This window comes from Huijunlia imazamoxiresistens, from assembly GCF_037132455.1.
GTDB classification, from domain to species: Bacteria; Bacteroidota; Bacteroidia; order Chitinophagales; family Chitinophagaceae; genus Flavisolibacter; species Flavisolibacter imazamoxiresistens.
In genome coordinates this window covers 230,686-288,356 of the sequence record NZ_JBBBEI010000007.1, presented here as the reverse complement: position 1 = coordinate 288,356, position 57,671 = coordinate 230,686, and the positions used below count along the sequence as shown (strand labels likewise).

Sequence of the window (57,671 nt, the reverse complement as noted above, 5' to 3'; positions counted from 1 at the left end):
TGCCCATGGCCAGACGCTGGTTAAAAACAGCCGGGGCAATGGTACCGTTCACGCTCAGGGTATCGTTCGGGGCGTGCCAGTACACCTTATACTTTACGGAGGCCAGGTTGCCGGTGCGGTACAGGGCGCTTAAGCCGGTGATACCATGGTTATAGGCAAACATGTCGATGAAGGGGGTACCGGAAGGCGTTGCCCGGTAACGGGTAAAGATGGCGGAGACGTTGTTTTGGCGGGGGGTAACCGGGTTGCCGTTCAGGTCGAAAAAGCCGCGGTAGTTTTCCCCCTGTACCACCACGGTCGGGATCTTGTCCTTCACGTCGAAATTGATCCCCCGGATCACATAAGCGATACCGTTGCTCAATTTTTCCGATGCAGCGATCTGCGATTTATCGATGGGGATCTTCACGCCAAACTTCGAGGTCAGCACGGCAGGCAGCTGATCCTGGGTATAAACACCCTCTACAATCAGGTCCTTGGCCACCGCAAAGGACGCCAGGGCGTTGGTGCTGTCGGTGGTGCTGGTTTTGAAATAAGGATTCAGCTTGGCCGATTCTGCCTGGAAGGCCGAATTATCCAGGATGAAATAGGTGTATTGCTTTTCTTCGTTCTGCAGGTCGTATACCTCCGTATTGAAGCTGTTGCGCAGCACGCTGTCCGTACCGGGGCGGTAGATGGGCCGGCCCGTCTGGCTGATGCTGTCGACGATCGCATTGGTGGCGTCGAACACCTTGCGGGTCAGCGACAGGATGAACTTGCTTTGATCGTCGCTGCCGCGGTTCACCAGTTCCCAGGCGTTGGGATAAACCGGCGCCTTTTTGTCAATCACCTGCAGCACGCCATTGCCTACATACCGGTCTTTTTCCACAATCGTGGCTTCATCGAATTTCGTATGCTGAAAAACGACCCGTTTGCCATTGAGCATCGGCACCCGAACGGCCGTTTGCGCATTGCGGGTAAAAAAGGCCTGGTAGGAAATATGGTTGGCGATGAACTGCCGCAGCCGGGCGGAATCCGCCAATATAGCGGCATCCACCACCCCCAGGGCCTCGTTGGTAGGGGCCCATACGGTATAGGTTTTGGAGGAAGCCAGCTCCTTATCCAAACCTGTTTTCTTCAGCAATTCGTAGAAGTTGCTGAGATTGGGATGCTGGCTGATCTCTTCCAGCAGCGTCCTGGTCATGTCCTGGCTCTCTGCCTGGTAGTAATCGTCCCGCTTTTTACAGCCGGCGAGGCATAGGGCAGAAGAAACTACCCATAAGCATAATTTATTCAAACGCATCATTTTCGATTTATGAAGCAATGTTTTTTGATTTTGTTGTTGCGATTTCTCTGGGGATTGCCCCTCTGCGTTCCCGGTTAGTAGATCAGTTTTCCATCCCTGCCAAACAGCGGCTTCAGCTGGTTTTCGCTGATCGGGATGAACTGGATCATATCCAGGTAGTTGATTTCCTGGCCGGTGGAACTGGGGTGGGCAAACGTGATCTTGATGTTGTGCCGGTCGGTGGTTTTCACATCCACGATGCCCACCATCCGGGCTACGTTGTTCAGATCCGCACCGCTGTTGGTCTGGGGCGCCTCGGTGTATTGCTTATAATTCAGCGCTTCCAGCTCGCCCGGCGTGCCCACGGGTTTTTGTTCGGAGAAGTCGAAGGTCCGGTCCATGTTGGTGGTATCCTTGAAGTCGCCGCTGATGAATTGCACGCGGTTGGGAAATGCGGGGTTATTGGTGGAGGCTCTGCCCCTGTAATAGCAGATCCACACCTTATACCGGCCTTTTACCAGCAAAGGCGTACGGAACTGTATCCACAGGTTCCGGGAAGTGGTCCCCATCGGGATGCGCAGGTAATCGCCCCGGAATCCGTAGTAGGTGGTGTTGGTGGCCGGCATCACGTTATAGTTCACGTAGCTGGTGGTGCCCGAGTTGGCGCCGGTAATGATATCGGCAAAGGTGCCGCGGGCAAAGCCTACGCCCCCGCCATTTGATCCGGAAATGGCAGTGGCGGTGGTCGCCTGGCCATAAATGTTGGGCAGCTTTCTCAGCTCGGGCTGGTCGGCCACGTCAAAATCCACCCGCACCGGCACCCGGACCTTTATGGCTAAATGGGATTTTGCCGTATGCACCACGCCGTTGCTGGCGGATACGTCGCTGGCGGAGCGGATCAGTTCCACCCCGGGTTCATGCACGCTGTTGAAGGTAATATCGTTCAGCAGCACCTTCTCTCCTTCCAGTTTGGGGGTGATCACCTCCAGCGGCTGGAGCGTGGCCAGGGAAGTGGTGGAAACGATATCGGCCAGGTACTTGGCATCGGTAAAAATGTGATAGGCCACATACTGGTGCAGCGTGTCGTTCACATCCTTGGGGCCCTTGGGACTGACCTTATTGCTATACTTGGCTTTTAACTGGTCGTAGCTGGTGATGCCCGAATCGGCCAGCGCCTTATTGGTTTCCGCTACCACGGTAAGAAAGCGGCGGGTGGTATCGGGATTGTCCACAATGTTCAACAGGGAGTCAAAACCCGTTTCCTTCACCGCCTGGGTGAAAATGGAAAAATCAGGATTGGCCTGGAGGGTTTGCCAAACGGTTTTTTCGGCCGGCACAAGCACATTGTCCAGCACATGCACGTTGCCGTTCGACAGGCGGATATTGGGCTGGGTCACCACGGCCTGCCGGTTCACGGTATAGCTCGAGGTGCCGTTGATGTTGGAGACGCCGGTCACCAGGTACTGTCCCAGCATGGTTACCTGCTGCAATTTGCCGTCGGTAAAGGAACTGGTATTGATGGTATCCTGGATCAGGTGGAACTTCACGATTTTCTGCAGCTCGGCCTGGGTCATGGCATCCACGGACGCCTTGCCGCTGGCCTGCAGGAATTTCTGCACCCCTTCGTTGGTAGGGGCAAACATGGTGTAGGAACCGTAGGCATTCAGGAAATTGCCGTAACCGGCTTTTTCCACCATTTTGGCAAATTCCGAAAACTGGCTGGGATGCTGCACCAGGTAATCGTACATGTTTACGTCGGTGGTGGTGGCGGTCACATAATCGACCTTTTTACAGCTGTTCAGGTAGCCCAGCGCCAGCACACCCGCCAGTATAGCGACAATAAAAGAAAGTGTTTTTTTCATGTCTAGTTATTTATAAAAAGGATTTTGAACGAGGTTTCTGTCGGTTTGCAGCTCGTACTGGTAGATGGGGAAATAATGGCTGTTCGGGTCGCGGTACTTGGCAATAGCGGATTGTTGCCGGCTGCCGGCTACGGTTTTCGACACCAGGTCCAGCAGGATATCGAGCCGCTTGTAATTGTCTCTTTTGGCATGCCGCAGCATGTCGTACCATCTTTTGCCCTCGTAGGCAAATTCGCGGGCCCTTTCCTCCAGGATATAGTCGCAAACGGCCTCGGTATTGGTTGGATCCACGGTCCGTGCCGATTTCGGCAGTGCCTGTGCGCGCTGGCGGATCCGCTCCACCAGGTCAAGCGCTCCCTGGCCATTGCCGGTCAGGGCCAGGGCTTCGGCCTTCATCAGCAGGATGTCGGCATAGCGGTAAACGATCCAGTGGGCATACGATTCCGAAGCCGCCCGGAGCGAATTGTCATCGATACCGATGTATTTCCAGATCAATGCGTCGCTGAAACGGGCAGCAGCGCCATCCCCCCGGATATCCTTCTTCGACAGGTCGTCCAGGTCCACGCGGTAAATGCCCTCGTTGGGATCCGTTACCACGCTGGAAGCCAGGAACTGTGTCGGGGTACGGAACATCGTATAAAAGTTGTTCAACTTCTGGCGGTCGAACTGGATTTCGAAGATCCCTTCATTGGAATTGCCGTTTACAAACACGGTTGGGAACCAGTTGGTGTTTCCGGTCACCAGCCCGTAGCGGGAAGAATTGATCACCTTGTCGCAGGCGGCGATGGCCTCGGGGTACTTTTCCATCCACAGGTACACATCGGCCTGCAGGGCATTCACCGTGTAGCGGGTGAACCGGCCCTTGTCAAATGTCGCGTTGCTGTAGGTGGTGGGTAAAGCCCCTTCCGCTTCCGACAGGTCCTTTACAATCTGGTCCAGCACTTCTTTGCCGGTGCTTTTGGCGATTTGCTGCAGCTGGTCGTCGCTCGAAGTGGATTTCAGTACCAGGGGCACGTCGCGGAAGCTGCGGACCAGGTAGAAGTACAGCAATCCCCGGAGGGCTTTTGCCTCGGCCAGGTACGCGTTCAGGGACTCCTGGGTAAAGGTGGCATCGTTTTTCACCACCTCGGGAGCAAAGTCAATGACCGTATTGCAGAAATTGATGGTCCGGTACATGGCTCGCCAGTTCACCAGACTGTTGGTCTCCAGGATGTTGACGTTCATGATATCGGTCTGCTCGTTGGTAATGGCGGTGGTCGGCGTCAGCAGGTCGGCCCGCAACTCGCCCCAGAGGAACATGTAGTCGGGAATGGGCCGGTCGGAGCCGCCCAGTAAAGAGGCGTAGCATCCCATCATGGCCGCATGTACCTGTTCCTTTGTTTTCCAGAAATTCTGGCGGATGATCCCGTTTTCGGGCTGCAGGTCGAGCCACTTTTTACAGGAGCTCGCCGAAGCGACAATGACCAGGAAGCATAAAATCTTGAAAATTCTATTATTCAGCATGTGCATCTTTTCTTATTTTCTTGATATTTTTTTAGAAGGAACCGGTCAGGCCCAGGGTGATGGTTTTCACAGGCGGTGTCATCGACTGGTCGGTGGCTACGCGGAACGGATCGCTGCCGCGGCTGCTTACTTCCGGATCCTGCCCGGTATAGTTGGTCCAGGTAAACAGGTTCTCCACGGTCACGTAGCCGCTCAGGTTTTTGATCTTCAGCTTTTTCACCGTGCTCTGTGGGAAGGTATAACGGAGCGTCATGGTGCGGAAGCGCAGGAAGGAAGCATCCTCTACGTACCGGTCGGAACCCAGCCAGTTGTAACCGGACTGGAACAGGGCGCGGGGGATATCGGTTTCGTCGCCGGGTTTCCGCCACCTTCTCAATACGGCGGTGCTTTGGTTGTCGTAGCCATACATGTTGGTGGTGTTCATCCTGGTGGAGTTCACCACGTCGTACTTATAGCGGTAGTTAAAGAACGCGGTCAGCTTCAGGTTGGATTTGAAGGTGATGCTGGAACCGAAACCACCGGTAAACTTGGGGTTGCCGTTTCCGAGGTACACCACATCCATGTAGTTGATGTTGCCATCGTGGTTCACGTCTTCGTAAATGGCATCACCCGGCTGGAACACATAATCCACGTTGGGGTAGTTGAAGCGCATCTGCACCACCTGGCCGTTGGGGCCGATAATGGGCTTGCCGTCGGGTCCTTTGGCAATGGTGGCCTCCGCATCCTTGTACACGCCTTTGTACTTAAAGCCATAGAACGAACCGAAAGGATTGTTCACCTGCATATAGGTTTTGTACTGGCCGTTGGCGTTGATATTGCCCTTTTCCGTGGGATAGAAATCAGAGATTTCCCGGATGATGTTGGTGTTCCGGGCGATGTTGAAGTTAAAGTCAATAGTCAGCTCCTTGGTTTTGTAAGGCGTGGTATTCAGGCCCACTTCCCAACCCTGGTTATCCATTTTGCCCACGTTCATGTCCACGCTGTTGAAGCCGGTGAAGGAGGAAATCTGCAGGCCGTTGAAGAACAGGTTGTTGGTCCGGTTCTGGTACACTTCCACATCGAGGTTGAAGCGGTTTTTGAACATGATCAGGTTGACACCCAGGTTCTTTCCGGTCACGGTTTCCCAGCGCAGGTTCTTCAGCTCCATGTTGGAGGGATAAACCGCGGCCTGGCCCATGTAGCCCCATTCGAAGTTGGAGTACGTATTGTAGAAAGAGTAATCGTTGCGAGGAGCGTTGCCGCTGACACCATAGCTGCCGCGCACGCTCAGGTCATCCAGCCACTTCTGGTAGGACTTCATGAAGGGTTCGCCCGACAGGCGGTAGCGGGTGGAAATGGAGGGGAACAGCCCATAGCGGTACTTGGGACCGAACCGGGAATGGCCGTCGCCCCTGAGGCCCACGTTGATGATGTAGCGGTCCTTGAATTTATACTGCGTGCTGAAGGTGCTGCCGATGCTGCGGGTCTGGCTGGTGCCCGAACTGATGTTCAGGTCGCTCACACCGTAGGTACGCGAAGGATCGGAAGGATCGGTGAGCACGGAGGAAGCGGTGTTGGAGGTACGGGCTTCCTGCTTCACGGTCTTGTTGTCGTAGGTAAAGAAGATCAGGGACGACATGAGGTCGTGATCGGGGTTGTTCAGCCGGGGCGTATAGATCAGGCTGGATTTCGACTGCACGTTGAACACATCCAGGTCGCCGTCGTAGGCGCGGTTCACCAGCGATTCCGTCCAGGAACGGCCGGTGGCCGTTTGGGGCAGGAACGACTTGTTCTTGGTATTGGTGATATCGAACTGCACGTCGAATACCGATTGCAGCACGTTTTTCACGATCGAATACTGCAGGTTGAAGTGCGGGGTGATGCGCTCCGTCAGCACTTTGTAGCGGGCATCGGTAGCCATGGCCACGGGGTTGGTGGTACCCGACATTTCACTCTTGGAGTTCAACGCGCCGAACTGTCCCTGCACGTTAAAGGCAGGCGAGTAAAAGTTCGGTGTCGGGTTGCCCTGGGCGTCATACTCGTACACGCTCATGTTGGGCATTTTTTTGTAGGCGATGTCCCGGAGGTTGGTGGCATAGTTCCGGTCGTTGTCCGTGTGGGAGAAAGACAGGTCGGAGCGGAACTTGATCCTGCTGGAAACGTTGTAATCCAGGTTGATCCGCGTGCTGATCCGGCTCAGACCGGTACCGATCACGGTTCCGGTTTGTCCCAGGTAGCCCAGGGACGCATAGTAGCGGGCCTTGTCGCCGCCGCCGGTCATGGAGATGTTATGATCCTGTGTATTGCCTACCCGGGTAATGGCTTTCACCCAATCGGTATTCTGGCTGTAATTGTAATACCAGCTGGGATCGTTCGGATCGTACTGGAATTCTTTAATCGACTGTGTATTCAGCGGTACACCGTTGCGGTTCATGTATTCTTCGGGGATCAGCGAGGAATACTGGTCGCCCGTCAGCATGGGAATGGCATTGGGCTGCTTGGAGATGGAACCTTTAAAGGTGTAGGTCAGCACGGGCTTGCCCATGGCGCCGCGTTTGGTATTGATCACCACTACCCCGTTGGCAGCGCGGGAACCCCAGACGGCGGTGGCGGCGGCATCCTTCAGGATGCTGATATCGCGGATATCGGTGGGCGCAATGTTCAACAGGGATGCATAGCCCAGTTCATCGGCGGTACCGAAGTTGAAGTCGGCGGGGATGGAGGTCTCGTAGGGCATGCCGTCTACCACGATCAGCGGATCGGTGGAGGAGTTGATGGAAGAAGTACCCCGGATCTTGATCTGCATGCCGGCGCCCGGATCGCCCGAAGAGGCGGTGATATCCACGCCCGGCAGGCGTCCCTGCAGCGCCTGGTCAATGGAGGTAGCCTGCATTTCTTCCAGGTCCTTGGCATTGATCTTGGCCACGGAGGTGGTCATGTCATTTTCGCGAATCGACATCATGCCGTTGTCCATTCTTCGCTGGGCCACCACCACTACTTCGCCCAGGCCGGAAGCCGTGGACCTCATGGTGACGTTGATCGTCGAGCGGTCGCCAATGGCCAGCTTCATACTTTCATTACCAATGAAAGAAAAGGACAGCGAATCGCTCTTGCTATGGATTTTGATGGCATAGTTCCCTTCCACATCCGTTTTCACAGCCCGGACGGTTCTTTGGTCTGCATCCACTTCGGCAACGGTTACGCCATGAAGCGGTTTTTTATCCTGGTCCAGTACACGCCCAAGAACCGTAATTTGTGTCGGTGCGCTTTGTGCTTTTGCAGCATTATTTCCCATAAGCAGTGCAAAGCACAAAACTTTGAAAGGCACAAACAATTTTTTCATATTGCAGTTTGTATAATTCTTTAATTAATACTTGATGTAATTATCGATCAGGTGAATAACGGTCCTGTTGGAAAGGTTGTTACTCTTTCCGATCACCACATTGGCCGAGGACTTGCTGTTCCTGTCGGAGATGGTCATGGCGTTCTGCTGGTTGTCCACCGAAACTTTGTAGGGTTCGCCGGCGGCATCTTTGAGCAGGGTTTCATTGCTTTCCTTGGTCGGTTGTACGCCGGGTACCCAGGATTTCTTAGCCAGTATATGATAGAGAATAAAGTTGGTCACCTGCGTTTTCTGGTCGGCCGTCCATGCGCCCGAGTTAAAATTGGGCGCTCCGGTGGTGGTGTTGCCCGGTAACACGCCATCTTTTACCGCCTGCATCACCGCTGCATTGCTGGGCACCAGTACTGTATAAGAGGTGCCGGCGGTCGTACCCACGATTTCACTGGTAGCCGTGTTATAGGTGCCGGATCCGGAACGAACCAGGTATTTGGCGAAATAGTTGAAATCGGACAGGGTTGCGCTGGCCGTATCGCCCAGGTTCAGGATGTGCTTGCCGATGTTGAGGCTGGTAAAGGTGAGCAGGCCATTGAGGTAATATACTTTCCCGTTTTTGGTGTCCCGGGTGCTGTCTACCCGCACAACCTGGCTGTTGTCCAGGGTGCCGGCGGTAATGATCTGGCCGTTGTTCCACTTGATGAACTCAGTATTATTGGCCGGTGCAATGCCGGAAGTTTTCGTCACGTCGGACAGGTCTCCCGGAATGATGCTGGTATTCAGGATCCGCAGCAGGTTTTGACGAACGGTTTCGGCGGAACTGATGCCGGGGAAGGTAAACGTATTGCTGTTGGTGTTGAAATCATAGCCGGCTGCTCTCAATACGGCATCGGGCATCATGAACAGCGTAAACCGCGCACCGGGGCTGCGATCGGAAACCTGGAGGTTCAGGCCGTCGAAGCCGAGCAACCGGTTCATGATGGAATACTTCGGATCGAGATACGCCCGCGAGTAAACCGTGGAGAACACGTTGGCGTCCTGCACTTTATTGGTTCCGTACAGGAAACCGTTACTCAGCACCTGGCGGTCGATCACATCGGTTTGCCAGTTAAAGCGGGCTTCCTCACCTGCGGTATTGTTGGTGGTCCCAAACTTGGTTGGCCAAACGGGCGCCTTCCACATGTGTGACTTCAACAGGTCCACCAGGATGGAGGTAGGGGCGGCCTCAAAGGTTCCGTAATATTCCAGGACCGTATTCTTGATATAATCCTGCAGCACTTCGTTGGTGGGAACAAAAAGTGTCCAGCAACCTTGCTGGCCGTCATTGTCCATCAGCTTCTCGAAGTTTTCGTTGTTCAGGGAAAACGGCAGCAGGCTATTATAGGATTTTACGAAAACCGGGTCATTCTTCCCGGTCAGCTGCCGGTAGCGGCTGGTGGCATCCGCATTCAGAATAAAGCCGACCATGTATTTGTCGTACAGCTTTTTAAATTCGCTGTATTGCGGCTTACCGCGCAAATATTCATCGATGGAAGAAAGCGGGGTGATCACCCTGTCAATTTCATGAATGACACCGTTTTCGGTGGCGAGGTCCTTGTTCACGACATTCGCCTCTCCTACGTTGAAGCCCGAGTACTTTGAATTCGGATAAAAGTAGTTATAGTCGGCGGCGCCAAGTCCCTTGCTGCCCATATAAACGTCGGTAAAATAAGTAATGTACTTATTGTTATTATCCGTGTTCACATAAGGAGCCGTATTGCCATTGCGGTTGGACTGGATAGCTTTTACTTTTTCGCCGGTGGCGGTGGTGTCTTCGTAGAAGCCGGTATAATAAGCCGTACGGCGGCGGAACGCCTGGTCAACCATCCAACCGCTGGAAGCCTGGAAATCATCGAGGCGCTCCTTGGTAAAGGCGTTGTAGGTGAGCATGTACTGCACCATGGCGCGGGCTGCGGCCGAATCAATCTTATCCACGCCGGTGATCCCCCGCTCCGTGAAGAATTTTGTAAAGGCGTCATCATTTGGCGCGAATATTGTCCAGTAACCGGCTGTGCTCAGGGTTTGTTTATAACCGGATTTGTCGATAATGGAAAGGAAATGCTTAAAGTTGCCCTTCTTCTCCAGCGTCTGATAAATAGGCGGCTCCAGCGATTCAGGCCGGGCATAATAGCTGTCAAATTCCTTTTTGGTACATTGGGTGAACAGCAGCGTAAGAGAAATTAGAGGTAAAATTTTACGTAAGTAGTACATCATAATTTATACTTTACAAGGAAAGATTTGGTGAGTTTTTGTTGTCAAAGAATAGCGAATTATCGTGATGAAGGCATTGAGTGCTTGGGAGATATTCCTGCGGATGCAAGGGGCCACGGCAGGGGGGCGCAGGCGGTAGCAAAGCCGGCCTCCGGCTTGGAAGTTTGGGCATCAGCATTAAAAGAAACCGAAAAAGTCCTTTTCAGAATCATGGGTCGGGTATGTGGATAACATGGATAACTTAACTTTTCCTGGTCGGAATCGCTATGATTGAACAGAAGGACAGGCATACTCCTGCCAGATGTCACAACCAAAATGCCCTATATCAGGCCTCCGGCGCACACTTCGCCCTTCCTTGCAACAAGGGGCTATAATCCAATTTCTGAGTTGGTATACAGGATCGGGAAAAGGAACTCCCGATAGCGGAATAATGATTCCCGGACACGGGAATACGCAGTAAAAGCAGTGAATACTTTGGTTTCAAATACATAGCAAGCATAAATTCAGTAAGTTATACAGCAGTCTTAAATCAAGCTTCGTTTTACCAATTCACCTTCCGGTAAAATTGTTTTCCAGGAACATAAAGGTATGTTCTTACCAAGCCCCGACCGTCCTGCCGCATCCTGTTTTTTTAACAAAGAAAAAACAATTGTTCTCCTTGAAAGTTAAAAATGCCCTACGGCACCCGGAAAGCAGAACCTAATAAAATTCAATAGGAACCGGTTGTAAATAAGTTAAAAGTACTTGTTTAGAGGCCTTGCCCGGGAATGTGCCGGTGAAGCGGCCAAAAATCCCGGTGAAGCTCCATTTGGGACCGATTGCCCTAACAAAAAGGCCGCACTTCCGTGCGGCCCCCTCCATAATATAATGATGCTTCGAATTTAGAGCAGGAGCAGGCCTGCTTTTTCGCTTTCCCACTGCTTCCGGCCGAGGCCGGCAATCACGTGGCGCTCGCTATGATAGGAGGAACGCACCAGCGGTCCGCTTTCCACGTAGTCGAGGCCGAGGTCGTAACCGATCTGGCGGAATTCGGCAAACTCGTCGGGGTGCACAAAGCGCTGCACCGGCAGGTGCCTTTTGGTGGGCTGCAGGTACTGGCCCAGGGTCACCACGTCGCAACCGGCATTGTACAGGTCGCGCAGGGTCTGCACCACTTCCTCCTTTGTTTCGCCCAGGCCCAGCATGATGCCGCTCTTGGTGCGCCGGCCGCCCTCTTTGAGGGTTTTTATGACGTCCATGCTGCGCCAGTACTTGGCCTGGATGCGCACCTGGCGGGTGAGCCGCTCCACGGTTTCCACGTTGTGCGACACCACCTCGGGCGCCGCCTCGATGATCCGCTGGATGTCTTCCTTCTTGCCCTTGAAGTCGGGGATCAGGGTTTCCAGCGTGGTATTGGGGTTCAGGGTCTTCACCGCCCTGATGGTATTGTGCCAGATGGTGGAGCCGCCGTCCTTCAGCTCGTCGCGGTCCACCGAAGTGATCACGGCGTGCTTGACCTTCATCAGGAAGATGGCCTCGGCCACCCGTTGGGGCTCGTCGTAGTCCACGGGATCGGGACGGCCGGTAGCCACGGCGCAGAAGCCGCAGCTGCGGGTGCAGGTATTGCCCAGGATCATGAAGGTAGCCGTGCCTTCGCCCCAGCATTCGCCCATGTTGGGACAGTTGCCGCTTTCGCAGATGGTATGCAGCTTGTGGGTGGAGACCAGTTCGCGCACATTTTTATAGCTTTCGCCGGTCGGCAGCTTTACCCGGAGCCAGTTGGGCTTTTTGGGCTTGTTTTCCAACGTATTTGCCGCGGCAGCGCCGGAGGAGCAGGCTGATGTTTGCATCATAGTTGATTGGGTTGTGAGTTGAACGGGCCCGCTGGCAGCGGCCGGGGGCCTCCCCTGCCTTGAACATGCCGTAAGCGCCCTTGCAGCAGGAAAAAGCTCCCTGCAGGCAAGCGCGCTTACAACCGGTGAAAACAAAGGAAGTGCAAAAATAGTTTATTTACGGCTGCCAAATACAATGGCAATGTGCCCCTGGTAGAAAAAGCGGGTGGGGCTGGTAAACACCATCTGCTGGATCTCCTTGGCGTAGCCATCGGCCGAAATGCCGATCTCCAGGGCGGTGATGGATTCGTTAAAAGCGCCGAAGTCGAACCGGAGGGCGGCTTTCACGAAGGCGCCGGGGCGCACCTTCACCTCGCTCCAGCCCTTGCCGATACCGGAGGAGCCGTTGATGGCCCCGCCGCTGGGGCCGTTGACGAACACATCTTCGTTGCCGTTGTATTTAATGGAGCGCTGGCGGCTGCCGGACTCCTGGATGTCGAGGTAGTAGGGCTTTTCAAAGCCGGCCGACAGGCCGCCCTGGTAAATGCCCAGCACGGCCACGCCGTTCTTGTTGCCCTTCTGGCCCAGGATGTACTGGCGGCCATAACCCAGCTTTGCCTGGTAAAAGTTGTTGATCTTTCCGTATTTAAAGGAGTTGCCGAACAGGTCAGTATTGATCTTTTCTTCCTTGGGGTGAAAAATTTCCGAGAGTTCGAGGGAGTAGAGGACGGTGGAACGGGGCGATTTCATCCGGCCGATCTCATAAAAAAAGCCGAAGCCGTTGGTGCGGAGCTCGGCGCCGAAAACGTTTTGCTTGTAATAGGCCAGCACCCCTTCTTCTTCCTGTTTCAGCTGCGCCATGGCGGTGCGGCGCTTTTCCTCGCGGCGGGCTTTGCGGCTGTTGTTCTTCGGTCCTTCCTGTGCAACGGATTCCAATGCTGTTAAAAATACCAGGCTAAAGAGGATGATTATTCTGTTCACGTAGGTAAAATATAGTGTTGAAACGTAAATTTAGGCAAAAAAGTGTATGACGTCGACTGTAGTTTATGAAGGCGATTTGCGGACAACCTGTACCCACCTGCGCTCTTCTTCGGAAGTGGAAACCGATGCCCCCGTGGACAATAACGGCAAGGGCGAGCGGTTCTCCCCCACCGACCTGCTGGCCACTTCGCTGGCCACCTGTGCGCTGACCATCATGGGCATCAAGGCCCGCGCCATGGACCTGGACATCAAAGGCATTAAAGTGGAAGTGGAAAAGCTCATGAAACCCGATCCCCGCCGGGTGAGCGGCATCAACCTGACCTTCCATTTTCCCGAAGAACTGAAAAGCCTGGATGAAAAGACCAAGACCATCCTGCGCAACGCGGCCGATACCTGCCCGGTACGCTACAGCCTCCACCCGGATATTGAAGTGAACACGAGCTGGAACTACTGATAAGATTTCGGATGTCGGATTTCGGATTTCGGATCCCTTTAATGAATAAAGACTCCTATTCCTTTCAAGGGGATCCGAAATCCGAAATCCGACATCCGAAATATCACAGTTCCTGCTTTAGTAAACTGTTCCCGATGCTGCATTCGAGGCAGCGCTTGTGGTCGCAGTACTCGTTTTTCAACTCCAGCAGCGCCTGCGAGTCGTAAGCCGACCGGCTGGCTACGGGCAGTTCCCGGAAACCGCTGATGATGGCATTTTCCTCCGCCGCCGCTTCCTCCAGCCACCGCAACGCTTTCGTTTTGTATCCTTCCTCGCCATGATACCGGCCGTAGGCAAACAGCACCGGCACCAGCGTATTGATGATGATGTTTTCGGCCATGGCCGCTCCCAGCTTTTTGGGCCTGAAGCCCGAGGCCTCCCCCAGGGTATAGTGGTAGTGCCAGAAGTCGTTGGCCGTAACGTCCAGCCATTGCCGCACCTCTTTGAGGCTATCGGTCTCGAGCACTTTGGAAAACAGGTGGGTCGAGCCGTGCACCAGCATGGCCAGCTGGGCCAGGCGGACGGTAGGAAAATTCGGGGGCCGCATCCGCAGAAAATGAACGGGCAGCAGGATGTGTTTCAGCCCACACTTCGCCTGTAGGAACCGGTACTCCCGCCGCAGTAATTGCACATAGGGGTCCTCCCCTTCCCGCTCCAGCAAACCGGCCTGCCCCAGCAGCAGTGCCTCCAGCTGGTGAATGGAGCTTTTGTGCCGGGCCAGCAGGGTCACCGGCAGGCTGCGGGCCACGGCCTCGAACGCATCGGCATTGACCCGGTAACCAAAATTGCGGGCCAGCAGCCACCAGAAGGTTTCCTCCCAGTGCCCCCGGCTTTGCTCCAGCCGCTCCAGGATGGTATCGGACTTCCGGGTGAGCCGCTCGGCCAGCAGCCGTTCCTTCCAGGCCACCCACACAAGGTCGCGCACCGAGGCGGTGCTGGAAGCACAGGCGATAAAGGCAGTGGAATGCATCAGTCCCTCGTACCGCTCCAGCATCAGCTTGGGGATATGCGGGTGCAGCTCCAGCACGGGAATGTTGTTGTGGAGGGCTTCGTCGTTTTCGAACACCACGTGCAGCACCACGTTGCGGTAATTGGGATCGGTTTCGTGGCCGTGCTTTTTCCATTCCGAAGCTTTGTAGTGCAGCTCCACCGAACCGGCAAACAGCGTATCGCCGATCTTGATTTTAGCGTCGGTGAAATCGGGGCCCTGGTGGGCATTGGGCCGGCCCGTGGAAATGACCTGGAGGGGTTCGCCCCCGGCTGTCAGCAGTTGCGAACGGTTGAAGTACTGGAACTGCCACAGGTAGTGCAAAAGTTTTTCGGTCATCGGAAAAACAATTTGCCTTTAAACTACAAAAAAGAACGAAAGAACCTATAAGGTATAATTACAATATTTTACCCGTATTTTCCGCAACCCGCATCTCCCCCACCCAATACCCAATTAACTAATTCCCGATTCCTCCCTGCCCGCCAGCGCCTGCACCACCCGGCTCACGGGCAGGCCCATGACGTTGTAAAAATCGCCGTGCACCCGCTTGATGCCCACCACCCCGATCCATTCCTGGATGGCATAGGCGCCGGCCTTGTCGTAGGGCCGGTATTTGTCCACGTAAAATTCGATCTGCTGGCGGGTCAGGGGGTGAAACTCCACCTCGGTGGTATCGGCAAAGGAGATTTCCGCCCCGTCCAGGATCGTGACGCCGGTAATCACCTGGTGGATGTTGCCGCTCAGGCGCAGCAGGATGGCGATGGCGTCTTCGCGGTTGCGGGGTTTGCCGATGATGTCGCTGCCCAGCACCACGATGGTATCGGCGGCAATGATGGTGCGGTCTTTATATTGGTCCGCCACGGCCAGCGCCTTCTGGCGGGCAATATGCACGGCCACTTCCCTGGGTGTCAGCTCCGCAGGATAGGATTCGTCGGTATTTTGTACCACCACTTCAAAATCGATTTCCGCCCACTCCAGTAACTGCTTTCTTCTGGGAGACTGCGATGCCAGGATGTATTTTGCCATGGCTCAAAAATACAGACGGAAAAATAACATGGACAAAATTCCGGCAAGCATGATCCACTTGGTGAGGGCGCTCAGGCGGCCGTAATCTTCCGGCGTTCGGGCCTTGAACAGCTGCGACAGCGAATAGAGCAACGGAAGGATAACCGCTACCACGCTGTAGCCGACGGCCAGGTACCAGCCAAACTGCAGCACGTACAGCTGCAGGATCACCAGGGCGGCCACCAGCACGATCACCCAAACGCTGATATAGATCTTGGTGGCCCGGAAACCGACATAAATGGGCAGGGTGGTGCAGCCGTACTGCTCGTCGCCCTGCACGTCTTCCATGTCCTTGATGGCTTCGCGGATGATGGAAATTAAAAAGGCAAAGCCGGCATAGAGGAACGAGATGCGGAAAAATTTTACGGACAGGGGATCTTCGTTGTTGAAGGCGGCGGCCAGGGGCACCTGCGCAAAAAACAGGATCAGCACCGACCAGGCGGTGAGCAGTGAAATGAGGATGTTGCCGATCAGCAGCTTGCGTTTGAACGAAGTGGAATACAGCCACAGCAGCATCACGCAGGCGATATTGGCCAACACCAGGTACCAGCGGTCCCGCGACACGGCCACGGCGGTAGCCACGATGCCGGCCACGCTCAGGCTGAGGTGCCACACGATCGCCCAGCGGCGGCTGAGGCGGGAATTCAGTACGTTCTTGCCCGGCTTGTTGATCTGGTCGATGTTCAGGTCGAAATAATCATTGATGATATAGCCTGCGGCCGCAATGCAGACCGACGCGCCTACCAGCCACAGCAACTGGTACCAGAGCGGGTGCTGGTACAGCGACAGGTACACGCAGAAATAAAACAGGAACTGGGTCAGTACAATAAAAACCAGATTCGGCCACCGCACCAACCTCAGAAAAGCTGCAATCAGGCTCATTCGTAATTTTTAATAAGTTTGAAAAGGGCGTTAACGCGCCGTCACCTCGGTACTGAAGTTCCAGTGGTCATTCAGCTTCAGCACTTTTTCGATCACATCGCGTACGCATCCCAGGCCACCGCGGACCGGCGAAATGTATTTCGACACCTGCTTCACCTCGATGACGGCATCGGCGGGGCAGCAGGCCACGGCCGCTTTTTGGAGCATGGCCAGGTCGGGCAGGTCGTCGCCCATCACCAGCACCTCGTGCCAGCCCAGCTGGCGGGAAGCCAGGTAATCGTTCACGAACTGGACCTTATCACGGATATCGAGGTAAACCTCCGTTACCCCCAGCTTGTGCAGCCGGCCGATCACCGGTTCGGAATAGCCGCCGGAAACGATCACCACGTTGTAGCCGTTCTTCAGGGCCATCTGCAGCGCCAGGCCGTCCTTCACGTGCATGGTGCGGGCCTGCAGCCCCTCGTTGAGTACCAGCACCGTCCCATCGGTCAGCACCCCGTCGAGGTCAAAAATAAAAGTAGTGATGTCTTTAAAATATTCTAAAACATTCATGGAATGAGGAATTCGTTAATGCTTATAACCGGCGCCAGCCAACTGTTAAACGCGTAAACGTGTAAACTCGTAAACTGTCTCCGCGCAAATGTATTTAAACCAGCTCAACGGCCGGGATTATTTGCGGTGCACGCCGATGCTTTGGGTGAACAGGTCGTAAAACTCCTTCAGCTCGGGATAGGATTCCAGCAGCTCGCGGTGGCGGCTTATGGTGTTCTGGTCGTCGCGCACCGCCGGTCCCGTTTGCGCCTCCGAAGGCGACAGTTCCTCCAGGCGCAGGGCCGTTTCCTTTATCAGGGGCAGCAGCAGGTGGAAGTCGATGCCTTCACGGCGGCAGAAGCTTTCGGTTAGGGTGTACAGGTGGTTCACGAAGTTGTTGCAAAAAACCGCGGCCAGGTGGATTTTCAGGCGCTGCTCGTCGCCCGCCATCACCACTTTTGAAGAAATGCTCGCCGCCAGCACCTCCAGCTGGTGCAGCGTCTGGGCATCACTGGCATCTATTATTATAGGTATGTCGGGCAGGGAGGCCTGGCTTTTCTTTAAGCTTTGCAGCGGGTAAAAAACGCCGTAATGGCGGGCGCCGTGCAGCACCTCCCGCGATACCGAGGCCGCCGTATGCACGATGGTCTTGTCGGGCAGCGCCAGCTCCTGCATGATTTCGGCGATGGCGATGTCCGACACCGCCAGAATATAGAGGTCGGCATTGCGGTTCACCACGCTCCAGTAGTTGGTGGACTCGGTATCCAGCTCGTAGGCAAGTTCCGAGGCCGCCTGTGCATTGCGGCCATATATTTGTACAATCTGGTGACCGGCGGCGGCAAGTTTCCGCGCCAGCACGGCGGCGGCATTGCCCGTTCCAATGATTACGATTTCCATTTCTATTATTTATCTATGCGCGTTAAAAACCTTTCGCTTAAATACATCCGGACAAAATTTAAACTTCTTTCCGCCATCTCCAAAAGAAAAGCAGCGGAGCAGGCTTTCCTGCTCTTTACCACGCCCCTGTCGCGGGTACGCAAAAAGCTGCCCGACAGCTTCCGGCAGGCCCAAAAGCTGCAGTTTTCCTTCCGCGGCGAGAAGATCACGGGCTACCGCTGGAACCACCCCTCGGACAAAAAGGTCCTGATCCTGCATGGCTACCAGTCCAGCATCCTCAATTTCGAGCAATACGTGCGCCCCCTGGTCAAGGCCGGTTTCGAGGTGCTGGGGTTCGACGCCCCGGCCCACGGGCGCAGCACCGGCAAGCGGATCACGGTGCTGGTGTACAAGGATTTTATCCACTACATCCATAAACACTACGGGCCGGTGACCAACTACGTGGCGCATTCGCTCGGCGGGCTGGCCCTGAGCCATTACCTGGAGGAGCTGCCGCACGACCGCTCGTACCGGGCGGTGCTCATTGCGCCGGCCACCGAAACCACCACCGCCGTGGAGCACTTGTTTTCCCTGCTGCGCCTCGACGACGGGGTACGGCAGGAGTTTGACCGGATCATCGAACGCGAGGGGCGCCACCCGGCTTCCTGGTTTTCGGTGGCCCGCGCCTGCAAGCAGATCCGGGCCGAGGTGCTCTGGCTGCAGGACCGCGAAGACCGGCAGACGCCCTTTTCCGACGTGGAGCCGATCATACGGCAACAACATCCCCACATCCGCTTTCACCTGACCTCCGGCCTGGGCCACAGCCAGATCTACCACGACAGCCACTCCCGCCAGGCCATCCTGGATTTCCTGGTCGTACCCCCTGAAAAGCATTAAAAATGACAACTTGTATAAATTTTGTTATTCTTGCTCTAAACTTGCAGGCTTTTCGCAAGTATTCATTGACCCGTAAACTGCACATATGGCCAAGAATTTATTAATAGTGGAGTCGCCCGCAAAAGCGAAAACCATTGAAAAGATACTGGGAAGTGACTTCGAAGTAAAAAGTTGCTATGGCCACATCCGTGACCTGGAAAAAGACGAAATGGGCATCGATATCAAAAACGATTACCAGCCCCGTTATATAGTACCTGAAGACAAGGAAAAAGTAGTTAAAGAACTCAAACAACTGGCCAAGAAAAGCGACGAAGTGTGGCTGGCAACGGATGAGGACCGCGAAGGGGAAGCCATCAGCTGGCACCTGTGCGAGGTGCTCGGCCTCGACCCCCACACCACCAAACGCATTGTCTTTCATGAAATTACCAAGCCCGCCATCGAAAGTGCCGTGGAAAAGCCCCGCACCGTGAACATGGACCTGGTGAATGCCCAGCAGGCCCGCCGGGTGCTCGACCGCATCGTGGGCTTCGAGCTGAGCCCCGTGCTCTGGCGCAAGATCAGCATGAAAAACAACCTCAGCGCCGGCCGGGTGCAGAGCGTGGCCGTGCGGCTGGTAGCCGAACGCGAACGGGAGATCAACGCCTTCGTTCCCCAGAGCAGCTTTAAAACCGAGGCCACCTTTACTGCCAAAGACGCCTCCAACCGCAGCATTTCCTTCAAGGCCGAAGGCACCAAGTTCCCGGATGCCGACTCGGCCGAAGCCTTTTTGAACCAGTGCATCGGCGCCTCCTATAAGGTAAAGGACATCCAGGTAAAGCCCTCCAAGCGCACGCCGGCCGCCCCCTTTACCACCTCCACCCTGCAGCAGGAAGCCAGCCGCAAGCTGGGCTACAGCGTCAGCCGCACCATGCTCATCGCCCAGAAGCTGTACGAAAACGGTCACATCACCTACATGCGTACCGACAGCGTGAACCTGAGCGAAACGGCCATGACCGACATCCGCAACACGGTGACCGGCTCCTACGGCAGCCGCTACTACCAGTCGCGGAAGTTCAAAACCAAGAACGAGTCGGCCCAGGAAGCGCACGAAGCCATCCGCCCCACCTATATGTCCGAGCCTACCGTGTCGGAAGCCGACTGGCGCCCGCTCTACCAGCTGATCTGGAAGCGCACCATGGCCTGCCAGATGGCGGATGCCGAACTGGAACGCACCATTGCCAAAATTTCCGTTTCCACCAATAACGCCGAGCTTACCGCCCAGGGCGAAGTGCTGAAGTTCGACGGCTTCATGAAAGTATACCGCGAGGACGTGGACGACGAGGACCGCAAGGACGACGAGCACCCCGAAGGCATGCTGCCCCCGCTGACCGTAGGCCAGCAGCTGCCCCTGAAGGAAATGGTCGCCATCGAACGCTTCACCCGCCCCCTGCCCCGCTATACCGAGGCCTCGCTGGTAAAAAAGCTCGAAGAGCTGGGCATCGGCCGCCCCTCCACCTACGCCCCCACCATTTCCACCATCCTCAAAAGAGGCTACGTGGACAAACGCGACAAGGAAGGTACCCCCCGCCCCTACCGGGTCTTTACACTGCACAACGACAACGTGAAGGAAAAGGTGGAATCCGAGAACGTGGGCGTCGAAAAGGCCAAGCTGTTCCCTTCCGACCTGGGCCTGGTGGTGACCGACTTCCTCAAGCGCCACTTCGACGACATCATGGACTACGGCTTTACCGCCAAGATCGAAGGCAACTTCGACGAGGTAGCCCGCGGCAAGCTGCGCTGGAATAAAATGATCGACACCTTCTACAACCCCTTCAAGCAGGAGGTGGAAAAAACCATTGAAACGGCCGAACGCGTCAAGGGCGAGCGTGAGCTGGGACACGATCCCCAGAGCGACAAGCCCGTCATTGCCCGCATGGGCCGCTACGGCCCGATGGTGCAGATCGGCCGCACCGAGGACGAGGAAAAGCCCCGCTTTGCCCGCCTGAAGACCAACCAGAGCATCGAAACCATCTCGCTGGACGAGGCCCTGGAACTGTTCCGCCTGCCCCGCAACCTGGGCACTTTTGAGGATACCGACGTGACGGTGAATATCGGCCGCTTCGGTCCTTACGCCGCCCATGACAAAAAGTTCTATTCGCTCGGCAAGGAAATGGACCCCTACAGCGTGTCGCTGGAAGAGATCGTGCCGCTGATCGTGGAAAAGCGCGCCGCCAAGGACGAAAGGACCATCAAGCTGTTCGAAAAGGAAAAGATCCAGGTGCTGAAAGGTCCCTACGGACCCTACATCAAGCAGGGCCTGCGCAACTACAAAATCAGCAAGGAGATGCAGGAACGCGCTGCCGACCTCACCATTGAAGAAGTGAAAAAGGTGATCGAGGATGCCAAAGCGAACCCGCCCAAAAAAGTGCCCGCCCGCAAAAAGAAAGAATAAGGTGCCTGGCCCGGGATTTATGGTTTATGGCGGACGGAAAAATTGAAGGCCCCCGGATGAATAGGAATATTATTTGTTCTGGAAAACAAGACCTTCTTTCCTTTGTGTTCACCATAAACCGTAACTACCGATTGCTTGCCGGACAAATAATAACTATGGAAGAAACGAGAGAAATATCTGCCCTTTTACACCTGATTGACGACCCGGATGAAGAAGTTTTCGGCGCCGTGACGGACCGGATCGTCGGGTTTGGAAAGCCGATTATCCCCAACCTGGAACACTTGTGGGAAAACACCCCCAATGAGGAGATCCAGACACGCATCGAACTGCTCATACACAAGTTGCATTATACCGACCTGACCGAAGAGTTCCGGCAGTGGAACGTGTCGGGTTCTTTCGACCTGATGACCGGCGCCCTGCTGGCCAGCCGGTTCCAGTTTCCCGAGCTGTCCTCCACCTCGGTGCTGCAGGATGTGGAAAAGATCCGCCGCAACATCTGGCTCGAACTGAACAATTACCTGACGCCGCTGGAGCAGATCCGCATCGTCACCGGCATCCTTTACGGTTATTACGGGCTGAAAGGGGCCGAAATTTCCTACAACAACATCAACGACTTCCTGCTGCCCAAGGTGCTGGAATCCAAAAAAGGCAACCAGCTGGGCAACGGCATCCTGTACCTGATCATCTGCGACCTGCTGGACATCCCCGTAAAAGCCATCGGCATCCCCAAGCAATTCGTGCTGGCCTACTTCAAGCCGGGCTACAGCGCCGAAAATATCAAGGAGTATACCAGCAAGATCGACTTCTTCATCGAGCCCGCCAGCGGCCAGGTGTTTACCCAAAAGGACATTGAAAGCTACTTCAAGCGTATTTCGGTGCCGTCCACGCCGGCCTACTTCCGGCCGCTCTCCAACAAACGCATCATCCAGCACCTGCTGGAGGAGTTGTCCAACTGCTTTGAAAAGGACAAGAACCCCTACAAAAAACAGGAACTGCTGAAACTTGCCGGCCTGCTCGATTAAAGAGCAGGCTTTTTTCTGCGGGTTTGCCTAAATTCACCCCGCTGAACAAACACAACTATTTATGGAACAAGCCGCTGAACAACAACAACGAACCATCAGCTGGGACGATTTCGAAAAAATCGACATCCGGGTGGGCACCATCACCGGGGCCGAAACCTTTCCGAAGGCCCGCAAGCCGGCCTATAAGCTCACCATTGACTTTGGCGCCGAACTGGGCATCAAACGCTCCTCGGCCCAGATCACCCGCCATTATACCCCGGAACAGCTGGTGGGACAGCAGGTGGTGGCCGTAGTCAACTTCCCGCCCAAGCAAATCGCCACCTTCATCAGCGAGTGCCTGGTGCTGGGCATTTACGACGAGAATAAGGAAGTGGTGCTGCTGCAACCGCAAAAGGGAGTCTCCAACGGTTTAAAGATCGGCTGATGCGGGAAAACCTTTCCTATACTTATTACGCCTCTCCTGCCGGCTGGCTGCAGCTGGAGGCCACGGACGATTTTATTACCGCCCTTTCCTTTATCGATGATGGGGAAGCAACCGCAGCGGTCGCGGCGGCCCCTGTTCCTCCAGGCAGCGTGCTGAACCAATGCCGCACCCAGCTGGACGAATACTTTGCGGGCAAACGAAAAGCCTTTGATTTTCCCTTCCGCCAGGAAGGCACCGCCTTCCAGCAACAGGTCTGGAACTTACTCACGGCCATTCCTTATGGCCGCACCCTGTCGTACCTGGAGCTGGCCCGGCAGTTCGGTAATACCAAGGCCATCCGTGCCGTCGGCACCGCCAACGGCCGCAACCGGCTGGCCATCGTCGTGCCCTGCCACCGCGTTATCGGCAGCAACCAAAAGCTGGTGGGCTATGCCGGCGGCCTGGCCCGCAAAAAATGGCTCCTCGACCACGAAGCCCGGTTTTTGGGCGGCGTACAGGAACTAGGGTTCTGAGGAACAGGGAATTGGTTCATTGGTTCATTGGTTCATTGGGAATTAGGCGGAACAGGCAAAGCGTACAGACACACCGTTGCCGCCGCCAGGCCCCTAATTCCCAATGAACCAATTCCCTTTATCCCCTATCACTTATCTCAACTCTTCACTGGTAAAGGCTAAGGGCAGCAGCTTGCTGGCGCTGTCGATGACGTAGACCGGGCCGGTCATGCCGCCGAGGATCAGCTGCACGGGCTGGTTGGTGCGGGTTTCATATTCCTGCAGCGACTGGCGGCAGATGCCGCAGGGTGAAATGGGATGGTCGCTTTTGACGTTTTCGCTTTTATAGCTGATGGCCATGGCCTCTACCGGCACCCGGGGAAACAACGAAGAAACCGATGCCAGCAACACCCGTTCGGCACAGAGGCCGGCAGGGAACGAGGCGTTTTCCTGGTTGCTGCCCGGCACCGTTTCGCCATTGGCCAACCGGGCCACCGCCCCTACCTGGAAATTGCTGTAGGGCGCATAGGCCTGTTCGGTCACCTCCCGGGCAGCCTGCAACAGTAAACGCTGGTCCTCGGGCAGTTCGTCAATGCTTTGGTAAACTTTATAGGAAAATTCAAACCGGTTCTCTTCCATAAAAACGCTTTAGATCAGGAATGTAAAATATACAATGTAAAATGTAAAACAGCGCCTGAAAAATGCAAATGCTGTTCCTGTTATAAAAAAAGAACAGCCAACGTATCCACGTGGCTGTTCTCCTTATTTTAAATTTTACCTGTTTGAACACTTATTTCACGGTGCGGAACAACCGGTTCCAGCGGGGACCATGCTCCCAGCTGAACCAGATCAGCCAGGCCTTGCCCACGACCCGGTCCTCGGGAACAAAGCCCCAGAAACGCGAGTCCTGCGAACCATGGCGGTTGTCTCCCATCATCCAGTAATAATCCATCTTAAAGGTATAGGAAGTAACTTCCTGCCCGTTGAGGTAGAACTTGCCGTCGCGCATCTGGAAATCATTGTGCTCGTAGGTGCGGATGGCCCGCTCATAGATATAATAGGTTTCCAGGGTCAGCGGCAGCGTACCGCCTTTTTTGGGAATCCAGATGGGCCCGAAGTTGTCGATGGTCCAGCCGTGGTGGATCACGTAGCTGTTGAACTGGTAGTTGTTGTAGGCCGAATCCTCCAGCTGCGGGGTCATGGCACGCACCAGGTTGCTGGTCTTCATTTTCTCGGCAGCAACGTAAGGCAGCATCATCAAAAACATGTTGTTGTCCATAGGCTGGAACTGCTCGGCATTGGTAATGTCGATATTGTATTCCTCCTTCATGACATCGGGATCCAGCATTTGACCGTTGGTTTGCACAATGTAAGGCATTACCGAATTCGGGGGGTAAGGCTGTGCCTTGCTGTTAATGAACACCTGGCCCTTCCGGATCTGCAGGGTATCGCCGGCAACGGCTACGCAGCGCTTGATGTAGTTGTCGGTCTTATCGGCGGGGTGCACGGCCAGGGGAAACTCTTCGGGATTGCTCTGCAGCACCTGGCGGCCGCGGGCCTCGTCGCCATTGCCCAGCTCTTTGATGGTTTGGTAGTACGGGTGAAAGGATTGGTAGTCGGGGCGGTTGATGACCGTATCGCCGGCAGGGAAATTAAACACCACCACGTCGCCCCGCTTCACCGGAGAGGCAAACCAGCGGATATAGGGCAGGCTCACCGCTTCGGTATACGACTTGCGGTCCGTGCCGGGAATATAGTTATGCACAAAGGGAATAGACAGGGGCGTATTGGGGATCCGGGGTCCGTAGCTGAACTTGCTGACAAACAAAAAGTCGTTGATCAGCAGGGTTTTTTCCATGGAGCCCGAAGGGATGGTATAGGCTTCAAATACGAAAGTGCGGATGAGCGTGGCGGCAACAATGGCAAAAATGGCCGCATCCACCCATTCGCGCCAGCCCGGCTTCTTGTACCGCTTTACCCCTTCGGGACCAATATAGCGGACCATTTTGGAAGAGCCCAGGTAAGGAAAATAGAAGGGAGCGAAGAGGGCGGCGAGCACATGGTCGCCAAAAGAAAAACGCCCGTACAGCTTTACGAACTCGATGAAAATGCCCGGCGTGATGAACCAGCCCACCACAGGGATCAGTTGCCAGTACACCCAGTGGGTCGGCCGTTGGGCCAGCCGCTGCATCACCCAGGTATTATAAAAAGGAATGTACGCTTTCCATTCGGGAACTCCGGCTTTTTGAAACATCTTTGCCAAACCAAAGGAGGGAAGAAACACCAGAAGCACCGAAATCAAATAAACAATCAGAACGTGTGAAAGCGGCATGTACGAATTTTTTGAACGGCCAAATTTATTATATTAAAACCCTTATGAAACCTGCTTTAAGCAAAGTTTTTGCTAAAGTACAGGAAGGGATTTTAACCTGTAGGAAAAGAATGCAATATTTTGCTATTAAGGATATTGAAAATCTCTGCGGCATAAAAGCCCACACTTTACGGATATGGGAACAGCGCTACGACTTTTTTCAGCCCAAACGAAAAGGCACAGCCCACCGTATCTACGACAACGATGACCTGAAACAATTGCTGCGGATCTCCTTCCTCTACCACAACGGATGGAAGATTTCCAAAATCGCAGCATTGGATAACCAGGGCATACTGGAAGAAGTACGAAAGGCCGAGGTCACGCCCTCCAACTACCCTTTATACCTCCTGCAGCTGCTGGAAGCGGCGGTAGACTTCAACGAGGCGCGCTTTACGGGGCTGATGGACGAGATCTCCCGGCAGGTCGGCTTTGACAAATGTATTGTGGAAGTGTGCTATCCCTACCTGCAAAAGGTGGGCATGCTGTGGGTCACCAACCGGGTAATTCCTGCCCAGGAGCATTTTTCCAGCTACATCATCCAGAACAAGATCATCGCGGAAACCGAAAAGCTGAAGGCGGTCGAAGGCGCGCCCCGGATGGTGCTGTTTTCGCCCGAGGGCGAATTCCACGAGCTGCCCCTGCTGTTCCTGAATTATTTGCTGCGAAAAGGAGGACGGAATGTGATTTACCTGGGCAAAAACATCCGGCGGGACGTACTGCGGGAGTTTAAGGAGGATGCCAGCATCCACTACCTGTTCCTGCACCTCATCACCAACTTCACCGGCCTCTACGCCGACGAATACTTCGAGGAGCTGTGCCGCACTTTTCCCGACAAAACCATCGTGGCCTCCGGCACCGTCGTCCACGACATCCAGCGTCCCTTCATGAATTTAAAACTGCTGAAGTCGGATAAGGAGATTCTGGAGTTTGTGAATGCTTCATAAAGTTTACGAGTTTCCGGGTTTACGAGTTGTTCCCGCCTGGGCGGAACTCGTAAACTTGTAAACTCGTAAACTTCGCCGAATGCCTTAAGCATTCGGCAAAACGTAACTCTTCACATCGTCTTTCGTGATGGTTTTGCCCGACAGGATGACGAGGCGCTCCACTACGTTGCGCAGCTCGCGGATGTTGCCGGTCCAGTTGTAGGACTGGAGGGTTTTGAGGGCATCGTCGGAGATGAGCTTTTTGGCCGTGCCGTAATCGCTGCAGATCTCGTCCAGGAAGCTGTCGACCAGCAGCGGGATGTCGTCGCGGCGCTCGTTCAGGGCGGGCACATGGATGAGGATCACGCCCAGGCGGTGGTACAGGTCGAGGCGGAAGTTCTTGGCGTCCACTTCCTTCAGCAGGTCCTTGTTGGTGGCGGCCACTACCCGCACGTCCACGCTGATCTCCTTTTCGCCGCCCACGCGGGTGATCTTTCCTTCCTGCAGCGCCCGCAGTACCTTGGCCTGGGCACTCAGGCTCATGTCGCCGATCTCGTCAAGGAAGAGCGTGCCGCCGCTGGCCTGCTCGAATTTGCCGATGCGCTGCTTGATGGCCGAGGTAAAGGAGCCTTTTTCGTGGCCGAACAGCTCGCTTTCAATCAGCTCGGAGGGGATGGCGGCGCAGTTTACTTCCACCAGGGAACCGTCGGCCCGGTTGCTTTTTTCGTGGATCCAGCGGGCCACCAGCTCCTTGCCCGAACCGTTCTCGCCGGTGATCAGGATGCGGGCGTCGGTGGGCGCCACTTTCTCAATCGTATCTTTAATTTTCCGGATGGCCGGAGAGTCGCCGATCATTTCCTGCACGCGGTTGGCGCGGCGGCGCAGCACCTTGGTCTCGCTCACCAGGCTGTTGCGCTCCATGGCGTTGCGGATGGTGATGAGCAGGCGGTTCAGGTCCGGCGGCTTCTGGATAAAATCATAAGCCCCTTTCTTCACTGCTTCCACGGCCGTTTCGATATTGCCATGCCCGGAGATCATGATAATGGGCACGTCGGCGTTGGCCTCCACCGCTTTTTGTAAAAATTCCAGCCCGTCGATCTTGGGCATCTTGATGTCACACAACACCACATCAAAGGTCTTTTCCTTGAATTTTTTTAATCCTTCCTCGCCATCCGAAGCCTCTTCGATCTTGTATCCTTCGAAAGAAAGGATTTCGGTAAGCGTCTTCCGGATTGCTTTTTCATCATCGATAATCAGAATGCTGGCCATATGTGCTATGAATGGTTAAGGTTTAGGTTAACGTATGCAACCCTTGTTGCAGTATGAAGCTAAGCGAAAAAGAGGGAAAAGAGATAAAGAGGTGGGCCTTAAAAAGCAAAAAGTTGCGTGCAGAACACGCAACTTTTCACAAAACTATCTCAGAACGGGAAGCGGTAGGCTCCGCCGCGCTTATTTCTTCAGGTACATCACTTCCTTCACCAGTTGTACGGTGCGGCCCACGCTGGGGAGGGCGGCAGCTACCAGGTTACCGGCATAGTGCAGGGGAGCGTCGGCGCCGGTGATGCGGCGAACCGGGGCGTCCAGGTAGTCGAAACCTTCCTTCTGGATGCGGTAAGCCAGCTCGGAAGAAACCGAAGCAAACGGCCATTCTTCCTCAACGATCACCAGGCGGTTGGTCTTCTTCACGCTTTCCAGGACGGTCATCCAGTCCAGCGGGCGAATGGTACGCAGGTCGATCACCTCGGCACTGACACCTTCTTTTTCCAGTTCCTGGGCGGCGCCTAAGGCCACCTTCATCATTTTGCTCCAGGAAACGATGGTGACGTCGCGGCCTTGCTTTTTCACATCGGCCTTGCCCAGTTCGATATAATATTCTTCTTCCGGCACTTCGGATTTGTCGCCGTAGGAAAGCTCGCTTTCCAGAAAGCAAACGGGATCTTCTTCAAAGCGGATGGCTTGCTTCAGCAGTCCTTTGCCATCGTAGCCGTTGCTGGGGGCAACCACTTTCAGGCCGGGGATGTTGGCCAGCATGGCGTCAAAGGAGGTGGAGTGCTGGGCGCCCAATTGACCGGCCGAACCGTTGGGTCCGCGGAAAACGATCGGGCAGGAAACCTGTCCGCCGCTCATGGCCAGCATTTTGGAAGCGGTATTTAAAATTTGATCTAACGGCAGCACGGCAAAATTCCATGTCATGAACTCTACAATCGGCCGTAAGCCTTTCTGGGCAGCGCCCACCGCAACCGCGGTAAAGCCCAGCTCTGAAATCGGGGTGTCGATCACACGACGGGGTCCGAACTCGGCCAGCATGCCCTGGCTTACTTTATAGGCGCCGTTGTATTCGGCAACCTCTTCACCCATTAAAAAAACACGGTCATCACGGCGCATTTCTTCACTCATGGCTTCCCGTAATGCCTCGCGAAATGGAATTTGTCTCATTTAGGATAATTTAGAATAAGCGGGGGCAAAATTAGCGGAGCAACTCCATAAAACCTAAATTAAGAACAGGATTCGTGGGATTTTATAATAAGCCCGCTCCCGGCCCGCAATGGGGGATTGGGCCCATAAAAGGGCGAACGGCTGTTTCTTTTGGGCATCCCTCCCTCCTTTTTCTCCACGGCCGGCCTTTAAAGAAAACATACACAACAATTTACATATAAAAACTCGTCGCCGACCCTCTCCGGCGTTGCCGATAGCCCAGAAAAAAACTGGCGCTATTTTTTGTTGCACCTTTTTATGGAATTGATGCAAGTGATCGGGATGGCGGCGGGCGCACTGACCTCCGTGTCCATGTTGCCCCAACTGGTAAAAATCGTTAAGGAAAAAGAGGCCGACAATGTTTCGGTGGTGATGCTGGTGGTCCTGCTGTCCGGGCTGGCCCTGTGGACCGTTTACGGGCTGATGCGGGAGGACTGGCCCATTATCGTCACCAACAGCTTTTCCTTTTTGCTGAATGCAACGGTGCTTGCCCTCCGCATTAAATACAGCGGGGTAAAGGAATCCGGCAACGCCTGATTGTGCCTCCTTACTTGGTGCCTCGTACTTACCTTTACACTCTTTCCAGCAGCAGGGCGCTGGCGCCGCCGCCGCCGTTGCAGATGCCGGCCAGGCCATAGCGGCCCCCGTGGCGCTGCAGGATCGAGCAAAGAGTGATGGTTATGCGGGCGCCGCTGCTGCCGATGGCGTGGCCCAACGCCACCGCCCCGCCCCAGACATTGAGCTTTTCGGTAGGAATATTCAGCTCGCGGGCATTGATGATGGCCACGCAGCTAAAGGCCTCGTTCACCTCGAAAAAGTCGATATCGTCCACCGTCAGGCCGCTTTTATCGAGCACCCGCTGCATGGCCATTACCGGCGTGGTGGTGAACCACTCGGGATTCTGCGACGCATCGGCATAGGCTACCAGGCGTGCCAGGGGTTTTACGCCCAGCTCCTTCATTTTCGCCTCGCTCATGAGCACCACCGCCGAAGCCCCGTCATTGAGCTTGGAGGCATTGGCCGCCGTGATGGAGCCTTCTTTATCAAAGGCGGGCTTCAGGGCGCCCATTTTATCGAAATTCACCTTTTTGTGTTCTTCGTCCTCGCTCACCAGCACGGGGGTTTTGCCGCCCACTTCCACCGGCACGATCTCGTCGTTGAAGAGCCCCTCCTCCCAGGCTTTGGCCGCCCGGATGTAGCTGTCCTTGGCAAAGTTGTCCTGGTCTTCGCGGGTAATATTGTAGGTGGTATTGCACAATTCGCCGGCATTGCCCATGTGGTAATCCTTGTAGGGGTCCCAGAGGCCGTCGCGGATGAGGCCGTCGATCAGCATGCCGTGGCCCAGGCGGTAGCCGTTGCGGGCTTTTTCGAGGTAATAAGGAATGTTGCTCATGCTCTCCATGCCCCCGGCCACTACAATGTCGTTGTCGCCGCAGCGGATGGACTGGGCCGCCAGGGTAATGGCCTTCATGCCGCTGGCGCACACTTTATTGACGGTGGTGCAGTTGACCGAGGTGGGGATGCCGGCATAGATGCTGGCCTGCTGGGCGGGGGCCTGCCCGATATTGGCGCTCACCACGTTGCCCATGAACACTTCCTGCACCTGCGCGGCAGTGATGCCGGCCCGCTCCAGGGCGGCTTTAATGGCGATAGCACCCAGCTGCGGCGCCTGCACCGATGCCAGCGCCCCGTTGAAACTGCCCACCGGCGTCCGGGCCATACCCACGATAAATACGGATGTTGACATAATGGCAATGATTTCTTTAAAGGTACGTTGTACGGGGAATTGGTTAATTGGTTAATTGGGCCCTGGCCTCCGCTACGTTCATTTCGAATTTGATTTTTTCATTAGCCCGAACCTTTCAGATGCACCAGTCAGCTCCACTAGCCCTAATTCCCCAATTAACCAATTAACCAATTCCCTTTACCTTTAGTAAATGTCCGTTTTCCTCACCGCTGCCTGGCAGAACCTGCTGATGGCCAATTATGCCATCGACCCTTCCGTGCTGCAACGCTACCTCCCCTACCAAACCGAGCTGGACGAATTTAACGGGGTGCATTACGTCAGCCTGGTGGGCTTCCTGTTTGCCAATACCCGCATCCGGGGCGTGCAGGTGCCCTTTCATTCCACGTTTGAGGAGGTGAACCTGCGCTTTTATGTGCGCTACAAGGAGGACGGGCTGTGGAAGCGGGGCGTGGTGTTCCTCAAGGAGCTGGTGCCCAAACGCATGATCACCTTTGTCGCCAACACCATCTACGGCGAAAAATACGCCACCCACCGCATGAAGCACCACTGGGGCCGGGCGGAGGAGCGGCTGCAGGTGGAGTACCACTGGAAGGTGGGCCGCGAATGGAATTTTCTGAAAGCCCAGGCCGAACAGCAGGCCCACCCGCTGGTAGCAGGGTCGGAAGAGGAATTTATTACCGAGCACTACTGGGGCTATACGGCCATCGGCCCCCAGCATACGGGACAGTACCAGGTGGAGCACCCCAAATGGCGCGTACATCCCGTCCTCAGCTATGACATTCACTGCAATGCCGCCGCCTTGTATGGAAAGGAATTCAGCGAGGCGCTGCAGGCGGCGCCCCTTTCGGTTTTCCTGGCCGAAGGGTCCGATATAAAGGTGATGAAAGGAAGCCGGTTCCGTTTTTGATTGCCGCTATCTTTGCTGCCCTTATATTCGGAGCGAAAACACAAGATCCTTATGGCATCACATATTCTTTTGATCAACTGTGCCGACCGCAGCGGGCTGGTGCACAAAATTACCGGGGTAATTTTCAGGCACAACCTGAACATCATTTCCAACGGCGAGTTCGTAGAGCGGCACCTGAACCATTTTTTCATGCGGACCGAGTTTTCGGGTGAGTTCGACCGGGACCAACTGCTCGCCGAGTTGCAACAACTGCTTCCGGATGCCGACATCAAACTGACCGGCCGCAAAAAGAAAAACATTGTGTTGCTGGCCACCAAGGAGCACCACTGCCTGGGCGACCTGCTGGTGCGCCATGCTTTCAATGAGCTGCAGGCCAACATCCTGTGCGTGATCAGCAACTACCGTACCCTGGAAGAGCTGACTAAAAAGTTCGGCATTCCTTTTCATTTTATCAGCCATGAAGGCATCAGCCGGGAGCAGCATGAGGCCGAGGTGCTGAAGACCGCACAGCGGTACGAACCCGAGTTCCTGGTGCTGGCGAAGTACATGCGCATCCTGTCGGCGCAGTTCGTCGCTCATTTCAGCAACCGCATCATCAACATCCATCATTCCTTTTTGCCGGCCTTCATCGGCGCTAATCCCTATGCGCAGGCTTACGAGCGGGGCGTCAAGATCATCGGGGCCACTGCCCACTTCGTCAACGACAACCTCGACGAAGGGCCCATCATTGCCCAGAACGTGATCCCCGTCACCCATTCGCAGAGTGCCAAGGAAATGGCCCAGGCCGGCCGCGACGTGGAAAAGATCGTGCTGGCCAATGCCCTCCAACTGGTCTTCAACGAACAGGTCTTCGTCCACCGTAATAAGACTATAATTATGGAATAAGAAAAAAATAGGCAATAGGCAACAGGCAACAGGCAATTGGCAATAAACAATAAACAAGGTAACCCCTCCACTCAGGAACTCAGAAACTGAACTTTGGAACCCAACTCGTGAACTCGTGAACTTGTAAACTCGTAAACTTGTTCTTAGTGGCATACAATTTTCGGCAAAAACGTATTGTCTCACCTTAAATATTCTTTATGGCCAATGCGAACAACCGATACGCCCTGATCACCGGGGCGACCAGCGGCTTCGGGTATGAATTTGCCAAACTGTTTGCTGCCGACGGCTATAACCTTGTCATCGTGGCCCGGCACGAGCAGCACCTGGATAAAACGGCAGAGGAGCTGTCGCAGCAATACGGGGTGGAGGTGGTGCCCCTGCCCAAAAACCTGTTTCACCCGGAAGCCCCCTTTGAAATTTACGAGGCGGTGAAGGCGCAAAACCTTACCGTGGATGTGCTGGTCAACAATGCCGGCCAGGGTGAGTGGGGCAAATTCTTCGAAACCGACCTGGAACGGGAGCTGGACATCATTCAGCTGAACGTTTCTTCTCTGGTAGTGCTGACCAAGCTGTTTTTAAAGGATATGATGGCCCGCAACGAAGGCAAGATCCTTCAGGTGTCCTCGCTGCTGGGCGAGATCCCGGCCCCGCTGATGGCGGTGTACGGGGCCTCGAAAGCCTTTGTGCTGAAATTTTCAGAAGCACTGATCGAGGAGTTGAAAGATTCCGCCGTTACCCTGACGGTGCTCGAACCGGGCGTCAGTGATACCGACTTTTTCCGGAAGGCCGGGGCCGAAAAGACCAAAGCCTACCAGGAATCCGATATCGCCGACCCGGCGGAAGTGGCCCGCGACGGCTACCGGGCCCTGATGAGCGGCAACAGCCGTATCATATCGGGCGCGAAGAACCAATTCCAGTCGGTCATGGCCAACGTGTTGCCCGACAGCCTGAATGCCGCCCAGATGCACCGGCAAATGAGCGAATCCGGCGAAAGGAACCGGCCGGTCCATGGCGGTGGCGATGCGCCCCCGGATCATATCTGAGCTGAAGTAAAGCAAGCCTCTAAAAGATTTCCCCGGTGCGCCACCGCAGTCATTCCCGCCGGCACACCGGGGATTTTGTTTTCAACAAAAAGCCGTTTACCGGTAAAATCCTGCCGTTTACCGGCTGCCCGCCTGCCGGTTACCTATCCGGCCTTGCCTCCCAGCCTGCTGCGCTGCAACTTTGAGAAAAAATCAAAGCAACATGAGCGATTTTAATAACGAGGCAAAGGATAGGGATCACTACTTTCAACCTGCTTCGAAAAGAGGACAGAATCAATTCTGGGCCGGCTTGCTCGTCATCGGCGTTGGCGTGGTGTTGCTGTTACGGCAAACAGGCGTACTGTTCCCCAACTGGCTGTTTACCTGGCCGTCGATCCTGATCGTTGTGGGCCTTTTTTCCGGCATTCGCCATGGTTTCCGCCGCGGCCCCTGGTTCGTGCTGATCCTGGTCGGTTCCCTCTTCCTGGCAGACAAAGTCAATCCCGGCTGGCAACTAAAGAACTACATCTGGCCTTTTCTCATAATCATCGCCGGCCTGGCACTGATGTTCCGTCCCAAAAACCGGCACTGCCGGAACCGGTGGCAACGCGGCTCCTGGCAACAACAACAGCCGGGCACAAACGAAATGCAGGAAATAAAAGTGGAAAGGGACGGCAATAATTTTATCGATGTCACCGCCTTCTTCGGCGGTGTAAAAAAGGTAGTGCTGTCCAAGGATTTCAAAGGCGGCGATGTGACGACCTTTATGGCAGGCACGGAGATCAACCTGGCACAGGCCGACATCAACGGCACCATCACCCTGGACGCCACCAACATCTTCGGCGGCACCAAACTGATCATCCCTCCTACCTGGGACGTGCAAAGCGAGATCGTGACCATCTTCGGCGGCGTGGATGACAAGCGCCAGAACCAGGGCGTTCCGCCCGACCCCACCAAAGTAGTGCGCCTCGAAGGCACCTGCTTGTTTGGAGGGATCGAGATCAAGAGTTACTAACCAGGGTTCCTGAGTTCCTGAGTTAAAAGGATAGATGTTTACAAGTTCAATTGTTCGGTTATAATAAAATAATTTCTGCATGAAATGGTATATCGCTAAAATTGTTTTCCGCATCGTTTGCGGCGACGGGACGCACCGGCCGCAGTTTGACGAGCAGTTGCGGCTGATCGCAGCTGCCGACAGGGAGGAAGCTTTTCAAAAAGCCTGTGACCTGGGTAAAGCCGAGGATGAAACTTTTTATAACCAATACGGCCAGCCCGTACACTGGGAATTCATTAACGTACCGGAAGTCTACCGGTTTGCCCTAACCGAAGGCACCGAACTGTATTCGCAAATACAGGAAGTGGATAACGCCGAAACTTACATCGAACTGGCCCACGCCAAAGCAGAACGAATGAGCAGAAAAGCAAAACTTACAATGTAAACAGCTATTAATGAATCCTGCCAACAACTCTTCCAAAACTAAAACCGAAACCCAAATCCATTCCACTGAACTCAGGAACTTAGGAACTGAACTCTGGAACAGAACTCTGGAACTCGTGAACTTGTAAACTCGTGAACGCTCCTTTTCGCATACACCGTTTTCGACTGTTGTTCGCCGCCTGCTGGCTGCTGTGGATGGTATTGCATGTGCAGGTGTTGCACTGGTACGGCTTTGCGTACCCCCTGGCCCTGCTCGACAGCGTGGTGGGCAACGGCCTGCTGGCGGGCGCCTGCCTGCTGGTGAGCACCATCCTGGGCTACTACCTGCCCCGCCAGCAGCGCTACGGCTTTTACCTGGGACTGGTGGGCATGCTGGCGCTGCTGTGGCTGCTCCTGAGCCGGTCGCTGCTGATGCTGCTCACGCTCAACGTGGCCGATTACGCCTACTTTTTTTCCCAGTCCCTGCCGGTACGGCTGGCTATCGGCTTCCTGGTCATCGGCAGCATGACCCTGCTGAGCGTGCTCTGGTACACCCTGCAGGAACAACAGGAGGCTGAACAGCGCAAGGCCGAGGCCGAGCGGCTGGCCCGCGATGCAGAACTCTACAAGCTGCGCCAGCAACTGCAGCCCCACTTCCTGTTCAACAGCCTCAACTCCATCAACGCCCTCATCGGCCTGCGGCCGCAGCAGGCCCGCACCATGATCCAGCAACTGTCCGACTTCCTGAGGGGCACGCTCAAAAAAGACGAAGCCCAGTGGGTGAGCCTCGACGAAGAGCTGCAACACCTGCAACTCTACCTCGACATCGAAAAGGTGCGCTTCGGCCACCGCCTGGCAACGGTGATTGAGCGGCCCGAAGGAGGCACGGCTATGCTGCCGGCCCTGCTGTTGCAGCCCATCGTGGAAAACGCCATCAAGTTCGGCCTGTACGATACGTTAGGCGACATTACCATCACCGTCCGGGCAGCGCTGGAAAACAACCTGCTGGTGCTGACGGTGCAAAACCCTTTCGATCCCGCCACTACCCTGCCGCGGCAGGGCACCGGCTTTGGCCTGAGCTCCGTGCAGCGGCGGCTGTTCCTGCTCTTTGCCCGCAACGACCTGTTCCGCACCGAAGCCCGGGACCACCAGTTCTTCACCACCATAAAAATCCCGCAAAAAGGATGAAAGCGATTATCATAGACGATGAACCCCTGGCCCGCCTGATGGTGCGGGAATACCTGCAGTTTTACCCGCAGATGGAAGTGGTGCAGGAATGCGGCGACGGCTTCGAGGGCGTGAAAGCCATCATGCAGCACCAGCCCGACCTGGTTTTTTTGGACATACAGATGCCCAAGATCAACGGCTTTGAGATGCTGGAGCTGCTGGAGCAGCCGCCGGCAGTGATCTTTACCACGGCTTTTGACGCATACGCACTGAAAGCATTTGAGACCCATGCGGTGGACTACCTGCTCAAGCCCTTCAGCCAGGAGCGGTTCGACCGGGCGCTGGAAAAGTTTTTGAACCAGGCCCCGGTGCAACGGGAGGCCGCCACGCAGGCCCTGCTGCAGTCGGCCGGCAGCCTGCCCCAGCAGGCCGGCCGCATCGTGGTCAAAAACGCCGGCAAGATCCAGATCATTGCTGTACCCGAAATACAGTACCTGGAGGCGGCCGACGATTACGTCCGGATCCATACCCGCGGCGGCATTTTTCTGAAAAACAAGACCCTGGGCCATTTTGAAAAAACCCTGCCGGAAGCCCAGTTCGTAAGGGTGCACCGCTCCTACCTGGTCAACGTATCGGAGATCACCCGCATCGACCCGTATGAAAAGGAAAACCACCTGGCCACCCTTAAAAGCGGCGCCCGCGTGCCGGTGAGCAAGGCGGGATACCCCCGGCTGAAGGCCGTGCTGGGATTATAAGCGGACAGGAGAATTCTGGGCCAAATTCAGTAAATTTATTTTCTGAAACCTATGGTTATGACCCGGGATGCGATTATACAGAAGACGGTGCAGACGATGCAGATGCTGCCAAAAGAAAAAGCCCAGGAGATTTTTGAATTCGCCAATTTCCTGATGAAGAAATATGAGAACCAGATCCTCCAGAAAGGCATCGAGGTGCTGACCTCCGATGAACAGGCGTTCAGTATGCTGAACAACGAAGAAGACTTTTTTGCTCCCGTAGAGGAAAAAGAAACCCCTTAGGCCCCAAGCCTTCTTCATGTTCCCGCCGGGACCGGCCTTGCCGGCACATGAAAGACTACGGGCGGGTTTACCAGTTCGTATAATTCGTTGAGCACACAGGCATTGATGAAGAGCGTGCCGCCTTTTTTCTGGCTGCCGTAGGCTTCGTGGATATGCCCGCACAGGTGCACGCGGGGTTTTACCTGCTTTACCTTTTGCAGCAGGTCGAGGCAACCCGCCTGCCGGCCATTGATCACGGTGTCGTGTATTCCGAAAACAGGACCGTGGGTGATGAGGATGTCGGTATCGGCAGGGATCTTATCCCAGTGCTTTTTGATGGGGGCGCCCCGGGGCCGGTTAAAGGCCCAGTTGAAGAACCAGGGCGTGATGGGCGAGCCCCAGATGCGGATGCCGTTGATCTCCACACCGCTGTCATTGAGGTACACAACGCCCGGGGGCAGCAGGCCCGCGATCTCCGCCGGGCTGGCCTTTTCAAAGTAAAAGTCGTGGTTGCCGGCAATGAAGATCTTGTGGGTGTACGGCAGGGACGCCATCCAGTTGAGGAAGTCCACCACCTCGTTTTTCTGGCCCTTGTAGGAAATATCGCCGCAATGCAGCAGCACATCGCCCGGCGGCAGCTTCAGGCTTTTGTGGCGGCAGTGCGTATCGGATATGGCAACAAATTTCACGTCGGTAGTTTAGGGAGTCCTGGGCGGTGAATGTACAATAGCTGCCTGAAAAAACGGAAAGCCCGGAAGCCTTTCCTCAGCGGTCAGGCATCCGGGCTTGTGCGCTTCCGGATGTTCCGGCATCGCCTGCCGGCAGGACCCATTAAACCCTTCCGGAGCTTTGGTTCCTGTCAGCCGACTGGTCGCGCTTCTTTTCCTGCGGTTCCGAACGCTGGCCGCCGGTTTGCTGTCCGTGGTTGGACTTGCGGTCGGCACTCGATCCCAGTGCCTGGTTGCTCTGGTTGCTGGCGCCACGGCCAGAGGATCCTTTTTTATTATTATCTCCACGTCCCGACATAATCATGAATTTTTAATGAATAAATAAATAGGGTTCAGAATCATTTTGCAGTTATTGTGCCAGAGAGAAAGTTTACGGGTGCACGAGTTTACAAGTTCACGGGTTCGTTGGAAGGCAGCGGCAGGATAAAAAGAGAGGCAGGGTTGTTGAGTTTTCTTTTACATTTTATATTCTACCTTTTACCTTTTACATTTCCGGAATGATGGCTCCCATAAATAAACATTATTGTTTCGCATTGTCCCTTTCCGTTTGCAGCCAGTTTGCCCGGGCACAGGCCGACACGGCCCGGGAAATAAAGCTGGAGGAAGTGGTGGTGAAGGCCTATGAGCAAAACCGCCGGCTGCGGGAGGTGCCTGCCGCCGTGAATTACGTGGGCCGGCAGGCGCTGGAACGCTTCAGCCCGGCCTCCGTCGTGCAGGCCGTCAATACCCTACCGGGGGTGCGTATGGAAGAGCGTTCGCCCGGCAGCTACCGCTTCAATATCCGGGGCAGCTCCCTGCGCGCGCCGTTCGGGGTGCGCAACGTAAAAGTGTACTACAACGACCTGCCCCTGACCGACCCGGGCGGGCAGACCTACCTGAACCAGCTGGGTTATTACAATTTCCATTCGATGGAGGTCATCAAAGGACCCGGCAGCTCCCTTTACGGGGCCGGCACGGGCGGCGTGCTGCTGGTGGAAAGCCTGGACGATGGGGCGGCCGCCGGCGCCGAGGGGGGCTATACCGCCGCCAGCTACGGCGGGCAGCAGGTGTATGGCGTCCTCACCACCCGCAAAGGCCAGGTGGTCAACCGCCTGAGCTTCCAGCACCAGGAAAGCGACGGCTACCGAAGGCAATCGAAGCTGCGCCGCGACGTCCACAGCTGGGACCTCAGCGCCCGCTGGGACGGCGACCGCGAGCTGAAGGCCACCTTCTTGTACGGCGACCTTTTTTATGAAACGCCTGGCGCCCTTACCCTCGCCGAGTTCCGGGCCGACCCCAAAGCGGCCCGCCCGGCCGCCGGCGCCTTTCCCAGCGCAGCGGCCGCCGGCGCTTCCATCCGCCAGCAAACCTTCCTGGCCGGCGCCACCTACACCCAGCCGGTTTTCAGCCACCTTCAAAATAAAAGCACCGTTTACGGGGCCTTTACCTCCCTGCGCAATCCCAATACCCGGGGCTACGACCGCAGCTCCGAGCCCCACTTCGGCCTGCGCACCGTGTTTACCGGCCGGCAAACGCTGGGAAGGTCCGACCTGCGCCTGCTGGCCGGGCTGGAAGCCCAGGAGGGTTTTGCCAGCGCCTACAATTATAAAAATGTGGGCGGCCGTCCCGACTCCCTGCGCTATTCCGACGACATCCGCAACCGCAACTTTTTTGTTTTTACACAAGGTTCGTGGGAACTGAACAACTGGCTGCTGGAGGCGGGCGCCAGCTGGAACCTGCGACGCCTGTCCCTGCAGCGGTTTACGCCCCGCGCCCTGGGCGAACAAAAGCGCCGTTTTAACAACGAAGTGGCGCCCCGGGTTTCCCTTTCCAAAAGATGGGCAGCGGTCACCGCTTACGGCAGCGTGGCCAGGGGCTTTTCGCCGCCCAGCACCTCCGAGCTGGCCCCCACGGGCAGCAGCATCAACCTGGACCTGCAAGCAGAGGAAGGCATCAATTACGACCTGGGCTTCCGGGCCACCCTCTTGAAGCATTTGAATGTGGATGTTAACGCCTTTACTTTTTCCCTCGATCAAACCATCGTGCAGCGGCGCGATGCCGGCGGCGGCGATTATTATATCAATGCCGGCGGCACCCGCCAGCGGGGCCTGGAATCCTATGCCAGCTACCCCCTGCTGCGGCCATCCGCCTTTTTCCGCCGCAGCCTGCTGTGGGCCAGCCATACCTGGCACTATTTCCGGTATAAAGAGTTCAAACAAGCTGCAGCCGACTATTCGGGCCACCAAATGCCGGTAGCGGCCCCGCATACGGTTTCCTCCGGCTTCGACCTGCTGGCCCATAACGGCCTGGGCGCCGCCCTTACTTATTATTTCAGCGACCGCATCCCACTGAACGACGCTAACACGGATTACGCGCCCGCCTACCACCTGCTGGGTGCCCGGGTGAGCTTCGAACGAACGATCAAGGAGGTCTTCCGCTGGAAGCTGTCGGCCGGCGCCGACAACCTGCTGGACCAGCGCTACAGCCTTGGCAACGACACCAACGGCGCCGGCGGCCGCTATTATAATGCCGCCCCCGGCAGGAATTATTATGCTTCTTTGGTATTGCAGTGGATAAAGCCCAATAAGGAATAGGATAATTGGTTGATCAGGAAAGTGTCGCAAGAATGGAAATGTCCAACCAGGCCCAACGGGCCGTAATATCATAACACAGGGCATAGCCCGTGTCCAAGCGTACATGTCTCTAAGCCCTGTAAGGGCGCAAGATGCTGCTCAGCCTACGAACTGTTGCATTCTTTTGAAGGTCTGACGCCCTTTCAGGGCTTTTCCCGGGAACCATTCATGAGCACAGGGCTGCGCCCTGTGCTATGAAATTACGGCCTTTCAGGCCTGTAGGAAATGACTGTAGTTGAAGGGACCCTCTCCATTTGGAGAGGGTGGCCCCCGCTTGCGGGGGACGGGTGAGGTCTTTATTTCACCACCACGGTACCCAGCTTTTTGGCCAGGTCCATCTCCATGCGTTTCAGGTATAACTGGGTCTGCATCAGGTTGAGCTGCTCGGCTATGGAAGCCTTTTCCATATCGGCATTGTTTTGCAGCAGCAGCCGCTTGATCTTGCGGAGCTTCAGGTAGTTGATCACCTTATCCACATCCTCCATGAAGCGGTCCTCGGTGATCTTCAAAAACCGCGTCAGCTGCTCTTCGTTGCCGGGCTTGATGGCGCTGAAAAACGTGTCGTACGTCTGCTGGAACAGGGCCCGCTGGAAACCCGACGACTGGCTGGCGTTGCGCGTCCAGCGCTCGCTTTGTTCGTAGGGCACGTGCAGGATCGAAACGGTCAGCGTGCTGATCTCCGTATCGGTACTGTACACGAAAAAGCTGCTGTCGGGATACTGGTGGGTCGCCTGGCCGTCGCGGAAGGCATGGATCACTTTCAGCACCGAAGTGTTGTCAAAAAGGTCATCCTCGGGCAACTCGCCCAGGATAAAATCGGCAATGACCTGGCCGTCCTCCATCTTCTTTTTGCCGTGCTCCATGAGGATGCGGACAAGATCCTTTTCGTAAATATCGTCGCGGAACAGCAGCTCAAAGGTGTTGTCGTCGAAATTGCCGGCATCCGCCGTGCGGGCGTTCTCCTCGTGCACCTGGGCTTCCTCGAAGGGGATCTTGTTCTCGTTGATGGAGATGCGGTTGCGGATAAACTTATTGACCAGGTTGGTAAAGCCCGCCTCGTCGATGTTCAGCAGCTGGGCGCACTGGCGCACGTATTCCTGGCGGCGGGTGAAATCCTCGGCCTTGTCGATCCGGGCCACCGTTTCCGCCATCTGGTTCACCACCTCCGCCTTTTTGCTGGCATCGCCGCCGGCATCCTTCAGGGCCACCTCCAGCTTGAAGAGGATAAAATCCTTTTTGTTGTGCTGGATAAAGTTGCGGAAGGCCTGGGCCCCCTCCTTGCGCACATAGCTGTCGGGGTCTTCGTTGCCGGGGATGAGCACCAGCTTCACGTTCAGGCTTTCCTCCAGCGCCATGTCCAGGCCGCGGAGGGCGGCCTTCACGCCGGCGGCATCGCCGTCGTATACGATGGTGAGGTTGTTGGTGTATTTCTTAATCAGCCGCAGCTGGTCCTGGGTCAGCGAGGTGCCGCCGCTGGCCACCACGTTCTCGATGCCCGCCTGGTGCAGCGAGATCACGTCGGTATAGCCTTCCACCAGCAGGCATTCGTCGGCCTTGTCGATGGCCTGGCGGGCGAAATAGGTGCCGTACAGGATCCGGCTCTTGACATACAGCTCGTTTTCCGGCGTGTTGATGTACTTGGGCGCCTTGTCATTCTTTTTAATAAGGCGGGCGCCAAAGCCAATGATCTTGCCCGTGGGGTTGTGGATGGGAAAAACAATGCGGTCGCGGTAATTGTCCACCCACTGGTCGTAGCGGTTCACCACCAGGCCGGCCTTCTGCAGCAGCTCGGGGTTGTAGTGGGCGGCCAGGGCTGCCTGGGAAAAGGCGGTCCGCTGTTCGGGGGCATAGCCCAGCCCGAATTTCTGGATGACGGCGTCTTCGAATCCCCGCTCCTTTAAATAAGAATGCCCGATGTTGCGGCCCGTTTCGGTTGCCCATAACTGTTCGGAATAAAACTTCTGGGCAAACTGGTTGATAATGTAGAGGCTTTCGGAGGCCTGGGCCTGGGCTTTCTTCTCGGGGGAGGCGCCCGTTTCCTCTACCTCTATATTATAGCGGTTGGCCAGCCAGCGCAGCGCTTCGGCATACGTCAGCTTTTCGTGCTCCATGACGAAGGAGATGGTATTGCCGCTTTTACCGCAGCCGAAGCATTTGAAGATCTCCTTAGCCGGGGAAACCGTAAACGAAGGGGTCTTTTCGTTGTGGAAGGGACAGAGGCCCAGGTAATTGGCGCCGCGCCGTTTGAGTTTGACCACCTGGCCCACGATGTCCAGGATATCGATTTTGCCAAGGATGGCCTGTATGGTAGTTTGGGAAATCACAAGGGGGCAAAGTTAGGCGTTCGGCCGATCCGGATGCAGGAGTTCCCGGGTTGTTTTCCGGTGGAGGAGCCGGCAGGCGTCCTATCCCATTAGCCAAATTCCGAATATTGTCGTAGACCGGATTTTCCGCTGCGGCAACCGTAGTTTCCCTCAATTTTGTAGGTGATTCTGCTCAGTTTGGTATCAAAAGCGGATATAAAATTTAAGGGATTCGCCGCAAAAAAAATTAACTTTTTATAGAAATAAGATTTTTACATTTAAACATCCATACTACCGGCGATGAATTTTTCCTCAATACACTTAATTATCAAACCTTTAAATTTTCAGCTATGGTTCAGACTGACATCTCACAGCTCGCATCGGAGTGCACCGAATGGCGCCAGATTTTAAGGAATTATCGCGAAGAATTCCAGGATTGCAGAAAAGCCCTCCAGCAGGCCTGCCGGAAATCCCTCTCCAAAGACCAACTCCAGGAAGTCGAACACTTCGACAATCAGTTCCACATCCAGCTCATCAACATCCACGACCTCAAGCAGGAAATCAAGGGCCACGAAAAAAAGATCAACCTGGAAACCGCCCACGCCGACCACGTCACGGACGAAACCTTCTCCCAACACGAACAACTCCTGGAACAATTCATCGGCCTGGAAAATACCCTCCAGGAATTACGCGAGGAATTCCGAACCTTCATCAACGGCGCCAGCAGCTGAGCCGGCCCTGACCCATCGCCTTCCCGTTCCTCTTAGCACATACCGCCGGGTATGTGCCGGATTTCTATTGTCTTACCTCCAAACTAAACGATTATGCCCGAGTTTGATACTTCACATGTAAAAAACATTGTTTTGCTGGGCCATGCCGGCTGCGGCAAAACAACATTAGCGGAGTGTATGCTCTTTGAAGCCGGCCTCACCAACCGAAGGGGTTCCATCAACCAGCAAAATACCACCGGGGATTACCACCCGCTCGAACAGGAAAGAGGCAACTCGATCTTTTCCAAGCTCATGCACGCCAAATGGCGCGGCTACAAAATCAATATCCTGGACACGCCGGGCTATAACGATTTCGTGGGCGAAGTGCTGTCCGCGCTTCGGGTAGCCGATACCGGTGTGATGCTGCTCAACGCCACCACCGGCGTGGAAGTGGGTACCGACGTGATCTGGGAATACACCGAAAAGTTCCGCACGCCGATGATCCTGGCCGTCAATAAGCTCGACGACGACACCGCCGACTTCGACCGCACGGTCCAGCAGGCAAAGGACCACTTCGGCTCCAAGGTCACCGTGGTGCAATACCCCCGCCAGCAGGGCGCCGGCTTCCACGAGATCGTGGACGTGCTGCGCATGGTGCTGTACAAGTTTAAAGACACCGGCGGCAAACCGGAAAAACTGCCCATACCCGCGGAGGAACGGGAAAAAGCCGACCGCCTGCACCAGGAACTGGTGGAAGCGATCGCCAGCAACGACGAAAGCCTGATGGAAATCTATTTCGACAAGGGGGAACTGGAGGAAGATGACATGAAAAAAGGCCTGAAAAGCGCCATGATCCACCACGACATCTTCCCCCTGTTCTGCCTGTCGGCCGAACGCAATATGGGCAGCGGCCGCCTGATGGGCTTTATCGACAACGTCTGCCCCAGCGCCAACGAAATGCCGCCCCAGGAAACCCTGGCCGGCGAAGAACTCGCCTGCGCGCCCGAAGGACCGCCCTGCATGTTCGTCTACAAAACCGTGTCGGAACCCCATGTGGGCGACCTCTCCTTCTTTAAAGTGTACTCGGGCTCCATCCGCACCGGCATGGACCTGGTGAACGAATCGAACGGCTCGGCCGAAAAGATCAGCCAGCTGTTTTTAATGGAAGGCAACAAGCGCCTGCCGGTAAACGAACTGGTGGCCGGCGATATCGGCGCCACCCTAAAGCTGCGCAACACCCACGTAAACAATACCCTGCACGCCAAGGGCCGCAACTACGAACTGCCGCCCATCGTCTTCCCCTCGCCGAACATGACGGTTTCCATCGAACCCGTCAACAAGGGCGAAGAGGAAAAGCTGGCGCAGGCCCTGCACCAGCTCCGCGAAGAAGACCCCACCCTGATCGTGGAGGTGTCTTCGGAACTGAAGCAAACCCTTATTCATTGCCAGGGCGACATGCACCTGGCGGTCGCCCGCTGGAAGATCGAAAACCAGCAAAAGGTGGCGGTGAAGTTCGGCCGACCCCGCATTCCCTACCGCGAAACCATCCGGAAGATGGCGGAGTCCAGCTACCGCCACAAAAAGCAATCCGGCGGCGCGGGCCAGTTCGGCGAGGTCTCCATCCGCATCGAACCGTTTTATGAAGGCATGCCGGAACCCGCGGGCCTGACCGTGCGGGGACGGGAAAGCTACGACCTGGACTGGGGCGGCAAACTGGTTTTTTACAACTGCATCGTGGGCGGCGCCATCGACAACCGCTTCCTGCCCTCCATCCTGAAGGGGTTGATGGAAAAAATGCAGGAAGGCCCCCTGACCGGCTCCTATGTGCGGGACGTGAGGGTGTGCGTCTACGACGGGAAAATGCACCCCGTCGATTCCAACGATATTTCCTTTAAGATCGCGGGCATCATGGCGTTCAAGCAGGCCTTCCAGCAGGCCGATCCCCAGGTGCTCGAACCCATTTACCAGGTAGAGGTTACCTCCCCCGAAGACCTGACCGGGGCCGTCATGGGCGACCTGCAAAGCCGCCGCGGCCTGGTGGAAGGCATGGATACCGAAGGGCACTTCCAGAAAATCATCGCCAAAGTACCCCTGGCAGAGCTGCACGATTTCTCCTCTTCGCTGCGTTCCATTACCCAGGGAAGGGCCAAATTCAGCATGCACTTCGACAATTATTCACCGGTATCCTTTGATATTCAACGCAAACTGGTGGATGAGTACAATAAAAACTACGCCGAAGCATTAGCATAATTTTTCACGTAAGAATTTATGGCGTTTTACTGCCAGGCCGGGCAAAGGATAAAGCCTATTTAACGATGAAAAAATGGATGTCACCGATAAAATGACTTTTTCCTGTTGGCCTTAAGCAATTCTTCTTAATTTGAACCTGAAAAGTAAAACACCATAAATTCTTTTTTCTCATGCACGCATACTTCCGCAATCATCAGTTGTATTTAGCCGAAAAATGTGAGTGGTTAGACCGTCATGTGGCCAAAACCAGCAAGCGCGCCCTGTTGAAAATCGAAAGCTGGAAACTGATCGCCGAGTCGGGCGACCAGGATGAACAGTACCGCCTGGTAGAGAAACTGGTTAAGGATTCTTTACTGACGCCGATTCACAACCGTTCCGTTTTGCATAAGGAAGGCTTTTACGTTTCGAACCTGAGTAACTAGGCCCCGGGCCCGGTTCTTCCGTCGCTGCCGCCGCCGGGGTTTTCCCGCCGCCGGCTCGCCAGGGACGACTCTTCCACACTTTTCCCGTTTTCCCTGTTTCAGGAACAGGGCGCCGGCCGCAGCCACCTTTCCCGGCCTCCTGTTCCTGAATCATTATCGCTTCTGCCCGCTTATCTTCCCTTCACTTCCACCCGCGAGGGTGTTACGATTCCATTCGTCTGCCCATTGGCATAGGGCACCGGCTGATTCTTCATGAGCTTTTTAAACAACGTCAGGGCCTGGGCTACTACCTGGTCCATATTGTAGTACTTATAGGTGGCCAGGCGTCCCACGAAATACGTATTGGTTTCCGATTCGGCCAGCTGTTGGTATTTCCGGTAAATCTCGGCGTTCTCGGGCCGCGGCACCGGGTAATAGGGGTCGCCCTCCGCTTTGGGAAATTCATACACCACCGTGGTCTTGGAATGTTTTTGCCCGGTGAGGTGCTTAAAGTCCGTAATGCGGGTATACGGCTGCTCATTGGGATAATTCACCGTTCCGGTAGGCTGGAAGTATTCCGCATCCACGGTTTCAAACTTGAACTCCAGCGAACGGTACGGCAGCTTTCCGTATACATAGTCAAAATACGCATCGACGGGCCCGGTGTAGATCAGGTTATGGTGCGGGATCTCGGCTTCAATTTCCCGGTAATCGGTCTGCAGCATGATTTTAATGTTCGGGTGCGACAGCATTTTCTCGAACATCTTGGTGTAACCATACAGGGGCATGGCTTGGTAGGTATCGGTAAAATAGCGGTCGTCCTTGTTGGTGCGGGTGGGCACGCGGGCCGTTACGCTGGCGTCCAGCTCCGAGGGGTCGAGGTCCCACATCTTGCGGGTATAGCCGCGGAAGAATTTTTCGTACAGCTCCCGCCCTACCGTGCTCACCACCACGTCTTCGGAGGTACGCACCGGGGTGATCTTCTCGGCCCGGGCGGCAAAGAACGCCTCCGCTTCCGGCGCGCTCAGGTTCAGCCCGTACAGCTGGTTGATGGTATTGAGGTTGATGGGAATGGGCACCAGCTGCCCGTCCACGCTGGCCAGCACTTTATGCGCATACGGCCGCCAGGGCGTAAATTGGCTGAGATAGTCGAAGACATCCTTGCTGTTGGTATGGAAGATATGCGGGCCGTACTGGTGCACGAGGATCCCGTCGCTGTTATAATAGTCAAAGGCATTGCCGCCGATATGGGGGCGTTTGTCGATCAGCAATACTTTTTTATTTGCCTGCGTTGCCAGGCGTTCGGCCAGTACACTACCGGCAAAACCCGCTCCTACGATCAGATAATCAAACATAAGCCTTTTTGTTTACGGATACAGAATGATTGGTTTCGGACGCTTCGGTCAGTGCCTCCAGCTGGCGTACCATCCCGCTCCAGGTCCGGTCCCAGGATTGGTCGGCCAGGAAGGCATCCACCTGCTCCAGCCAGGCGGTTTTTTCGGGGGTGTTCAGTTCGGCTTCCGCCTGGGCCACCCACTCCCCTGCTGTGGCGGCAATACGCACCAGGCCCTGGTCGCCATAAGGGCGCACCACATCGCGAATAGGCGTGCTGATCACCGGCTTACCGGCGGCCAGGTATTCGGGCGTTTTGGTGGGGCTGATAAACTGCGTGGATTCGTTCAGGGCAAAGGGAATCAGGGCAATATCCCAGCCCGCGATATACCGGGGCAGTTCGGAATAGGTTTTTCCGCCCAGGTAATGAAGGTTGGGCAGTTGCGGCAGGCTGGCGGGATCGATCTTGACCACGGGGCCGATCATCACAAACTGCCATTGGGGCCGGGCCGCAGCGGCCTGCGCCACCAGGTCGATATCCATCCGTTCGTCGATGACACCAATGAAGCCCAGCCGGGGGTGCGGGATCGCTGCCTGGTCATCCGGGTCGGACTGGGGCGCCCGGGCTTGAAGGAAATGGTGTTTGTCGATGCTGCTGGGGAAGGGATGTATGTTGGCATGCCGGTCTTTCTTGGCTTCGTAGATGCTGTAGCCGCCGGTAAACACCACATCTGCCCGCTGCAGCAGTTGCTGTTCCCGCTCCTTTAATTCGGGCGGGGCAAACTTGAAGGCCGATAATTCATCCATACAATCGTAGACCACAAATTCGGGCTGCAGCTGGCTGGTGAACGACAGGGCCATCGGGGTATAGTACCAGCAGAAATAGCGTTGGATGTTGTGAGCAGGCAATAAATCCAATACCAGTTGTTGCAGGCGTCCTTCCACCGCTTCGCTCTTATCCTGCTGCAGGTGCGGCACCACTACATACAGCTGCTGTTCCGGCTGCTGCACCTCCAGGCGGTCGGGCCCCTCCTGGAATACCGGCTCCTCTATGTAAAACACACGGGTGTGCCGGGCAAACCGGCTAAGCAGGTGTTGCGGCCGCTGGTATACAAAAGCCCATCTCAAATGCGAGAAACAAATCAGGTCCCTGCCCTGCAGGAACCCGCATGTGACATCTTCGATATTTTTTATCATGCCCTATGTGGTGCTATTTATATGCCAGATGATTTCTTAGGACTTTTTAATGCGAATTGTCACTTGCAGGCAGAGCTTTAACGGAACATGTAGAAATTTGTCCGCAGCAAACCGGTTTCCCTGCCCGCAGGCAGCCGGAAAAAAGGAAATGCTTTTTTTCCCACATGCAAAGAAAACACGAATGGCATTTTCCCATGCGCCCTGTATTTTATACACGCTTTTTTAAGAAGGCTTCACCTGCAGGGTACAAATATCCGCTGTGCATAAAAGGATGCCCCAACAGGAAGCCACAAAGCATCATCGAGGAAATCTATTAAAAAAGCAAAACAGATAAGCAAGCCGAAGCGATACAGTATGCAAAAGAAAAAGAGCATGTGCTTTCTTTTCGAAAACGCATGCTCTTTAGTTTTTTAAACAGGATAAGCAACTAAGCTGTTACTGCTTTACGCTTTTTAGCAGGGGTGCTGACCACTTGTACTTGTACGGTGACTTCGGGTTCTGCTATGGTTGTTGTTGCGGCTTCCAATTCATCATCGCTTCTTTTGTACTGAGCGGCATCCCATACATGGTCGAGCGATACCTGCTCAATGCTTTCGTAACCGGCGTTGATCAATTTATTCCAGCTGCTTTCCCGGTTCAGATCGGTAACGATCTTGGAGGTTTGTTTCGGATAAGCCACCCAGAGTTTGGAATCTTCTTTCAGGGCCGGCATGATGTCATCCAGGATTCCATTCAGCTGGTTTTCGTTTACGGCAAATACCAGGGCGAAATCGATTTTCCTGCTTTTGAGTAAGGGAGTGAGGTTTTTAGCGAAAGAAAGTTTGCTAAACTGCTTTTCGATGGAAGAGGGCAACCCCTGAATTAAAATATTTTTTTCGTTTTTAAGTTGTAACTTGTCAAAAATAGATAGCGACATACTTTTTTAGATTTTATTTAGCGAAAGCAGTTAGATGATGAACATTTTCTAACAAACAGGCATGCAAAATTACTAAAAAAAAGCTTATAAATCAAGGACCATCAAGAAAAAACCCGCTAAAATGAATATTTTAGCGGGTTTTTGTATTATATAAGGGCTTTTATTTACCGACGGGCTTGTAGTATTTTAATGCCTCATCCATATATTTCGACAGCTGCTCGATCCGGTGTCCCTCGGCCGGGTGCGTGCTCATGAATTCCGGCGGCTTGCCGCTGCCTTCCGAAGCTTTTTCCATCCGCTGCCAGAGCGCGATGGCTTCTCGGGGATTATAACCGGCCATAGCCGTCCAGCGGAGCCCGTAGCGGTCGGCTTCCAGCTCCTGCTTGCGCGAGAACGGCAGCAATACGCCTACCTGGCTGCCGATACCATAAGCCTGCATGAACAGGTTGGAGGTGGCCGCCGGCTTGTTGGCCAGGGCCACGGACAAGGCCGCGCCGCCCAACTGCTGGGCCAAGCCCTGGGTCATCCGCTCGTTGCCGTGCTGGAAGAGCGCATGCGACACTTCATGGCCCATTACCACCGCCAGGGCCGCTTCGTTCTGCGTAATGGGCAACAGGCCCGTATACACCACAATCTTCCCTCCCGGCATACACCAGGCGTTGATCTGCTTATCGTCGACCAGGTTGTATTCCCATTTATAACCGGCCAGGGCATCGGTCAGCCCCTGGCTCCTGTAGTATTGCGTGACGGCGTTCGCCACCCGCTGGCCCACCCGCCGAACCATTTCGGCATCGCGGTCCTTGGAGACGCTCACCACTTTATTGGAGGTAAGGAACTGCTGGTACTCCTGCGTAGCCATGGACTGCAGCTCGGCTTCGGAAACCATCTTGAATTGCGACCTGCCTGTGACCGGGTTCGTCGAACAGGCTACTACCGCCGAAAGAACCAGGAAGAAACCCGTAATTTTTCGAATCATCTCGTACTTTTTTTGCTTTAAATTCAATGATTATACCAAATCAGCTGTACTGACCTGCAAGCAAAAAAAAGGATTAATAAAAGAAATGAAAAATTATTTACGATGACGCTGCTTCCGGCGGTCGCGGTGCTTGAAGATGGGCACCTTGCTTTCGTTTCCCTTCAACAGGCGGCCGATATTCTTTTGGTGGGTAAAGACCACCATCAGGGCCACCACGATGGCAAACACCCGGTATAAATGCTCGGGCTCGTTAAAGATCACCAGGATGAAAATAGGAAAAGCAATGCCGGCCAGGATCGAGCTTAAGGACACCCAACGCGTCAGGCACAGCACCAGGATGAAAATGCCCACGCAGCAAAGCGCCACGTTGGGCTGGATGCCCAGCACCATACCGAACAGCGACGCTACGCCCTTACCGCCGCGGAAACCGGCCCAGACCGGGAAGATATGGCCGATGACGGCAGCCAGGCCCAGCCCCAGCTGCAGGTTGATCAGGTATAGCTCGTTATCGAACGATTCCGGCAGGAGAAAGGCCAGCTTCACGGCCAGCACGGCTTTCAGCATATCCACCGCCATCACCAGCGTGCCCCATTTGGGACCCAGCACCCGGTACGTATTGGTGGCGCCGGCATTGCCGCTGCCATACTCGCGGATATCGATATCGAAAAAATGCCGGCTCACCCAAACCGAAGTGGGAATGCTCCCCAGGAGGTAAGCCAGTAGGATAATTAACAGTTCATTCATAGATGGCGGCAGTTGGAATACGGTTGTAAAATAAAAAATAATTGTCAAACCAACACGTTAGAAGCAGGCAGTGCCTGCTAAAAGTCCTCAATCCCGTTCACGAAACAGGAGCGAAATCCAGTTTTGGCGCTCCAAGATACGAATCCGCTTCAATTTTATCGAATCACATTCTTTTACAATATCCGTTTCGTCCTCTTTTAACAACCCGCTCAACAGCAGCAATCCCCCGGGCTTCAGCCGTTTTTTCAGCAGCGGCAGGTATTGCAGGATCACGTTGCGGTTGATATTGGCCAGGATGATGTCGTAATCCTTGTCCGGGATGTTGGTGGAAAGCGAAAGGGCAATGCGGCGGCAATCGTTGCGTTCGCTGTTTTCCTGCGCATTGGCGATGCTCCATTCGTCCACATCGATAGCGTCCACGGCCGCCGCTCCCAGCTTTTCCGCCAGGATGGCCAAAATGCCGGTGCCGGTGCCGAAATCGAACACGTTCTTACCGCTGAAGGGAAGCGCTTCCATTTGCTTCATCATCATGTAGGTGGTGGCATGGTGCCCGGTGCCAAAGCTCATTTTAGGGGTAATGATAATTTCGTGCCGCACCGTGGTGATGGGCTCGTGGAAATGCGCCCGCACGGCACAGAAGTCCTCTACGATCACCGGCGGGAAATTGCGCTCCCACAGCTCGTTCCAGTTTTGCTCCTTTACCGTTTCCTGCGTATAGTCGTACCCCTGCAACAGCGCTGTCAGGGTGGCCCCGTCGAATCCTTCCCGGGGGAAGAAGGCCAGCAGCCGGTCGTCCTGCTGTTCAAAGCCCGTGCTGTTCAGTTCGGATAACTGGCTGATCAGTAATTCCTGCTCCGTCTCTGCCGCTTTAATGGCAATTTGTATATAGTCCATAGTCGAAAATAGGAAAGGCTGCCCGAAGACAGCCTTTCTGTTATTGTTTTTACCGCCTGAACGCTGCGGTCTATCGGTCACGATGGGGTCTGTCTTCCCGATGGGGCCGGTCTTCCCGGTGGGGCCGGTCCTCTCTGGATTGTTGCGGCCGCTCCTGGTAGCCTTCCGGCTTGGGCAGCAGCGCCTTGCGCGACAGCTTGAACTTGCCGGTCTTGGGGTCGGTACCGGTCAGCTTCACCTTCACGGTGTCGCCTTCGTTCAGCACGCCGTCCAGGCTTTCGAGGCGCTTCCAGCTCACTTCGGAGATGTGCAGCAGCCCCTGCTTGCCGGGCAGGAATTCCACAAAGGCGCCATACGGCTGGATGGTCTTCACGACCGCCTCGTACTCGTCGCCCACGGTGGGAACGGCCACGATGCCTTTGATCCAGTTGAGGGCTTTGTCCACACCTTCCTTGTTGGCGCCGAAGATGCCCACTTCGCCCTGGTTGTTCTTTTCCTCGATGTTGATGGTGGTACCGGTTTCGCGTTGGATTTCCTGGATGATCTTGCCCTGGGGCCCGATCACGGCGCCGATGTACTCGCGGTCGATGAAGATCTTCACCATGCGCGGTGCATGCGGCTTTACATCCTCGCGGGTAGCCGGGATACAGTTGTACATCGCATCCAGGATATGCATCCGTCCGCGGCGGGCCTGCTGCAGGGCATTGCTCATGATCTCGAGGGTCAGGCCGTGCACCTTGATATCCATCTGGATACCGCAGATACCATCGCGGGTACCGGTTACTTTAAAGTCCATATCGCCCAGGTGGTCTTCGTCGCCCAGGATATCGGTCAGTACGGCGTACTTGCCTTCCTGGGTGATGAGGCCCATGGCCACGCCGGCCACGTGCTTCGGAATGGGCACGCCGGCATCCATGAGGGCCAGCGAACCGGCACAAACCGTTGCCATGGAAGAAGAACCGTTGGATTCCAGGATGTCGCTCACGATGCGCACGGTATAGGCAAAGTCGCCGCCGGGCATCATTTGCTTCAGCGAGCGCAGCGCCAGGTTACCGTGGCCTACTTCGCGGCGGCCGGGACCTCTGAGGAACTTCACTTCCCCGGTAGAGAAGGGCGGGAAGTTATAGTGCAGGATGAATTTGGAATAAACGGAAGTGGCGGCGCTTTCCACCAGCAGTTCGTCCAGGGGGGTACCCAGGGTAACGGTGGTCAGCGATTGGGTTTCGCCACGGGTAAAGAGGGCGGCACCGTGGGGAGTGGGCAGGATGTCCACTTCCATGTCCAGGGGGCGCACGTCGTCCAGGCCGCGGCCGTCGAGGCGTACACGGTCGTTGATGATCATGTCGCGCACCACGTGGTACTGCAGGTCGGCCAGGTAGTTTTTGACCATTTTCTTGACGTCGCTGCCCAGCTCTTCGCCTTCGGGCAGGCCGGCTTCCTGGCGGATGACCAGGAGCACCTCTTCGGTCAGTTTTTTATAGGCATCCTTCCGCTCCGCCTTGGGTTGGTTGGCGCGGGAGAGGACGGCCATTTTATCTTTAGCCAGGGCTTCTACGCGCTCGCGCAGCACTTCGTTCTGGGCGGGCTTGGGATAGTCGCGCTTGGTGTTGACGCCGAGCATATCGCGCAGTTCCTGTTGGGCGCGGATCTGCACTTTAATGGCTTCGTGGGCAAAGGACAGGGCCTGTACCAGCTCGTCCTCGCTGCACTCCTTGGCTTCCCCTTCCACCATCATGATGTTTTCGAGGGTGGCGCCGATCATGAAATCCAGGTCGGATTTCTCCATTTCGGAGCGGGAAGGGTTGATTTTTAATTTTCCATCCACACGGCCCACGCGCACTTCGGAAATGATTTCCTTAATGGGAATGGTGGATACCGCCAGGGCAGCCGAAGCAGCCAGGCAGGCCAGGGCATCGGGCAGGATTTCCGCGTCGCTGGAGACCAGCGTCACGATCACCTGCACTTCGCAAAAGTAATCTTCGGGGAACAGGGGCCGCAGGGCGCGGTCGATAAGGCGGGAGGTCAGTACTTCATAATCGTTCAGCTTGCCTTCGCGCTTGAAGAACGAGCCGGGAATACGGCCGGCGGAAGCAAATTTTTCCATGTAGTCCACGCTGAGGGGGAAAAATTCCTGGCCTTCCTTCGGCTCTTCGTTGGCAACAGCGGTAGCCAAAAGAATACAGTTACCCATCTTCACTGTAACCGAGCCATCCGCCTGACGGGCCAGGCGGCCGGTTTCAATACTCACCTGCCGGCCATCACCTATATCAAAGGTTTTACTGAATTTTTGTGTCAACATAACATATCCTGTGTTTTGATGGTAAAAAGAGCAACATACGTACAAAAAAAATTATTCCCAACCGCTGTTTTCAGTTGGGAATAATTTAGTATAACGTCTTGAATTACTTTCTGAGTCCTAATTTTTCGATCAAGGCGCGGTATCCCTGCAGGTTATGCTTTTGCAGGTAAGTCAGCAGGCTTTTGCGCTGTCCTACCAGTTGCATCAGGCCGCGGTGCGTGGAAAAATCTTTTTTGTTTTTTTGAAGGTGACCAGAAATCTGGGAGATGCGCTCGGTTACGGCAGCGATCTGCGCTTCAATGGAGCCGGTATTTGCTTCTTTACCACCAAAATTGGCAAAAATGCCTGCTTTCTTTTCTTTAGTTAATGACATCGTAGTTTTTTTAAAAAGACATCCGATTAGATACCCGATAATTTTGGCGGCGAAGGTACGGAAAATTCCAAATCCTGAAAGCGATATAGGAACTTTTTTTTAATATCGGCAGGCTTTCCAGTTTACGAGTTTACAAGTTTACGGGTTTACGAGTTGCCGGCGCCCGTCAGGAATCCGTAAACCCGTAAACTTGTAAACTCGTAAACTACTTTTGCCGCATGCAACAACAAGAAGAAGCTTTATCCGCCGATACAAAGGCCATTCTCGGCCTGCAGCTGCCCACCGACCCGCGCTGGGTGAACCTGGCGGAAAAATCGATGCAGGACATCCTGACCGACCATGCCTATTGCGAACAAAAGGCGGCGACTTCCTGCATTTCGCTGATCCAGCGGTTCAGCGACCGCGAACGGCTGGTGAGCGAGCTGGCGCCGATCGTTACCGAGGAATGGGGTCATTTCCGGCTGGTACTGTCCGAACTGAACAAACGGGGCCTGAAACTGGGCCGCCAGCGCAAGGACGAATACGTGAACCAGCTGCTGCCCTTTGAAAAGAAAGGCGGCAGCGAGGAAGAGCGCCTGCTGGACAAGCTGCTCCTCTGCGCCCTGATCGAGGCCCGGAGCTGCGAACGCTTCAAGCGCCTCAGCGAAGGCCTGGACGACGCCTACCTGCGCACCTTCTACCGCCGCTTCATGGAAAGCGAGGCCGGTCACTATACCTTATTTATCGAGCTGGCCGAAACCTACCTGCCCAAAGAAAAAGTGCGCCAGCGCTGGAAAGAGTGGCTCGAACACGAAGCCGCCGTCATCCGCAGCCTGGATGTGCGGGGCGACCGGATGCACTGAGAAAGTTTACGAGTTTACGTTTTCAGATGCGGCCCCATTTCAGCACAACAATCATAAAGCTGATGACCACCTTTAAGACTGTCATGCCGAACGCAGTGAGGCATCTCCTCGGGATAGAAAAGCGTCTTCTATTCGAAAGCGGGCCTTCCTGTATCTGTAAAAGGCTTTTTGTGCCCCGAGGGGATGCCTCACTGCGTTCGGCATGACAGTCTTAAAGGTGGTCATCAGCTTTATGATTGTTGCGCCATTACAGGTAAAAGTCGTCCCCTCCCCTAATTCCCAATAAACCAATTGACCAATTCCCCTTACCTACCCCAGTTCGCCCGAAAAATAGGCAATCTCCTCTCCCAGGTTCAATTCCGGGAATTGGTTCTGGAGGGTGGTGGCTTTTTCGAGGTTGCTTTGTAAAAACCTGCGGTGGGCATCGGTGGCGGCATGGGTAGGCCGGTGCCTGCGGGCGATGGCGATCTTGCGGAGCTCCTGCAGCAGGCGCCCCGTTTCTTCGGACGTATAGGTTTCCAGGAACTTTTTCAGCACGAAGTCGGTGGCCAGGTAGTTGGGATGCACCATGTCGATATCGTAAAAGCGGTAGTCACGCAGGATGTCGATGACGATCTCGTAAGAAGGGAAATAATACATCCGGGCGAACTTGTTCACCATATGGTGCACCGCCTCCAGCAGGCGGGCCTTGCTGCGGTTGTTTTCCACCACCCCGTCGCGGATATGCCGTACCGGGCTGATGGTAAAGATGATGTTCACCTTGGGATTTATATAAAACAGCTGGTGCAGGGCGTTGTCCAGGCGCTCCACGGTTTCGGATATGGGCATCAGGTATTTTTGGAACCACTGGGCCGGCGCCCGGTGGCAGTTGGCCACGGGACTGCCCGGGGCTTCCGGCGTCGGGGCTGCGGACGTCAGCCGGTACGAAAAGGAAGAACCCAGGGTGATGATCACCCAGTCGGCCTGCAGCAAAAAATCATGGGCGGCCTGTTGCGATTGGTTGATCTGCGCCACCACGCTGTCCCGGTCGGTGCCGGAAAAGCGGCTGTGGTGCTGCCAGCTTTGCCAGACCTCGTTCAGGTAAAACAGGTCGTCGCCGGTATACGGCTTGTTCTTGATATAGGATACCAGGCTGGAGCAGACGCTGGCCGGGTCGAAGAGGATGCCGTTGGGATTCTGCAGCACGTTGAACTTGAGGTCCATCAGGGCCTTGCCGATGTGTTCGGTAAAGCAGGAGCCGATGGAAAGGATGCGGTGCTGGTGGTGGATCAGTTTTTCCGCTTTGGGCAGTTGGAGATCGAGCATGAAGTTCATTACAAACCGAATATTTCAGCGGCAATGCTACCACTGTTTTGCAAAGCGGCAAAATCAAGCGGGGGCAAAACGCCTTTTACGCTGAAAAAGTCCACCATGACCTCGGTGGCCATGTTGCCCACCAGCTCGTCATCGGCCATGGGGCAGCCGCCAATGCCTTTGAGGGCGCCGTCGAAGCGCCGGCAGCCGGCGGCAAAGGCCGCCTCCAGCTTTGCCCGCCGGTTCAGCGGCGCCGCATGCAGGTGCACGCCGATGGTGGTGCCGGGATATTGCGGCACCAGGGCGGCCACCGCCTCCCCCACCTGTTCCGGCGTTGCCAGGCCCACCGTATCGGCCAGGGAAATAATCGTAATGCCCCGCCGCACCATTTCGCCGGCCCAGTGCAGCAGGATGCCGGGATGGTAGGCATCGCCATAAGGATTGCCGAAGCCCATACTCAGGTACACCACCAGCTGCCTGTTTTTCTGCAAACAGAGCTCCTGGATTTCTGCCACTCTTCCCAGGCTTTCCTCCATCGTGCTGTTGGTGTTGCGCTGCTGGAAGGTGGGCGAAAGGGAAAAGGGAAACCCCAGGACGTCGATTTCCTCGAAGGCCAGGGCAGCTTCGGCCCCGCGCCGGTTGGCCACGATGGCCAGCAGCTTCGACCGGGTGCCGGTCCGCTCCAGCCGCTGCAGCACCTCTTTGGTATCGCTCATCTGGGGAATGGCCCTGGGTGAAACAAAGCTGCCGAAGTCGATGGTGTCGAAGCCCACCTGCAGCAGCGCAT

General features: G+C 55.3%; 51 protein-coding genes (2 of these 51 only partly in view). 21 read left to right on the top strand and 30 right to left on the bottom strand.

Annotation, left to right across the window (positions count from 1 at the left end):
• The 7 genes from V9K67_RS11525 to V9K67_RS11495 all read right to left on the bottom strand — a co-directional run.
• Window positions 1-1,273 carry the 5' portion of a fasciclin domain-containing protein gene (locus tag V9K67_RS11525; RefSeq protein WP_336722529.1) on the bottom strand. The gene continues 200 nt to the left of window position 1, outside the view, so 1,273 of the gene's 1,473 nt are visible here — the first part of the coding sequence; the start codon lies at window positions 1,271-1,273; its stop codon lies beyond the left edge, outside the window.
• Between the two features lie 83 nt (window positions 1,274-1,356).
• Window positions 1,357-3,123: a fasciclin domain-containing protein gene (locus V9K67_RS11520; protein WP_336722528.1), complete on the bottom strand. Its 1,767-nt coding sequence runs from the start codon at window positions 3,121-3,123 to the stop codon at window positions 1,357-1,359.
• A gap of 6 nt (window positions 3,124-3,129) precedes the next feature.
• Entirely contained in the window at window positions 3,130-4,626 is a 1,497-nt protein-coding gene (locus V9K67_RS11515; RefSeq protein WP_336722526.1) for a RagB/SusD family nutrient uptake outer membrane protein, read from the bottom strand.
• Between the two features lie 31 nt (window positions 4,627-4,657).
• Complete coding sequence (locus tag V9K67_RS11510) at window positions 4,658-7,900, bottom strand: SusC/RagA family TonB-linked outer membrane protein (protein ID WP_336722524.1); 3,243 nt, start codon at window positions 7,898-7,900, stop codon at window positions 4,658-4,660.
• Window positions 7,901-7,972: 72 nt separating this feature from the next.
• Complete coding sequence (locus V9K67_RS11505; RefSeq protein ID WP_336722523.1) at window positions 7,973-10,195, bottom strand: fasciclin domain-containing protein; 2,223 nt, start codon at window positions 10,193-10,195, stop codon at window positions 7,973-7,975.
• 878 nt (window positions 10,196-11,073) lie between these two features.
• On the bottom strand, window positions 11,074-12,024 hold the full coding sequence (gene lipA, locus V9K67_RS11500) for a lipoyl synthase (RefSeq protein ID WP_432205901.1): 951 nt from the start codon (window positions 12,022-12,024) through the stop codon (window positions 11,074-11,076).
• Between the two features lie 153 nt (window positions 12,025-12,177).
• Complete coding sequence (locus tag V9K67_RS11495; protein WP_336722521.1) at window positions 12,178-12,984, bottom strand: hypothetical protein; 807 nt, start codon at window positions 12,982-12,984, stop codon at window positions 12,178-12,180.
• A gap of 46 nt (window positions 12,985-13,030) precedes the next feature.
• Here V9K67_RS11495 and V9K67_RS11490 point away from each other — a divergent pair, with 46 nt between their 5' ends.
• Window positions 13,031-13,438: an OsmC family protein gene (locus tag V9K67_RS11490; protein WP_336722519.1), complete on the top strand. Its 408-nt coding sequence runs from the start codon at window positions 13,031-13,033 to the stop codon at window positions 13,436-13,438.
• 103 nt (window positions 13,439-13,541) lie between these two features.
• On the opposite strand, the gene V9K67_RS11485 is transcribed toward V9K67_RS11490, so the two are convergent.
• The 5 genes from V9K67_RS11485 to V9K67_RS11465 all read right to left on the bottom strand — a co-directional run bounded on the left by V9K67_RS11485 (window position 13,542) and on the right by V9K67_RS11465 (window position 17,840).
• The gene (locus V9K67_RS11485) at window positions 13,542-14,804 is read right to left on the bottom strand and encodes a DUF2851 family protein (RefSeq protein WP_336722518.1); all 1,263 of its coding nucleotides are present in this window, start codon (window positions 14,802-14,804) and stop codon (window positions 13,542-13,544) included.
• Window positions 14,805-14,918: 114 nt separating this feature from the next.
• On the bottom strand, window positions 14,919-15,491 hold the full coding sequence (locus V9K67_RS11480; RefSeq protein ID WP_336722516.1) for a Maf family protein: 573 nt from the start codon (window positions 15,489-15,491) through the stop codon (window positions 14,919-14,921).
• 3 nt (window positions 15,492-15,494) lie between these two features.
• The gene (locus tag V9K67_RS11475) at window positions 15,495-16,412 is read right to left on the bottom strand and encodes a geranylgeranylglycerol-phosphate geranylgeranyltransferase (RefSeq protein ID WP_336722514.1); all 918 of its coding nucleotides are present in this window, start codon (window positions 16,410-16,412) and stop codon (window positions 15,495-15,497) included.
• A 30-nt stretch (window positions 16,413-16,442) separates the two neighbouring features.
• Entirely contained in the window at window positions 16,443-16,964 is a 522-nt protein-coding gene (locus tag V9K67_RS11470; RefSeq protein ID WP_336722512.1) for a KdsC family phosphatase, read from the bottom strand.
• A gap of 117 nt (window positions 16,965-17,081) precedes the next feature.
• Window positions 17,082-17,840: a Rossmann-like and DUF2520 domain-containing protein gene (locus V9K67_RS11465; protein ID WP_336722511.1), complete on the bottom strand. Its 759-nt coding sequence runs from the start codon at window positions 17,838-17,840 to the stop codon at window positions 17,082-17,084.
• A gap of 15 nt (window positions 17,841-17,855) precedes the next feature.
• Between V9K67_RS11465 and V9K67_RS11460 the strand changes: the two genes are divergently transcribed.
• The 5 genes from V9K67_RS11460 (at window position 17,856) to V9K67_RS11440 (ending at window position 23,105) form a co-directional block, all read left to right on the top strand.
• Complete coding sequence (locus V9K67_RS11460) at window positions 17,856-18,716, top strand: alpha/beta hydrolase (protein ID WP_336722510.1); 861 nt, start codon at window positions 17,856-17,858, stop codon at window positions 18,714-18,716.
• Between the two features lie 85 nt (window positions 18,717-18,801).
• Window positions 18,802-21,147 carry a type I DNA topoisomerase gene (gene topA / locus V9K67_RS11455; RefSeq protein ID WP_336722508.1) on the top strand — a complete coding sequence of 782 codons (2,346 nt, stop codon included), beginning with the start codon at window positions 18,802-18,804 and terminating at the stop codon, window positions 21,145-21,147.
• Between the two features lie 155 nt (window positions 21,148-21,302).
• Window positions 21,303-22,169, top strand: a complete 867-nt coding sequence (locus tag V9K67_RS11450) for a transglutaminase family protein (protein ID WP_336722505.1) — start codon at window positions 21,303-21,305, stop codon at window positions 22,167-22,169.
• 61 nt (window positions 22,170-22,230) lie between these two features.
• Complete coding sequence (locus tag V9K67_RS11445) at window positions 22,231-22,593, top strand: tRNA-binding protein (RefSeq protein ID WP_336722503.1); 363 nt, start codon at window positions 22,231-22,233, stop codon at window positions 22,591-22,593.
• Window positions 22,593-23,105 carry a methylated-DNA--[protein]-cysteine S-methyltransferase gene (locus V9K67_RS11440; protein WP_336722501.1) on the top strand — a complete coding sequence of 171 codons (513 nt, stop codon included), beginning with the start codon at window positions 22,593-22,595 and terminating at the stop codon, window positions 23,103-23,105. The genes V9K67_RS11445 and V9K67_RS11440 overlap by 1 nt, the downstream gene beginning before the upstream one ends.
• 132 nt (window positions 23,106-23,237) lie before the next feature.
• On the opposite strand, the gene V9K67_RS11435 is transcribed toward V9K67_RS11440, so the two are convergent.
• Entirely contained in the window at window positions 23,238-23,723 is a 486-nt protein-coding gene (locus tag V9K67_RS11435; RefSeq protein ID WP_336722500.1) for a cytidine deaminase, read from the bottom strand.
• 151 nt (window positions 23,724-23,874) lie between these two features.
• Entirely contained in the window at window positions 23,875-25,338 is a 1,464-nt protein-coding gene (lepB, locus tag V9K67_RS11430) for a signal peptidase I (RefSeq protein WP_336722541.1), read from the bottom strand.
• Between the two features lie 188 nt (window positions 25,339-25,526).
• On the opposite strand from lepB, the gene V9K67_RS11425 reads away from it, so the two are divergent.
• A complete protein-coding gene (locus V9K67_RS11425) occupies window positions 25,527-26,399 on the top strand; it encodes a MerR family transcriptional regulator (protein WP_336722498.1) in 873 nt (290 codons plus the stop codon).
• Window positions 26,400-26,483: 84 nt separating this feature from the next.
• On the opposite strand, the gene V9K67_RS11420 is transcribed toward V9K67_RS11425, so the two are convergent.
• Entirely contained in the window at window positions 26,484-27,647 is a 1,164-nt protein-coding gene (locus V9K67_RS11420; RefSeq protein ID WP_336722495.1) for a sigma-54-dependent transcriptional regulator, read from the bottom strand.
• 180 nt (window positions 27,648-27,827) lie between these two features.
• Window positions 27,828-28,814, bottom strand: a complete 987-nt coding sequence (locus V9K67_RS11415; RefSeq protein ID WP_336722494.1) for a pyruvate dehydrogenase complex E1 component subunit beta — start codon at window positions 28,812-28,814, stop codon at window positions 27,828-27,830.
• A gap of 297 nt (window positions 28,815-29,111) precedes the next feature.
• Here V9K67_RS11415 and V9K67_RS11410 point away from each other — a divergent pair, with 297 nt between their 5' ends.
• Window positions 29,112-29,390, top strand: coding sequence for a SemiSWEET family sugar transporter (locus V9K67_RS11410; protein ID WP_336722493.1), 279 nt, complete (start codon window positions 29,112-29,114; stop codon window positions 29,388-29,390).
• 34 nt (window positions 29,391-29,424) lie between these two features.
• Here the strand turns inward: V9K67_RS11410 and V9K67_RS11405 are convergent, their stop codons facing one another.
• Window positions 29,425-30,600, bottom strand: coding sequence for an acetyl-CoA C-acyltransferase (locus V9K67_RS11405; RefSeq protein WP_336722491.1), 1,176 nt, complete (start codon window positions 30,598-30,600; stop codon window positions 29,425-29,427).
• 190 nt (window positions 30,601-30,790) lie between these two features.
• On the opposite strand from V9K67_RS11405, the gene V9K67_RS11400 reads away from it, so the two are divergent.
• The 8 genes from V9K67_RS11400 (at window position 30,791) to V9K67_RS11365 (ending at window position 37,035) form a co-directional block, all read left to right on the top strand.
• Complete coding sequence (locus tag V9K67_RS11400) at window positions 30,791-31,507, top strand: YqjF family protein (RefSeq protein WP_336722490.1); 717 nt, start codon at window positions 30,791-30,793, stop codon at window positions 31,505-31,507.
• Between the two features lie 51 nt (window positions 31,508-31,558).
• A complete protein-coding gene (gene purU / locus V9K67_RS11395) occupies window positions 31,559-32,392 on the top strand; it encodes a formyltetrahydrofolate deformylase (RefSeq protein WP_336722488.1) in 834 nt (277 codons plus the stop codon).
• Between the two features lie 197 nt (window positions 32,393-32,589).
• Window positions 32,590-33,435, top strand: coding sequence for an SDR family NAD(P)-dependent oxidoreductase (locus V9K67_RS11390; protein ID WP_336722486.1), 846 nt, complete (start codon window positions 32,590-32,592; stop codon window positions 33,433-33,435).
• A gap of 202 nt (window positions 33,436-33,637) precedes the next feature.
• The gene (locus tag V9K67_RS11385) at window positions 33,638-34,429 is read left to right on the top strand and encodes a LiaF transmembrane domain-containing protein (RefSeq protein ID WP_336722485.1); all 792 of its coding nucleotides are present in this window, start codon (window positions 33,638-33,640) and stop codon (window positions 34,427-34,429) included.
• A 79-nt stretch (window positions 34,430-34,508) separates the two neighbouring features.
• A complete protein-coding gene (locus V9K67_RS11380; RefSeq protein ID WP_336722483.1) occupies window positions 34,509-34,853 on the top strand; it encodes a DUF4288 domain-containing protein in 345 nt (114 codons plus the stop codon).
• 131 nt (window positions 34,854-34,984) lie between these two features.
• Window positions 34,985-36,019, top strand: coding sequence for a sensor histidine kinase (locus V9K67_RS11375; RefSeq protein ID WP_336722481.1), 1,035 nt, complete (start codon window positions 34,985-34,987; stop codon window positions 36,017-36,019).
• Window positions 36,016-36,753 carry a LytR/AlgR family response regulator transcription factor gene (locus tag V9K67_RS11370; RefSeq protein ID WP_336722479.1) on the top strand — a complete coding sequence of 246 codons (738 nt, stop codon included), beginning with the start codon at window positions 36,016-36,018 and terminating at the stop codon, window positions 36,751-36,753. Before V9K67_RS11375 ends, V9K67_RS11370 begins: the two co-directional genes overlap by 4 nt.
• 57 nt (window positions 36,754-36,810) lie before the next feature.
• Complete coding sequence (locus tag V9K67_RS11365; RefSeq protein WP_336722477.1) at window positions 36,811-37,035, top strand: hypothetical protein; 225 nt, start codon at window positions 36,811-36,813, stop codon at window positions 37,033-37,035.
• Window positions 37,036-37,049: 14 nt separating this feature from the next.
• Here the strand turns inward: V9K67_RS11365 and V9K67_RS11360 are convergent, their stop codons facing one another.
• Both V9K67_RS11360 and V9K67_RS11355 read right to left on the bottom strand, forming a co-directional pair.
• On the bottom strand, window positions 37,050-37,703 hold the full coding sequence (locus V9K67_RS11360; protein WP_336722474.1) for a metallophosphatase domain-containing protein: 654 nt from the start codon (window positions 37,701-37,703) through the stop codon (window positions 37,050-37,052).
• A 142-nt stretch (window positions 37,704-37,845) separates the two neighbouring features.
• A complete protein-coding gene (locus V9K67_RS11355; RefSeq protein WP_336722471.1) occupies window positions 37,846-38,040 on the bottom strand; it encodes a hypothetical protein in 195 nt (64 codons plus the stop codon).
• 235 nt (window positions 38,041-38,275) lie between these two features.
• Between V9K67_RS11355 and V9K67_RS11350 the strand changes: the two genes are divergently transcribed.
• Window positions 38,276-40,315: a TonB-dependent receptor gene (locus V9K67_RS11350; RefSeq protein WP_336722468.1), complete on the top strand. Its 2,040-nt coding sequence runs from the start codon at window positions 38,276-38,278 to the stop codon at window positions 40,313-40,315.
• Between the two features lie 335 nt (window positions 40,316-40,650).
• On the opposite strand, the gene dnaG is transcribed toward V9K67_RS11350, so the two are convergent.
• Window positions 40,651-42,678, bottom strand: coding sequence for a DNA primase (dnaG, locus tag V9K67_RS11345; protein ID WP_336722467.1), 2,028 nt, complete (start codon window positions 42,676-42,678; stop codon window positions 40,651-40,653).
• A 329-nt stretch (window positions 42,679-43,007) separates the two neighbouring features.
• On the opposite strand from dnaG, the gene V9K67_RS11340 reads away from it, so the two are divergent.
• The 3 genes from V9K67_RS11340 to V9K67_RS11330 all read left to right on the top strand — a co-directional run bounded on the left by V9K67_RS11340 (window position 43,008) and on the right by V9K67_RS11330 (window position 46,039).
• Window positions 43,008-43,388, top strand: coding sequence for a hypothetical protein (locus V9K67_RS11340; protein WP_336722464.1), 381 nt, complete (start codon window positions 43,008-43,010; stop codon window positions 43,386-43,388).
• A gap of 93 nt (window positions 43,389-43,481) precedes the next feature.
• Entirely contained in the window at window positions 43,482-45,617 is a 2,136-nt protein-coding gene (fusA2, locus tag V9K67_RS11335) for an elongation factor G2 (protein ID WP_336722463.1), read from the top strand.
• A gap of 170 nt (window positions 45,618-45,787) precedes the next feature.
• Window positions 45,788-46,039, top strand: coding sequence for a hypothetical protein (locus tag V9K67_RS11330; protein WP_336722461.1), 252 nt, complete (start codon window positions 45,788-45,790; stop codon window positions 46,037-46,039).
• Window positions 46,040-46,209: 170 nt separating this feature from the next.
• Here V9K67_RS11330 and glf read toward each other — a convergent pair whose 3' ends face one another.
• The 8 genes from glf to rpsO form a co-directional block, all read right to left on the bottom strand.
• Window positions 46,210-47,373 (bottom strand): UDP-galactopyranose mutase, encoded by a 1,164-nt coding sequence (gene glf, locus V9K67_RS11325; protein ID WP_336722458.1) that lies wholly within the window; start codon window positions 47,371-47,373, stop codon window positions 46,210-46,212.
• On the bottom strand, window positions 47,366-48,547 hold the full coding sequence (locus V9K67_RS11320; protein WP_336722456.1) for a glycosyltransferase family 1 protein: 1,182 nt from the start codon (window positions 48,545-48,547) through the stop codon (window positions 47,366-47,368). The genes glf and V9K67_RS11320 overlap by 8 nt, the downstream gene beginning before the upstream one ends.
• 427 nt (window positions 48,548-48,974) lie before the next feature.
• A complete protein-coding gene (locus V9K67_RS11315) occupies window positions 48,975-49,463 on the bottom strand; it encodes a hypothetical protein (RefSeq protein WP_336722454.1) in 489 nt (162 codons plus the stop codon).
• Window positions 49,464-49,623: 160 nt separating this feature from the next.
• Complete coding sequence (locus V9K67_RS11310) at window positions 49,624-50,439, bottom strand: M48 family metallopeptidase (protein WP_336722452.1); 816 nt, start codon at window positions 50,437-50,439, stop codon at window positions 49,624-49,626.
• Between the two features lie 93 nt (window positions 50,440-50,532).
• Window positions 50,533-51,183: a glycerol-3-phosphate 1-O-acyltransferase PlsY gene (gene plsY / locus V9K67_RS11305; RefSeq protein WP_336722449.1), complete on the bottom strand. Its 651-nt coding sequence runs from the start codon at window positions 51,181-51,183 to the stop codon at window positions 50,533-50,535.
• A gap of 87 nt (window positions 51,184-51,270) precedes the next feature.
• On the bottom strand, window positions 51,271-52,077 hold the full coding sequence (prmA, locus tag V9K67_RS11300) for a 50S ribosomal protein L11 methyltransferase (protein ID WP_336722447.1): 807 nt from the start codon (window positions 52,075-52,077) through the stop codon (window positions 51,271-51,273).
• Between the two features lie 70 nt (window positions 52,078-52,147).
• Complete coding sequence (locus V9K67_RS11295; RefSeq protein WP_336722445.1) at window positions 52,148-54,376, bottom strand: polyribonucleotide nucleotidyltransferase; 2,229 nt, start codon at window positions 54,374-54,376, stop codon at window positions 52,148-52,150.
• Between the two features lie 103 nt (window positions 54,377-54,479).
• Window positions 54,480-54,749, bottom strand: coding sequence for a 30S ribosomal protein S15 (gene rpsO / locus V9K67_RS11290; protein ID WP_336722443.1), 270 nt, complete (start codon window positions 54,747-54,749; stop codon window positions 54,480-54,482).
• A 218-nt stretch (window positions 54,750-54,967) separates the two neighbouring features.
• On the opposite strand from rpsO, the gene V9K67_RS11285 reads away from it, so the two are divergent.
• The gene (locus V9K67_RS11285; RefSeq protein ID WP_336722441.1) at window positions 54,968-55,591 is read left to right on the top strand and encodes a MiaE family protein; all 624 of its coding nucleotides are present in this window, start codon (window positions 54,968-54,970) and stop codon (window positions 55,589-55,591) included.
• A gap of 309 nt (window positions 55,592-55,900) precedes the next feature.
• Here V9K67_RS11285 and V9K67_RS11280 read toward each other — a convergent pair whose 3' ends face one another.
• Entirely contained in the window at window positions 55,901-56,905 is a 1,005-nt protein-coding gene (locus V9K67_RS11280; protein WP_336722440.1) for a GSCFA domain-containing protein, read from the bottom strand.
• Window positions 56,905-57,671 carry the 3' portion of a hydroxymethylglutaryl-CoA lyase gene (locus V9K67_RS11275; protein WP_336722439.1) on the bottom strand. 109 nt of this gene lie beyond the right edge of the window, so the window shows 767 of its 876 coding nt (coding positions 110-876); its start codon lies off the right edge, out of view; it ends in the stop codon at window positions 56,905-56,907. The genes V9K67_RS11280 and V9K67_RS11275 overlap by 1 nt, the downstream gene beginning before the upstream one ends.

What these genes read in the sequence shown, in the direction of transcription:
- V9K67_RS11520 (WP_336722528.1), bottom strand. Translation starts at nt 3,123, where the DNA reads ATGAAAAAAACACTTTCTTTTATTGTCGCTATACTGGCGGGTGTGCTG.
- V9K67_RS11515 (WP_336722526.1), bottom strand. Translation starts at nt 4,626, where the DNA reads ATGCTGAATAATAGAATTTTCAAGATTTTATGCTTCCTGGTCATTGTC.
- V9K67_RS11510 (WP_336722524.1), bottom strand. Translation starts at nt 7,900, where the DNA reads ATGGGAAATAATGCTGCAAAAGCACAAAGCGCACCGACACAAATTACG.
- V9K67_RS11505 (WP_336722523.1), bottom strand. Translation starts at nt 10,195, where the DNA reads ATGATGTACTACTTACGTAAAATTTTACCTCTAATTTCTCTTACGCTG.
- lipA (WP_432205901.1), bottom strand. Translation starts at nt 12,024, where the DNA reads ATGATGCAAACATCAGCCTGCTCCTCCGGCGCTGCCGCGGCAAATACG.
- V9K67_RS11490 (WP_336722519.1), top strand. Translation starts at nt 13,031, where the DNA reads ATGACGTCGACTGTAGTTTATGAAGGCGATTTGCGGACAACCTGTACC.
- V9K67_RS11485 (WP_336722518.1), bottom strand. Translation starts at nt 14,804, where the DNA reads ATGACCGAAAAACTTTTGCACTACCTGTGGCAGTTCCAGTACTTCAAC.
- V9K67_RS11480 (WP_336722516.1), bottom strand. Translation starts at nt 15,491, where the DNA reads ATGGCAAAATACATCCTGGCATCGCAGTCTCCCAGAAGAAAGCAGTTA.
- V9K67_RS11475 (WP_336722514.1), bottom strand. Translation starts at nt 16,412, where the DNA reads ATGAGCCTGATTGCAGCTTTTCTGAGGTTGGTGCGGTGGCCGAATCTG.
- V9K67_RS11470 (WP_336722512.1), bottom strand. Translation starts at nt 16,964, where the DNA reads ATGAATGTTTTAGAATATTTTAAAGACATCACTACTTTTATTTTTGAC.
- V9K67_RS11465 (WP_336722511.1), bottom strand. Translation starts at nt 17,840, where the DNA reads ATGGAAATCGTAATCATTGGAACGGGCAATGCCGCCGCCGTGCTGGCG.
- V9K67_RS11460 (WP_336722510.1), top strand. Translation starts at nt 17,856, where the DNA reads ATGCGCGTTAAAAACCTTTCGCTTAAATACATCCGGACAAAATTTAAA.
- topA (WP_336722508.1), top strand. Translation starts at nt 18,802, where the DNA reads ATGGCCAAGAATTTATTAATAGTGGAGTCGCCCGCAAAAGCGAAAACC.
- V9K67_RS11450 (WP_336722505.1), top strand. Translation starts at nt 21,303, where the DNA reads ATGGAAGAAACGAGAGAAATATCTGCCCTTTTACACCTGATTGACGAC.
- V9K67_RS11445 (WP_336722503.1), top strand. Translation starts at nt 22,231, where the DNA reads ATGGAACAAGCCGCTGAACAACAACAACGAACCATCAGCTGGGACGAT.
- V9K67_RS11440 (WP_336722501.1), top strand. Translation starts at nt 22,593, where the DNA reads ATGCGGGAAAACCTTTCCTATACTTATTACGCCTCTCCTGCCGGCTGG.
- V9K67_RS11435 (WP_336722500.1), bottom strand. Translation starts at nt 23,723, where the DNA reads ATGGAAGAGAACCGGTTTGAATTTTCCTATAAAGTTTACCAAAGCATT.
- lepB (WP_336722541.1), bottom strand. Translation starts at nt 25,338, where the DNA reads ATGTTTCAAAAAGCCGGAGTTCCCGAATGGAAAGCGTACATTCCTTTT.
- V9K67_RS11425 (WP_336722498.1), top strand. Translation starts at nt 25,527, where the DNA reads ATGCAATATTTTGCTATTAAGGATATTGAAAATCTCTGCGGCATAAAA.
- V9K67_RS11420 (WP_336722495.1), bottom strand. Translation starts at nt 27,647, where the DNA reads ATGGCCAGCATTCTGATTATCGATGATGAAAAAGCAATCCGGAAGACG.
- V9K67_RS11415 (WP_336722494.1), bottom strand. Translation starts at nt 28,814, where the DNA reads ATGAGACAAATTCCATTTCGCGAGGCATTACGGGAAGCCATGAGTGAA.
- V9K67_RS11410 (WP_336722493.1), top strand. Translation starts at nt 29,112, where the DNA reads ATGGAATTGATGCAAGTGATCGGGATGGCGGCGGGCGCACTGACCTCC.
- V9K67_RS11405 (WP_336722491.1), bottom strand. Translation starts at nt 30,600, where the DNA reads ATGTCAACATCCGTATTTATCGTGGGTATGGCCCGGACGCCGGTGGGC.
- V9K67_RS11400 (WP_336722490.1), top strand. Translation starts at nt 30,791, where the DNA reads ATGTCCGTTTTCCTCACCGCTGCCTGGCAGAACCTGCTGATGGCCAAT.
- purU (WP_336722488.1), top strand. Translation starts at nt 31,559, where the DNA reads ATGGCATCACATATTCTTTTGATCAACTGTGCCGACCGCAGCGGGCTG.
- V9K67_RS11390 (WP_336722486.1), top strand. Translation starts at nt 32,590, where the DNA reads ATGGCCAATGCGAACAACCGATACGCCCTGATCACCGGGGCGACCAGC.
- V9K67_RS11385 (WP_336722485.1), top strand. Translation starts at nt 33,638, where the DNA reads ATGAGCGATTTTAATAACGAGGCAAAGGATAGGGATCACTACTTTCAA.
- V9K67_RS11380 (WP_336722483.1), top strand. Translation starts at nt 34,509, where the DNA reads ATGAAATGGTATATCGCTAAAATTGTTTTCCGCATCGTTTGCGGCGAC.
- V9K67_RS11370 (WP_336722479.1), top strand. Translation starts at nt 36,016, where the DNA reads ATGAAAGCGATTATCATAGACGATGAACCCCTGGCCCGCCTGATGGTG.
- V9K67_RS11365 (WP_336722477.1), top strand. Translation starts at nt 36,811, where the DNA reads ATGACCCGGGATGCGATTATACAGAAGACGGTGCAGACGATGCAGATG.
- V9K67_RS11355 (WP_336722471.1), bottom strand. Translation starts at nt 38,040, where the DNA reads ATGTCGGGACGTGGAGATAATAATAAAAAAGGATCCTCTGGCCGTGGC.
- V9K67_RS11340 (WP_336722464.1), top strand. Translation starts at nt 43,008, where the DNA reads ATGGTTCAGACTGACATCTCACAGCTCGCATCGGAGTGCACCGAATGG.
- fusA2 (WP_336722463.1), top strand. Translation starts at nt 43,482, where the DNA reads ATGCCCGAGTTTGATACTTCACATGTAAAAAACATTGTTTTGCTGGGC.
- V9K67_RS11330 (WP_336722461.1), top strand. Translation starts at nt 45,788, where the DNA reads ATGCACGCATACTTCCGCAATCATCAGTTGTATTTAGCCGAAAAATGT.
- glf (WP_336722458.1), bottom strand. Translation starts at nt 47,373, where the DNA reads ATGTTTGATTATCTGATCGTAGGAGCGGGTTTTGCCGGTAGTGTACTG.
- V9K67_RS11320 (WP_336722456.1), bottom strand. Translation starts at nt 48,547, where the DNA reads ATGATAAAAAATATCGAAGATGTCACATGCGGGTTCCTGCAGGGCAGG.
- V9K67_RS11315 (WP_336722454.1), bottom strand. Translation starts at nt 49,463, where the DNA reads ATGTCGCTATCTATTTTTGACAAGTTACAACTTAAAAACGAAAAAAAT.
- V9K67_RS11310 (WP_336722452.1), bottom strand. Translation starts at nt 50,439, where the DNA reads ATGATTCGAAAAATTACGGGTTTCTTCCTGGTTCTTTCGGCGGTAGTA.
- plsY (WP_336722449.1), bottom strand. Translation starts at nt 51,183, where the DNA reads ATGAATGAACTGTTAATTATCCTACTGGCTTACCTCCTGGGGAGCATT.
- prmA (WP_336722447.1), bottom strand. Translation starts at nt 52,077, where the DNA reads ATGGACTATATACAAATTGCCATTAAAGCGGCAGAGACGGAGCAGGAA.
- V9K67_RS11295 (WP_336722445.1), bottom strand. Translation starts at nt 54,376, where the DNA reads ATGTTGACACAAAAATTCAGTAAAACCTTTGATATAGGTGATGGCCGG.
- rpsO (WP_336722443.1), bottom strand. Translation starts at nt 54,749, where the DNA reads ATGTCATTAACTAAAGAAAAGAAAGCAGGCATTTTTGCCAATTTTGGT.
- V9K67_RS11285 (WP_336722441.1), top strand. Translation starts at nt 54,968, where the DNA reads ATGCAACAACAAGAAGAAGCTTTATCCGCCGATACAAAGGCCATTCTC.
- V9K67_RS11280 (WP_336722440.1), bottom strand. Translation starts at nt 56,905, where the DNA reads ATGAACTTCATGCTCGATCTCCAACTGCCCAAAGCGGAAAAACTGATC.